The sequence below is a fragment of the Ideonella alba genome (genome assembly GCF_018069875.1).
Classification (GTDB): domain Bacteria; phylum Pseudomonadota; class Gammaproteobacteria; order Burkholderiales; family Burkholderiaceae_C; genus Ideonella; species Ideonella alba.
On the sequence record NZ_JAGQDF010000017.1, the window covers coordinates 1 to 57,671 of the forward strand.

At 65.2% G+C, this 57,671-nt stretch carries 40 protein-coding genes and 3 pseudogenes (1 of these 43 running past the window's edge); 21 read left to right on the forward strand and 22 right to left on the reverse strand.

The features are described from left to right. Positions 1-211: 211 nt before the first annotated feature. Positions 212-346 (reverse strand): annotated as a pseudogene (locus tag KAK07_RS22585) (IS5/IS1182 family transposase); the annotation flags it as partial. Positions 347-779: 433 nt separating this feature from the next. On the opposite strand from KAK07_RS22585, the gene KAK07_RS22590 reads away from it, so the two are divergent. Then, positions 780-1,193, forward strand: coding sequence for a hypothetical protein (locus KAK07_RS22590; protein ID WP_210803101.1), 414 nt, complete (start codon positions 780-782; stop codon positions 1,191-1,193). Positions 1,194-1,230: 37 nt separating this feature from the next. Here KAK07_RS22590 and KAK07_RS22595 read toward each other — a convergent pair. Next, positions 1,231-2,187: pseudogene (locus tag KAK07_RS22595) on the reverse strand (IS1595 family transposase). 401 nt (positions 2,188-2,588) lie between these two features. Here KAK07_RS22595 and KAK07_RS22600 point away from each other — a divergent pair. From KAK07_RS22600 to KAK07_RS22620, 5 genes are all read left to right on the forward strand, one after another. Beyond that, entirely contained in the window at positions 2,589-4,343 is a 1,755-nt protein-coding gene (locus KAK07_RS22600; protein ID WP_210863358.1) for a PKD domain-containing protein, read from the forward strand. Between the two features lie 2 nt (positions 4,344-4,345). Then, a complete protein-coding gene (locus KAK07_RS25880) occupies positions 4,346-5,581 on the forward strand; it encodes a CHAP domain-containing protein (RefSeq protein ID WP_210803099.1) in 1,236 nt (411 codons plus the stop codon). Positions 5,582-5,789: 208 nt separating this feature from the next. Beyond that, complete coding sequence (locus KAK07_RS22610) at positions 5,790-6,227, forward strand: hypothetical protein (RefSeq protein ID WP_210803098.1); 438 nt, start codon at positions 5,790-5,792, stop codon at positions 6,225-6,227. Positions 6,228-6,985: 758 nt separating this feature from the next. Then, entirely contained in the window at positions 6,986-7,477 is a 492-nt protein-coding gene (locus KAK07_RS22615; RefSeq protein WP_210803097.1) for a hypothetical protein, read from the forward strand. 124 nt (positions 7,478-7,601) lie between these two features. After that, positions 7,602-8,750: a hypothetical protein gene (locus KAK07_RS22620; protein ID WP_210803096.1), complete on the forward strand. Its 1,149-nt coding sequence runs from the start codon at positions 7,602-7,604 to the stop codon at positions 8,748-8,750. A 33-nt stretch (positions 8,751-8,783) separates the two neighbouring features. Here KAK07_RS22620 and KAK07_RS22625 read toward each other — a convergent pair whose 3' ends face one another. Next, positions 8,784-10,253, reverse strand: a complete 1,470-nt coding sequence (locus KAK07_RS22625) for an EAL domain-containing protein (RefSeq protein ID WP_210863360.1) — start codon at positions 10,251-10,253, stop codon at positions 8,784-8,786. Between the two features lie 204 nt (positions 10,254-10,457). Between KAK07_RS22625 and KAK07_RS22630 the strand changes: the two genes are divergently transcribed. Continuing rightward, a complete protein-coding gene (locus KAK07_RS22630; protein WP_210803094.1) occupies positions 10,458-10,811 on the forward strand; it encodes a hypothetical protein in 354 nt (117 codons plus the stop codon). 22 nt (positions 10,812-10,833) lie between these two features. Here KAK07_RS22630 and KAK07_RS22635 read toward each other — a convergent pair whose 3' ends face one another. From KAK07_RS22635 to KAK07_RS22665, 7 genes are all read right to left on the reverse strand, one after another. After that, positions 10,834-11,019 (reverse strand): hypothetical protein, encoded by a 186-nt coding sequence (locus tag KAK07_RS22635; RefSeq protein WP_210803093.1) that lies wholly within the window; start codon positions 11,017-11,019, stop codon positions 10,834-10,836. Next, positions 10,980-11,708 carry a hypothetical protein gene (locus KAK07_RS22640; RefSeq protein ID WP_210803092.1) on the reverse strand — a complete coding sequence of 243 codons (729 nt, stop codon included), beginning with the start codon at positions 11,706-11,708 and terminating at the stop codon, positions 10,980-10,982. The genes KAK07_RS22635 and KAK07_RS22640 overlap by 40 nt, the downstream gene beginning before the upstream one ends. 17 nt (positions 11,709-11,725) lie before the next feature. After that, the gene (locus tag KAK07_RS22645) at positions 11,726-12,808 is read right to left on the reverse strand and encodes a fimbrial protein (protein WP_210803091.1); all 1,083 of its coding nucleotides are present in this window, start codon (positions 12,806-12,808) and stop codon (positions 11,726-11,728) included. A 94-nt stretch (positions 12,809-12,902) separates the two neighbouring features. After that, complete coding sequence (locus KAK07_RS22650; protein ID WP_210803090.1) at positions 12,903-15,908, reverse strand: fimbria/pilus outer membrane usher protein; 3,006 nt, start codon at positions 15,906-15,908, stop codon at positions 12,903-12,905. 34 nt (positions 15,909-15,942) lie between these two features. Next, complete coding sequence (locus tag KAK07_RS22655; RefSeq protein WP_210803089.1) at positions 15,943-16,695, reverse strand: fimbrial biogenesis chaperone; 753 nt, start codon at positions 16,693-16,695, stop codon at positions 15,943-15,945. A gap of 76 nt (positions 16,696-16,771) precedes the next feature. Continuing rightward, positions 16,772-17,311 (reverse strand): fimbrial protein, encoded by a 540-nt coding sequence (locus tag KAK07_RS22660; RefSeq protein WP_210803088.1) that lies wholly within the window; start codon positions 17,309-17,311, stop codon positions 16,772-16,774. A 71-nt stretch (positions 17,312-17,382) separates the two neighbouring features. Next, complete coding sequence (locus KAK07_RS22665; RefSeq protein WP_210803087.1) at positions 17,383-17,907, reverse strand: fimbrial protein; 525 nt, start codon at positions 17,905-17,907, stop codon at positions 17,383-17,385. Positions 17,908-18,513: 606 nt separating this feature from the next. Here KAK07_RS22665 and KAK07_RS22670 point away from each other — a divergent pair. Genes KAK07_RS22670 through KAK07_RS22680 form a run of 3 tightly spaced genes read left to right on the forward strand, consistent with a single transcriptional unit; the run spans position 18,514 to position 24,542 of the window. Further along, positions 18,514-21,042, forward strand: a complete 2,529-nt coding sequence (locus KAK07_RS22670; RefSeq protein WP_210863362.1) for an ATP-binding response regulator — start codon at positions 18,514-18,516, stop codon at positions 21,040-21,042. A gap of 26 nt (positions 21,043-21,068) precedes the next feature. Next, on the forward strand, positions 21,069-23,546 hold the full coding sequence (locus KAK07_RS22675) for a hybrid sensor histidine kinase/response regulator (protein ID WP_210863365.1): 2,478 nt from the start codon (positions 21,069-21,071) through the stop codon (positions 23,544-23,546). A 54-nt stretch (positions 23,547-23,600) separates the two neighbouring features. Then, positions 23,601-24,542: a GGDEF domain-containing protein gene (locus tag KAK07_RS22680; protein ID WP_210803084.1), complete on the forward strand. Its 942-nt coding sequence runs from the start codon at positions 23,601-23,603 to the stop codon at positions 24,540-24,542. A 31-nt stretch (positions 24,543-24,573) separates the two neighbouring features. Here KAK07_RS22680 and KAK07_RS22685 read toward each other — a convergent pair whose 3' ends face one another. The 4 genes from KAK07_RS22685 to KAK07_RS22700 form a co-directional block, all read right to left on the reverse strand. Next, positions 24,574-25,863, reverse strand: coding sequence for a hypothetical protein (locus tag KAK07_RS22685; RefSeq protein ID WP_210803083.1), 1,290 nt, complete (start codon positions 25,861-25,863; stop codon positions 24,574-24,576). 44 nt (positions 25,864-25,907) lie between these two features. After that, complete coding sequence (locus KAK07_RS22690; protein WP_210803082.1) at positions 25,908-26,975, reverse strand: GGDEF domain-containing protein; 1,068 nt, start codon at positions 26,973-26,975, stop codon at positions 25,908-25,910. Between the two features lie 179 nt (positions 26,976-27,154). Beyond that, a complete protein-coding gene (locus tag KAK07_RS22695; protein WP_210803081.1) occupies positions 27,155-27,925 on the reverse strand; it encodes a LytR/AlgR family response regulator transcription factor in 771 nt (256 codons plus the stop codon). Positions 27,926-28,073: 148 nt separating this feature from the next. Continuing rightward, positions 28,074-29,252, reverse strand: coding sequence for a hypothetical protein (locus KAK07_RS22700; RefSeq protein WP_210803080.1), 1,179 nt, complete (start codon positions 29,250-29,252; stop codon positions 28,074-28,076). A 152-nt stretch (positions 29,253-29,404) separates the two neighbouring features. Here KAK07_RS22700 and KAK07_RS22705 point away from each other — a divergent pair, with 152 nt between their 5' ends. Both KAK07_RS22705 and KAK07_RS22710 read left to right on the forward strand, forming a co-directional pair. Further along, positions 29,405-30,031 carry a hypothetical protein gene (locus tag KAK07_RS22705; protein WP_210803079.1) on the forward strand — a complete coding sequence of 209 codons (627 nt, stop codon included), beginning with the start codon at positions 29,405-29,407 and terminating at the stop codon, positions 30,029-30,031. Positions 30,032-30,236: 205 nt separating this feature from the next. Then, complete coding sequence (locus KAK07_RS22710) at positions 30,237-34,889, forward strand: NACHT domain-containing protein (RefSeq protein ID WP_210803078.1); 4,653 nt, start codon at positions 30,237-30,239, stop codon at positions 34,887-34,889. A gap of 66 nt (positions 34,890-34,955) precedes the next feature. Here the strand turns inward: KAK07_RS22710 and KAK07_RS22715 are convergent, their stop codons facing one another. Further along, a complete protein-coding gene (locus KAK07_RS22715; protein ID WP_210803077.1) occupies positions 34,956-36,401 on the reverse strand; it encodes a methyl-accepting chemotaxis protein in 1,446 nt (481 codons plus the stop codon). 334 nt (positions 36,402-36,735) lie between these two features. On the opposite strand from KAK07_RS22715, the pseudogene KAK07_RS25525 reads away from it, so the two are divergent. After that, positions 36,736-37,692 (forward strand): annotated as a pseudogene (locus tag KAK07_RS25525) (IS4 family transposase); the annotation flags it as partial. Positions 37,693-37,926: 234 nt separating this feature from the next. Here KAK07_RS25525 and KAK07_RS22720 read toward each other — a convergent pair. The 3 genes from KAK07_RS22720 to KAK07_RS22730 all read right to left on the reverse strand — a co-directional run bounded on the left by KAK07_RS22720 (position 37,927) and on the right by KAK07_RS22730 (position 41,112). Beyond that, positions 37,927-39,051: a phage integrase N-terminal domain-containing protein gene (locus KAK07_RS22720; RefSeq protein ID WP_310740764.1), complete on the reverse strand. Its 1,125-nt coding sequence runs from the start codon at positions 39,049-39,051 to the stop codon at positions 37,927-37,929. A 97-nt stretch (positions 39,052-39,148) separates the two neighbouring features. Continuing rightward, complete coding sequence (locus KAK07_RS22725; RefSeq protein ID WP_210803075.1) at positions 39,149-40,087, reverse strand: alpha/beta hydrolase; 939 nt, start codon at positions 40,085-40,087, stop codon at positions 39,149-39,151. Positions 40,088-40,167: 80 nt separating this feature from the next. Continuing rightward, positions 40,168-41,112: a GlxA family transcriptional regulator gene (locus tag KAK07_RS22730; protein ID WP_210803074.1), complete on the reverse strand. Its 945-nt coding sequence runs from the start codon at positions 41,110-41,112 to the stop codon at positions 40,168-40,170. Positions 41,113-41,185: 73 nt separating this feature from the next. Here KAK07_RS22730 and KAK07_RS22735 point away from each other — a divergent pair, with 73 nt between their 5' ends. The 3 genes from KAK07_RS22735 to KAK07_RS22745 all read left to right on the forward strand — a co-directional run bounded on the left by KAK07_RS22735 (position 41,186) and on the right by KAK07_RS22745 (position 45,856). Beyond that, the gene (locus tag KAK07_RS22735) at positions 41,186-41,803 is read left to right on the forward strand and encodes a carboxymuconolactone decarboxylase family protein (protein ID WP_210803073.1); all 618 of its coding nucleotides are present in this window, start codon (positions 41,186-41,188) and stop codon (positions 41,801-41,803) included. Positions 41,804-41,918: 115 nt separating this feature from the next. Continuing rightward, complete coding sequence (locus KAK07_RS22740) at positions 41,919-43,259, forward strand: flavin-containing monooxygenase (RefSeq protein ID WP_210803072.1); 1,341 nt, start codon at positions 41,919-41,921, stop codon at positions 43,257-43,259. 23 nt (positions 43,260-43,282) lie between these two features. Continuing rightward, entirely contained in the window at positions 43,283-45,856 is a 2,574-nt protein-coding gene (locus KAK07_RS22745) for an alpha/beta fold hydrolase (protein ID WP_210863367.1), read from the forward strand. Positions 45,857-45,911: 55 nt separating this feature from the next. Here the strand turns inward: KAK07_RS22745 and KAK07_RS22750 are convergent, their stop codons facing one another. Then, positions 45,912-46,640 (reverse strand): UPF0149 family protein, encoded by a 729-nt coding sequence (locus KAK07_RS22750; RefSeq protein WP_210803159.1) that lies wholly within the window; start codon positions 46,638-46,640, stop codon positions 45,912-45,914. Positions 46,641-47,335: 695 nt separating this feature from the next. After that, a complete protein-coding gene (locus KAK07_RS22760; RefSeq protein ID WP_210803070.1) occupies positions 47,336-48,421 on the reverse strand; it encodes a tetratricopeptide repeat protein in 1,086 nt (361 codons plus the stop codon). A gap of 108 nt (positions 48,422-48,529) precedes the next feature. On the opposite strand from KAK07_RS22760, the gene KAK07_RS22765 reads away from it, so the two are divergent. The 4 genes from KAK07_RS22765 to KAK07_RS22780 are packed head-to-tail and all read left to right on the forward strand — an operon-like array spanning position 48,530 to position 52,398. After that, positions 48,530-49,465: a glucosamine kinase nucleotide-binding domain-containing protein gene (locus KAK07_RS22765; RefSeq protein ID WP_210803069.1), complete on the forward strand. Its 936-nt coding sequence runs from the start codon at positions 48,530-48,532 to the stop codon at positions 49,463-49,465. Then, positions 49,462-50,202: a GntR family transcriptional regulator gene (locus KAK07_RS22770; RefSeq protein ID WP_210803068.1), complete on the forward strand. Its 741-nt coding sequence runs from the start codon at positions 49,462-49,464 to the stop codon at positions 50,200-50,202. The genes KAK07_RS22765 and KAK07_RS22770 overlap by 4 nt, the downstream gene beginning before the upstream one ends. Before the next feature lie 24 nt (positions 50,203-50,226). Further along, positions 50,227-51,336 carry an N-acetylglucosamine-6-phosphate deacetylase gene (gene nagA, locus KAK07_RS22775; RefSeq protein ID WP_210803067.1) on the forward strand — a complete coding sequence of 370 codons (1,110 nt, stop codon included), beginning with the start codon at positions 50,227-50,229 and terminating at the stop codon, positions 51,334-51,336. A gap of 51 nt (positions 51,337-51,387) precedes the next feature. Further along, positions 51,388-52,398, forward strand: coding sequence for a cupin-like domain-containing protein (locus KAK07_RS22780; RefSeq protein ID WP_210803066.1), 1,011 nt, complete (start codon positions 51,388-51,390; stop codon positions 52,396-52,398). A 61-nt stretch (positions 52,399-52,459) separates the two neighbouring features. On the opposite strand, the gene KAK07_RS22785 is transcribed toward KAK07_RS22780, so the two are convergent. Continuing rightward, the gene (locus KAK07_RS22785) at positions 52,460-54,100 is read right to left on the reverse strand and encodes a tryptophan halogenase family protein (protein ID WP_210803065.1); all 1,641 of its coding nucleotides are present in this window, start codon (positions 54,098-54,100) and stop codon (positions 52,460-52,462) included. 126 nt (positions 54,101-54,226) lie between these two features. Next, complete coding sequence (locus tag KAK07_RS22790) at positions 54,227-57,052, reverse strand: TonB-dependent receptor (RefSeq protein ID WP_210803158.1); 2,826 nt, start codon at positions 57,050-57,052, stop codon at positions 54,227-54,229. Between the two features lie 586 nt (positions 57,053-57,638). On the opposite strand from KAK07_RS22790, the gene KAK07_RS22795 reads away from it, so the two are divergent. Further along, positions 57,639-57,671, forward strand: partial view of an SIS domain-containing protein gene (locus tag KAK07_RS22795; protein WP_210803157.1) — the beginning only. The gene runs 978 nt beyond the window's last position; only the first 33 of its 1,011 coding nucleotides appear in the window; it begins with the start codon at positions 57,639-57,641; the stop codon falls past the right edge of the window.

Consider the following 57,671-nt stretch of genomic DNA (forward strand, 5'->3'; position numbering starts at 1 on the left):
TTCCTCATGTCCGCGATTCTCCTGAAAGGCGGACCCCTTGCTACTTCTGATTGGTACGGAGGGTGGGGGGCAGGTCAGCTCACCACCACGCCCATTGAACGCAGCAGCACCAGGTGGTTTGAAGCCTGCTCCTGCCAGCTGGCTTCGGGAGGCCAACTCCCATCTTCAGTACTGCACCACAGGTCTGCCGCCTGTGTTCGTGACACACACACCACTGCTGGCCCTTGCGGCTTTGCTTCATCTTCGGGTCGCGCTCACCGCTGCTGTTCTTGGTCGAGCTGAGCGCTGCAATCAGGGTGGCGTCCACGACCGTACCGCTCTTGAGCATCACGCCCTTGGCGCACAGCAGGTCCTTAGCGGTCTGAATCGCCCCGGGGCAATTCAGTGAGTTGTTCACTGTCATGACCTGACTGACGCTCCACGCGCGGTGAGTCGAGCCCAGCGTTGAGCTGGCTGGTCAATACGTTCAGGGCTGCCAACGCGTGCAATTCGAGCTCCGCAGTGGCCGTGCCGTCGCTTGTCGAAACATCAAGCCTGGTCAATCGCGCACCAGGGATGACGACGCTCTCCAGCGATGCGAGCAACTCGTCCAGCGGGAACGAAGCGGCTAGCGCGTTCCATTAGACGATCCAGAGCAATCCAGCTTTGATCCGGTAGGCGCCGGTTTTGTCACATGACAGCCAACATGTTTCACGCTGCTATCAAAGTACCCATGTCGGTGCGCAGGCATCAACGGGTGTCGGTTCACCTTTGGACCATCAATCAATTTGGAGCAGACGATGAGAACCCTGAAGGCAATGATCACCACGGTAATGGTCGCGATGTTTTCCCTTTCGGCTCACGCCGCCTTTCCGGAGGGTCAATGGAACAACCACTTCCGTTCCATTGTCAACGGAGTCGAGTACTTCCATCAATTCTGTCTCAAGGCCGACGGAACTTGGTATGCCACCTCCTACCCCGGCAGCGGACGTTGGACGCTATCTGGCTCGAATGTGCTGATCAATGGCATGCACAGCGACATCGGCATGGCTGAAGCTCATGCACTCAAGAAACAGGGGCCCTTGGCGATGAAGGGATTCCTGCAGCAGTGGATGCCGGACGACACCTATACCGACTTCTATGTGGCCGAATGGAATCGCGTGAGCCTGTCCGAGAAGAAGTGCGCCCCGGCATTTCCGTCGCCAGCAAATTGAAGCACTCCGGCTTTGATAAAGGCTCCTTGCCCGTTACCTATGGATGGGCGAGTCGGCCAAGGGAGAGGTCGAGGAACTGCTGGGCGGGCAGATGGCTCGGGGCGCAGCGATCGAGCACTCGGAACCAGCCCAGGTAGTGGTGCTGGTAGGAGGTGGCTACGCCGCGGAAGCGTCGCAGCCAGCCCTTGAGGCGCGAGTGGTTTGACGTTCTGGATATGCCAGGCGCCGCGAACGCGTGGGCCGGTCGTCATGTTCAGGGCCTGATGCTCGATGCCCATGGCGCTCGCCGCAGTGGCCATGGCCGAACTGCCGTCGGTGCACAGCACCGCATCCGGGGCGAGCACCGCGGCGAGCGAGGCCAGGATCTTGCGCTTGGATGCGCGCCCGAGGATGAAGTCGGTGCAGCCCCCCCGAGCGGTCCCTGGCCACCAGTACGGGCACATGGTCGTCGCTGGTGCCCCGGGTGCTGGCGTGACCACCACGGCGACGGGGCGCACGCCCGCTCAGGCGCTGCCCCTTGGCCGAGCGCAGGATGAAGGTCTCGACGGGCCTCGGCGATGCCGCTGAGCCGCGCCGATTTGGCCTGCTGGGCCAAGCTGAGGAAGCGATGACGCCAACGGAAAGCGGTGCTCGGCGACACCTGCAGGCGCTCGGCCGCTAGGTGCACGCTCAAGCCTTCATCTTGCACCCGTGCCTGCGCCAGCCACTTGTGGCGCTGGCGCAGCCGGGCACGTAGCGTGGCGGTCAAGGCATTGAAGGTCTTGCCGCAGCCTCGGCACTTGTAGCGCGGCAGTCCGTCAGCCTGCCCATTGCGCACCACCCGCTCGGCGCCGCAGTGAGGGCAACCGGGCTTGGCCGTGCCCGTCTGATCAATCTGGGCGAGCACCTGCTCGTGCTCGTCCGGCGCATGCAACTGCGCCATCAGCGCCTGGCGCTGCCTGGGACTGGACTCACCCAGACGCTCCAGCCACCGCTTCCAGTCTTGCTCCAGTATCGCGGTCTCCAGCAAACCCGGCTTGACGCCGTATGCCTGTCGCATTGCCGGGTCACTGGCTCATGGCGTGCGCCCGTCACGACCTACCAGGCAAAGAGCCTTTCGGATGGCCGCTCGGTCTCCAATTTCGCAACCGCCATCGACCGGTGAGAACAGCGCAGTCAGCACGCTCAACCGGCATAAACACGGCCATGCACACGGGCACGTCCGTAACTTCGTTCCCTGCCGCATGAGATTCGTCGCACGAGACCCTGCCAGCGCCCCGTTTCAGGTTCACTGCTGATCGGCGGTGATTCAGCGCGAGCCGGCACCTTCGCGTCGGCCATGGATCCCGTTGCAGACGCGAGGGGAACACCGTGGTCGAACAGGGGCAAGTGCGACATGCCAAACGCTGGCACCGGATGCTGGGCTGGACCTTGGCCTGTCTGCTCATGGTGATTGCCGGGTGCGGCGGCGGCGATGGCGCGTCCAACCCGGACCCGGGACCGGTGGCCCGACCGGTCGCCAGCATCAACATGCCGAGCAGTGCCACTGCCGGGTCCACCATCACGGCCGACGGCACCGGCTCACGGGCGATGAATGGAGGCACCTTGACGTTTCACTGGCGGCTGGTCGGTCCAGCTGGCAGCAAAGCGGTTCTGGATCGGCCTGCCGACGCACGGCCCAGCTTCATGGCCGATCAGCCGGGCACTTACCAGGTCGCCCTCCGGGTGGAAGAGGCCGCTGTGTCCAGCGACGAGGTCACTCGCGATGTGACCGTGGCCCCCTTGGGCAATGCCGCGCCGGTGGCCCAGGCGGGATCGGATCAGGAGGTGCCCTCTGGGGCCCCCGTTTTCCTGGACGGCTCTGCCAGCTACGATCCCGACGGCGACCCGATCACCTACGTTTGGTCGGTGCAGAGTGCGCCGCCAGGGGCTTCTGCTGCCTTCTCGTCCCCGGCGGCGGTGCGCCCTGGGTTCTTTGGCAGCGCGCCCGGTACCTACGTCCTGGCGCTGGTGGTCACGGACAGCCGAGGCAACGCGAGTGTCGCCGCCTCGGTCCGGATCACTCTGCAGGTGGCCCAAGTGGTCCCCTTGGCCAATGTGGTCACCGCCAACACGGCCGAGGTCGGGCGCGAGGTCGCCTTCGACGGGTCCGGCAGTACCTCGGCGCCGGGTTTGACGCTGTCCTATGCCTGGACGCTGACCGCGCGCCCGGCCACCAGTGCGGCGCAACTGAACGCCTCCGGAAGCCTGGCCAAGTTGATCGTCGATGTCGAGGGCACCTATGTGGTGAGTCTCGTGGTCAACGACGGCACCCGCAGCAGCGCCCCGGCCACCGCCTCAGTGAAGGCAGAGCGCTACAACCTGGGCACGCTAGGGCTGGCTGGCGTTTGGCAGACCGTCGAAGACGTGCCTGTCGATGTCGCCTTCTTCGGTCAGCGCGCACCGAACGTGAACAGCGTGGCGCTGTCCGGTCGCGGGTGCAGCAAGGACTACGCACGCTCCAACAGCACGCTGGCCGTGTTCAGCTGTCAGGCACCCCACGTCGACTCGGGGACCGACCGGTTCGACTACCTCAGCGTGACCAGCACCGATACACCGCAGGGATGGCAGTCGGGCCCGATCTACACCTCCAGCAGGGCTTACTGGCGCAACTACAACGGCGAGCTCTATGTCGAGCGCTTGGCAGCCTACGTGTTGTCCGATCCTGCGATGCGGGGCGTCATGGTGCAGATGATCCCCAATGCCCTCAGCGGCAACTATGGCGACATCAACTACCCGCAGCTGTACTCGGCCATCAAGCTCAACGAAGCACTGTGCCCGAAGGTGGCCGACCGTGACTGGACTTACCAGTGCCCCCCCCTGCCCTATGGCACCTATGCCGTGTCCTTTCTCTTCGACGGCAACACGCGTTACCTCGCCGGCCAGGCCTACCTGGTGAACATCTCCAGCGACCAGGGCCCCATCGGTGGCGACACCATCAACGGCATCTGCGGAAGCTCCGATGGCAAGGTGCTCTCGACGGCCCCCACCAACGATCTGTGTGTCTCCGGCACGCCCAGCGCCCTGGCCGGCAGCGGGCCTTGGACCTGGTCTTGCACAGGCAGCGGCGAAGGGCATGCCGATGCCAACTGCCGCGCCAACTACGCTCCGCCGGCGCCGAAACCCCAGTGATCGTGACCGCCGCCGACTTGATCTCCCGCCCCATCCACACCTTGGAGAACGCCATGCAACAGCCTTTGTCCGTGCCCCCCGATTTGCTTCGTCGCCAGAGCCTGATCGTCGCCGGTGGGTCGACACTGCTGGCCTTGGCGGGCTGCGGCGGGGGCCAGGAGGACCTCAGCCAGCGCGAGCCGACCGAGCTCCAGCCGCCCCGCCTGGACGGCGGCCGATCGCTGACCCCAGGTCTGCGCCGCCGAGCCCTGGATGTCGGCAACGAGCGCCAGAGCGTCCTGCTGTCACGCCAAACCCCGACCTGGGTCTACTACACCCAGGACACCACCGTGGTCGATGATTTCCGCTGGTACATCAGCCCGCTGCACCAGGGCAACACGCAGGTCGGGGCCTATTCGCTGGGGCCCATCGTCCAGGGCGAAGCCAGTTGGTGGACGGTGTCTTCTGACGCCATCACCCTCAGCCAGAACGGTGCTCAGATCACGGTGCGCGGCAATCTGGACACCGATCCCTCCGACAGTTTCTACGACATCGGTCGCCACCTCTGGCTGAGTGATGCCAGCATCCACCGCGACCGCCAACTGCTCCAGGGCGATTCGGTTCGTGCCAAGTGGTACTTCTTTCAGGCGCCCAACGGTTACTGGTACATCATCCCCGACCCTCAGTACGCGCCGCCGACGGCGCCCTTGGTCAAACGCTTCGCTGAGCTCAACGGAAAGTACAACTGGGTCGACGTCGATGGCAGCGGTCAGGTGGCCCTGTTCAACTGGGACCAGGGCTCACCCATCCTCCGCTTCAGCCCGGTCACCGGCTACGCCGACGCCAACGTCGGGCTGCGGCACAACATGGATGGCCAATACGGCGCCCAGTGCGTGGATCTGATGCACCACTACATCGACAGCGCCCTCGGCATCGCTTACCCGCACGGGTTCACCGGCGACGCCTACAGCATCTTCCAGAATGCCCCCGACAGCAGCACCCGGGAGTCGTCGATCTACGGCACTGTCACATTCCAGAAGGTGATCAACACGCCCAGCGCCGTGCCCGAGCCCGGCGACATCATCTTCTGGAGCAGCCCCGATCCGGGCCACGTGGCGATCGTCATCGAGGCGGACATCAACCGCTTCCAATCCCTCGACCAGAACTGGGTCAACCCTCCGTCGCCGGACGGCACTCCGGCTGCACGGGTGGAACACAACTACCACAACGTCGCGGGTTGGCTCAGTCCGCGCTGGTGACAGGACGGGCGCCACAGGCCATCAATGGCGCGGCACGTCCGGTGGCTTCGTCGCCATCCATGGCGGCTTCGTCCGAACCCGGGTACCGGGTGAGCGCGTCTCGACAGACTTCGGTTGCGCCCACTCAACCGGTGGGCGCCAACCTTGTCCGCGGCGGAGCCTGATCGTCCCGTTGTAGGGCTGTACCTCCCTCACACCAGGAAACTTCATGATTACGCGCCATGCCCTCGCGCTCATTCTGAGCGTGGCCAGCCTGTCGGTCTCGGCCAAGGTTCTTCCCAAGTCGCTGGCCTTTGACGGCGTCTGCGATGGCCTCATCAACATCACGGTGTCGGACACCGGTTGGGTCACGGCCACGCACGACTACAGCGATTGCCCTCAGTCGTACAACTCGACAATCCTGGGCGGTGTGCCGGCCAAGGCCGTTGCCGGCGTCGCTGGCCGCGCCGTTTCCTTCACCGAAGCCTCCTACGCCGACTGGGGTTACACCTTCGCCATGTACGTCAACGCCGACCATACGCTCGAGTATGCCGTGGTCGAGTTGGGCGGTATCGGCTATGTCGGCACCTGGACCGAGGGCTATCCTAAGGGCAAGCTGCGGGCAGAGAAGACGCTGTTCCAGACGGCAGTTCCGTCGCATCGCTGAGCAAGTGCGCCAGCCGCGACGCCTCACCGACCACTGGTCTGGGCCGCAAGTCGCCCTCGGGCCGCGCTGGCGCCGCGCACTGCGGTAACGGCGGGCAGGCCACGATCCGGTGGCATGCCCCGCAGATGCAGGAATCCAGTTCATCCCGCAAGAGCGCGTCGCCCACCAGGACGGCCGCGCGGCAGTGCGGGCAAGTGATATAGCCCTCTCTCATGCCAGGCAGTCTCGGCACCTGACGCTGCGATTGGCACAAGTGAGACGAAGCCGCCAAACGACGCCATGAAGCCATCGCGGTGCACCCGTGCAACGCGCGACGTGAACGGTGTGGCCTTCAAACCTAGAGGCGCGTGACGGGACATCTCCCGTGCCTGTTGCTCCGGTTCAGGCCCTCTTGTTGGCAGCGATCACCTCGGTAGTCGCTGCTTCTTTTCTTTCACACATCGAACCGCGGCCGCGCCTTTTGAGGGGGTGCTGCAGGCGCCTCGTGCCCTCCGGCCTGACGGTCGTCGCAAACCGGATGCCGACGCTGGTTCGACGTGCAGATTGGAGGCCCTGACAGCCACCGAATCAACGTGAACACAACGTCTCAACTTCTTGCCGCCCTCTTGGCACTGTCGCTCGAGGCGAGTGGCCAAGCCCGACCCGACCAGGTGCTCAGCGGGCCCGCTGCGCAGCAAGCCTTGGCGCAGCCATCGTCCGCGGCATGTTCCCCACTGGCATCCGGCATCTACGTGTCGGTTCACGGCGGAGGCCTGACCTTGCTGCACGCGCTCGACGTCAGTGCCCGAACGGTGACCGACCAGGATGGCCAGCATGGTCAGATGGACGGACCGGACGATCTGTGTCGCCACACCCTCTCGTACGCGAACGGCACACAGGTTCGGCTGGTGGCTCTGGGCCGCCAGATCTGGGCCTTCAGTGTCCGCAGCCCTGACGGCTCCGAGGCCCAGGCCTCGGGCCTGCTGGTGCGTCGCCCGCCCTCCCCTTTGCCTCTGGCCTCGCTGGACCAGGTCGCGATGCGTGAGTACCCTGCTCATCGGCGCGCCGGGTTCATCGCGGTGGACCAGGTGATCAATCCCCGGCTCGGGGGGGTATGCCCGATCGATGCCCGCGAGGCCGGTGTGCGTCGTTACCACGCTGCTTCCGATGCGCATGGCTACATCGTCGTGCTCAGCAGCGCCCGCAGGGGCGTGGACTGTCTGGGATGGCTGCCCGTCGCGCAGCGCTTGGCAGACGAAGGCGCGTCATGAGTTGGGCCTCTCCATGGGCCGGCGGTGCAAGCGCCTTGGTGGCACCTTGCTTGGTCGCGCCCCCTGGCGGCCGTTGACTCCGGAGGACCCCAGCCGTGCTGCGCGCCTTCAGGTCCACCGTGAATTGCCTGCGCTGGAGGCGCTGTGGCGCCGCCGTCTGTGGCAGCCTTCGCTGAACATCCTCAATGCTGCGGGGTTCCGGGCCGCGTTGGCCAACCAGCAGCGCCACCAGACGTCGGTAGGGCCCGCCTTCAAGTCGTTGGGTCTGCGCCTGCTGCCCGTTCCGGCTGAGCCGGCGGGGCTGTCAGAGACCCTGCTGGACGCCGCCTTTGACGCCCTGTCTGCTTTCACGCACGAGGCCAGCGTGCCGGTCTTGGGTTTGTCGGCTCAGGGGGACTTGGTGCTGCTGTTGCGGTCAGACGCGCAGCCATCGCAGCTCTGCGCCGTGGTGGACGAGTTGATGCTCCATTCCCGCTGGCGCCTGGACGCCCACCGCTGCGCGGCGATCGAGTGGCGGCCCGACGTGGTGCCGGCGGCGCTGATGGACCGCCTACGGCGCCTGCTGGATGAAAGACCCGAATCCGGCGACGCGTTCGGGCGCGTCTGCCCATCTGGTGTCGGGTTCGGCCCAGCCGCGCTGGGCCCGGCCATCGTGGATCGGCGTTGGCATGCATCCACTCGGTTCGCCGATTCGCCTGCTGCGGCGGGCACGCCTCTCCGCCCGGCCTCCTGGCACCAATTGTCGGAGACCCTCATCCGCACTACCGCCGAGTCGCTGGCCAGGGCTGCCAGGGATCAGGCATGTGACGGTCTCCCCCGTCTTGTGCGGCTCGATCCTTTGCTTCTGGAATTGCCGCAGCACCGGGCGATCTGGAGCCGCGCTCTGGCGCGGTGGCGCGTGGGTGGGCCAGGCGTGCGCGTGGTGGTGGATGCGCAGGCCGCGAGCCACCGCAGCCAGGGCTGGCGTCAACTCGCCCACGCCGCTCGTCAGCAGGGCATGGCCGTTGGCCTCAGCGGCGTCGGGGTGCTGTTCGGTGCGCTGCGGCAGTTGCCGAAATTGCGCCCGGATTTTGTGATCCTCAGTCCCATGCCGGCAGTGTCCACACTGCCCTGGGCAGAGGAGCCTTCACAAGGCCTGGCGATCGAGGCGTGGGCACGTCGCAGCGGCGTGGCCGCGGTGATGCACACCGTGGAAACCCCTTCCCAGGCCCTGTCGCTGTGGCAACACCACCCGGAAGCCCTGGTGCTGTGCCCGGGGAGCGTTGCGCCCTGAGGCTGCGGCTGGCAGCCCCTTCACGACTGGGGCTCAAGGGTGTGCCACCTCGGTGGTCCGTGGCGGGTTCAGCGCAGCGCGGTCCCGTGGATCGTCCATCACCATCCCGATGCGGGGCTGCGCGGTCTGACGGGCGACCACATTGAGAGCTGCCAGCAGCGTCAGCTGTGCAGGGTCCTCGCGGTGCAAGCCCTCGGTGACGCTGCGATCCAGCAGCGCTTCGTCCATGGGCCGGCAGTGGAGCGCCTGCAAGTCCTCTTCGGTGCGCCCCAGCTCGTGCACGCCGATGCGGCAATGGCAGGCACGGGCCAGGTGGGCCAGCTGGGTGTAGCCATCGGCGCAGGCCAACGCATCGCTGGCGGGCACGCTCAGGCCCAGCAGGCCCCGCGGGGGTTGCAAGGCCCTCAGGGCTTCCAGGATCCGACGGCGGGCATGGGGCTGATGCAGGACTTGGCCGGGCAGGCGCACCGCGCGGGGCTGATCATCCTGGCGGGTCCCCTCGGCAGCCAGTGCCACCCAGGTGGCGCAGCGCTCTGGCAGTGCCATGTCGGCCATCGCGCGTCGCAGGGCGGGATCCGGCTCGCAGAGCCAGGCCACCATCTGACCGTCCAGGTCGACCATCGGCTCCTCGTGCGCGCCGGGACGGACCTTGGTCGGCCAACGCCGGCAGTAGTTGGACAGTGCATCGGCCAACTCGCTGGGCTTGTCGATGGTGACTGCCGGCAACTCGGCATCGTGCAGCTTACCGAACAATTGGTGCAGCCGGGCCATGCGCTCCAGCGCCCAATCGTAGGGCCCCAAGGGCACGGCGACCACTGCGGCGGACCAGCCTTTGGCAATTGACGGCACCACCGAGCGGGCCGTCGAGAGCAAGTCCACGGCGGCATGGCGCAGGAATGGCGTGGAGGGCACCACGGTGGCCAGCATGCCCTGACCGATGGCGGCCACCATGGGTTCGCCATGGGCGTCGCGCTCCAGACGAGCCTGGGCGGCGATGAACTGAAGTGCCTGTGCGGCCGTCTGACGGGCCTCGATGGCGGGTAGCTCGGCCGGGGGCAACAGCGCCAGGCCCACGAGGGCGCTGGGGCCGTCGTCCACGCTGTGGCAGCGCCTCAGTTCAGTGGCCGCAGGCCCAAGCAGCCAGCCCATGCTGTGCAGGCCGGTCGCCTCGTCCAGCGCATGGCCGCGCCAGGCCTGCACCAGGCGATGCTGGGCGGCCAGCAGGCGGCTCTGCTCGGCACTGCTGTTCAGGAGCAGGAGCCGATCCTGGGCGCGGGTCTCCCGTGCTTGGTGCAGGCGCGCTCTTGCCGAATGTGTGGCAAGTGCCAGGTGGCCGGGTGGGGGGGCGGTGTGGGTGTCGATCATGGCGGCGGGCTCCCAAGGACCAGTGCATTGCCGTGATGGTCCAGTCCCCACCGGCTCGCCAGACAGCCATGCGACAAGGCGGCGGGCGCTGGCATCCAGGCTCCCGTGACGCGGTACCAGACTCCGGACCGGCTCCATCCGGTCTCCGCCTGAGGGCGGGACGCCTGTGGCATTGGTCACGCGGCCTGCCGCGGGATGGCTTCACCGTGCCCACCAACTGCCGACAACGAGGGTGGATCCCCCGCCATGGCCCGGGGCCCCGTCGTGTTGCGCATCGGTCGGGCAGACCGCGCAGGCGTTGTCGGCCATCTGCGCGCCGCGCAGCCTCCAGGGAGAACTCTGATGCACCGCACCCCCCGCTTTGCCACCTGTGCCGCTCTTGTTGCCATGGCCGCTGCGCTGGCTGCCGGCCCCGCCAGGGCGGCCAACTCCGGCACGCTGCATTTCGTCGGCGCACTGGTGAACCCCACCTGCCTGGCCTCGGTGCAGCGCGAGCACGGCCATGACCGGCTGGAGCTGGCCCGCTGCCACGCGGGCACCGCCCACAGCCAAGCCCGCCAGGAGCGGCTGGACACCGAGACGCTGGCCAGCCTGCCGCTGCAGTCGCTGGGCGTTCAGCGCGGCGCCGGCAGCGTGCAGGCGCCGTTGGGCGCGCTCGATGGCGGCCTGCTCACCTACGCCTCTCAGTACGAGTGAGGCCGCCCAGCGGCCAGCCGCCTCAGTTGTAGACCAGGTTGAACGTGGCCAAGCCCTGCACTGCGCCTGCGGTGGCGGCGCCGGTGGCGATGTAGCGCACCTGGTAGGTGTTGCTCAGGTTCTGCCCCGGCGTGGTCACGACGCCCAGGGGGCTGTGCGCGCCGTTGCTCACCGGCGTGTTGCTGCCGTCCAGGATCTGCGGGGCCACCTGACCGGCCGGCATGCCGGTGGCCGTGTTGCGGATGAGGTTGGCTGCGCCGTCGGTGGCAGGTTGACGGTGAAGCTGCTGGCCGTGAGCGTGCAGCTGCCGGTGCGGCGGATGCGGACCGTGCCGGGGTTGAGCCAGCTCGTGCCGCCCAATTGAGCGGCGCCCCAGCCCGCGTAGGGACCGCCGACCGAGGTCCTCACCGAATTGCCCAGGGTGCCACTATTGGGGGCTGGCGTGGCGCACACCACGATGCGTGCCGGCTGGGTGACCGTCAGCAGGCAGCTGCCGGCAGCCGCGATGCCAAAGCGCACCACGTGGTAGCCATTGCTCGTCAGGCCGTTCACGCTGCACCAGGCCGGGTTGTCGACGTTGGCGGTGGGGCTGGTCAGCGCCTGCAACTGCAGGTTGGGCTGGTTGACGAAGTAGTCGTTGGGCCCACCACCCATGGCCGCGTGTGTCCACAGGCTGGCCACGCCGCCGGCGGCGCTGCTGCAGGTGGCGCTGACCGTGAGTGTGCCAGTCCACAGCACGGTGCCGACCACGGCGCCATCGGGCACGCCCAGGCGCGTCAGCGCCGGGCTGGCCACCAGGGTGGCGCCGGTGCAGGCGGCCTGGGCGCCCAGGCTGGCGGTGCCGGCCAACCCAAGCGCCCAGGGCAGGCGCCACCGGCGCCGGGCCGGCCATGCCATGTCACGAGCCCCGCGCGTCAGTTGTAGACCAGGTTGAAGGTGGCCACACCCTGTACCGCGCCGGCGGTAGCTGCCCCAGTGGCGTAGTAGCGGGCGCTGTAGGTATTGTTGAGGTTCTGGCCTGCGCTCGTGACGGTGCCCAGTGAGCTGTAGCTACCGTTGCTGACGGGCGTGTTCGAGCCGTCCAGGATCTGAAGCACGACGTTGCTGGCCGCGCCGCTGGAGGCGGAGTTCGCGATCTGGTCCGCCGCAAGGCCTTGGGTGAAGGACCAGTAGGCATTGACGTTGTAGGTGCCGCCAGGCCTGGTACAACCGGTGAGGTTCAGGCTGAACGGCGTCGCACCTGCTGTTGCCCCTGCGACATTGAGCACGCCAGGACTGGTGGCCGGTAAGGTCACCGTTTGATTGGCGTCGCCGGGCGACAGGGTGCAGACGCCGGTCGGCACCAGCACGCCGCCTGTTGGAGCCGCATAAATCGGAGAGAAGTAGTCAGAATGCTGAACCCAACCCGGCACAGTATTGTAGGCTGGGGGGTACTTCATCTGACTTCCGAGCGATCCGGAGGTCGGCACCGGCAACGCCTTCACACGAATCGATACTGGCTGGCTCAGTGTGATCCTGCACGTCCCATTTGTTACAGTGTAGGTGAAGTTCGTTAAGTAGTGATAAGGAGTTGTAGTTGCGTAGTTGAAGCTGCAAGTCGTTGGCGTGTCAATAACGTAGCTTGGTGCTCCCGTCGCGATCAATTCCAAGTTCGGCTGATTCACCCAGATATCGGAGTACCCGGGCGTGCCCGCATAGACCATGATGTTCCTGGCGACATTACCTGCAGTTGGGCAGCTCGACACGACGGTCAAGGTGCCAGACCACAACACCGTTCCCACGGTGGCAGTTGGCGGCACGCCAATCGTCGCCAGTGAGGGGCTGGCGGTGATGGTTATCGAGCCTGCCGCGCAGTTGGCGAAGGCAGGGGAGCATGTGAGCGTACTGAGGGCCAGCGCGATGCAAGCGATTCGTGCCGATTGCACGGCCAACCACAGCGCGTTGCCCAATTGAAGAGTAAACGCACCGAAGCGCCAGCCTTGAGTTCGGGTATTCATTTCTAATCCTCGTGGGTAACCCAGCAACACTTGCACGCCCAACTTAGCGGGTGCCGAAAAACTAAGGGTGCGTGACTGATCGGGTGAACCAGCTTTACCGCGCTGGCAGAAGGTGGCCCAGCAAAAGTCGGTGAGCCAAAGAGGGTTCGACCTTTGCATCGGTATCCCATTTGATGCTGCACTGGACTTGCTCGTCACGGGTGGAGTCAGCCACCGGCGTCGCGCAGCGCAGGGAATTGCCCTGGGAATCAGTCCACTCGGCCACAAGGCGTTGATCGCCCTGACCGGTTGGCGACAGCCGCAGGTAGGCCGCGCCCCCCTCGCCTACCACGGCTTGCCAGTCGGGCTGGCCCTCCACCTGCACCATCGCGCCCTTGGGCAGCGGCTGGCCCTGGGCATCTCGCAGGCTGACCTTGACCCGAGTTAGCGGCGCCTCGGCAGCACGCTGCGGGGCGGCGGCCGGAGGGGTAGATGGCGCAGGCGATCCGCCGGCGCGGCAAGGCAGCGTCAGCGTCACAAAGCCCTTCTGCTCGGTGCGCTCGGGCAAGGTGTAGTCGATGGCGCACACCTCCTGCGGCGCGTTGCCCCAGCGCACCTGCAGCTGACCATGGGTCTGGCTGAGGTGCACCTGCAGACGGCTGGCCTGGCCCACGGCCCCCACGGTGGCGCCCTGGGCGTCGAGCACGCTGGCCCCGAAGGGCAAGGCGCTGCCGTCCTCGCGACGGGTATCGATCAGCACGCTGCGGCCAGGGTCGCGCTGGAAGCGCAACATCACCACCGCACCGGCGGTGGGGGCCACACTCTGCTGGGTGTCCTGCATGTGAACATCCAAAGGCGCCTCGGACATGTCCAGGCGCAGGTCGTTGCGTTGGTACGGCACCAGGTACGGCAGGATGGTGTAACCCTGGCGATCGGGCGCGGCAGCGAGGTTGTCGCCCAGGCGGATGCCTTCTTGCGCCCCCTCCACCTGCACCACGCCCACGGTGTCGCCCAGCTCGGCGGCCATGGTCAGGCCCTGCGGGTGCAGCACCAGGCCACCGGTCACGCTGGCGCCGAACTGGCTGGCCCCCTGGGCCCGTCCGATCGATGCATTCAGGTTGGCCACCGGCGTGCGTGTCTGCCCGGAGGCATAGACCGCCTGGCCATTGGCGGTGCGCAGGGCATCCAGGTTGTAGGTGGTGGTGTTGCCCTCACCTGCATTGCCGAAGTAGCTCAGGTGCTCGGTGTTGCCGCCCTGGCTGCTGTGGGAGATGGCGGCGCTGGCTGTGCCGGGCAGCTTGCTGCCCCAGCCGTCCAGTGGCAGCGTGATGCTGGCCGCCACGGTGTTGCTGCTCGAAAAACCGCTGCCGCTGGACTCGCGGGCCAGCGTGAGGTTGAACATGGCGCTGCCCAGGTTGCGTGACCAGCCCAGCTGGTAGGTGGTGAGCACGCCGGGCAGGTTCCAGAAGCTGCGCCGGCTGCCCTGGGCATAGACATTGCCCCACTCACCCAGCCCTTGCGAGACGTTGAACAGTGCGCGTGTGCGCTCGCGCGGCAGGGGGCTGGCGGGCGCCAGAGGCGCGTCGAGCAGGTTGGCGGCAGCCACCGCATCGGTCAGGCCGTAATAGTGCTCGGTGGAGTAGCGGTAGGCTGCGAACGACAGGTTCGTGCCACTGCCACTCAGCACCTTGGACCAGGTGCCGCGCAGGCTGGAGCCGGTTTCGCGGCCCTGGCCAGGCAGTGTGGTGGACGAGGCCGAGACGTCCAGACCCCAGGCACCCCAATCGGTGTTGAGCCCGGTGCCCACCAGCGCCGACGCATAGTGGGTGGCCAGTTGCAGGCCGGCGTTGAGGGTGACGGTGTTGCTCAGGCCGTACTGCCACTCGCCCTGGGCCACCTGAATGTTGTCGCGGGCGGCGCGGTGCTGGCCAGCATACAGGCCGTAGTTGAGGTGGCCCTCGCGCAGCAGAGCGGGCATCGCCGAGAACGCCAGCGTGGATTGGTGGCGGCTGCCGTCCGCCTCGAAGACGGTGATGGTCAGGTCGCCTCCGAAGCCGGTGGGGTACAGGTCGGTGATCTCGAACGGGCCCGGGGGCACGGTGGTTTCGTAGATCAGCTGGTCGTGCTGGCGCACCTCGACACGGGCGTTGCTGTTGGCCATCCCGCGGATCACCGGCGCGAAGCCGCGCTGCGACTCGGGCAGCATGCGCTCGTCGTTGACCCACTGGGCACCGCGCAGCGCGAAGCTGTCGAACAGGCGGCCCGAGGTGTAGCTGTCGCCCAGCGTGACGACGGACTTGCTGTCGATCAGGTTGTGGCGCAGGTAGGTGTTGAGGCTGCCGTAATGGCCGTTCTGGCCGCTGCCGGTGGCGTAGGCGCCGTTGTGGCGGAACTGCCAGCCCGCGGCATTGGCGCCGGCGTCCAGGCCCAGGTAGGTGCTGGTGCTGTCGGTGCTGCCCCCCCGGGTTTCATAATGGCTGGCCTGGTAGCGCAGGCGCCCGGCGGGCACACCTTCGTCCCAACTCTCGGGCGGCACTTCACCGCGGGACTGACGCTTGAGGTAGGCCTGCGGCACGCTGAGCGACAGTCGCAACTCGCCCACGGCAAACGCCGCCGTGGCGCCGGGCACCGCCTGTTCCAGGCTCAAGCAGGCGGGCGCTGCACCAGGGCCGCGGCCCAGCAGCGCCAGGCCCTCCGGGCTCAAGTGCTCGTCGGCCACGCCCAGGCGCTGCAGCAACTCGCGGGGCATGCACACCACCGGCTCGTCGCCAGGCCGCGGGGAGGCCACGCGCAGGTCGAATCGGCCCAGCCACGTCTGGTTGAACTCGACGTCGGCACGGTAGTTGCCCGGCAATGCCCCCTGGGGGCGGTTGAAGCGGGCCATGTCGATCGTCGTGTTGGCGGCCCCCATCAGCAGGTTGCGATCGAAGTCGGCCCAGGCGTTGGCGGCAGCCGTCTTGACCGCCGAGCCGGCCGGAGCGTCGGCGGCCCGGGCCGTCAGCGGGCTGGCCAGCGCCGCCCAGGCCGCGGCCATGGCCAGGGCCAGCGGGTGCAACGCAGAGCTGGGCGCGCGCGACCGGCAATGCCAGGTCAGGCGGGAGGGGTGGTGCTTGTCGGTCATGGCGGTCTCGGTGGGGCCAGGCGCGGGCGGCAGATCAGGGCAGCGCTGCGTGGTGATCCAGGAAGGCGCCGTAGTCGTTGATGGCCTTGAACTGCACGCCGCTCACAGGCGTGTTGACTGGCCACTTGAACTGAAAGCTGCGGCTGCTGCGGGGCTCGACCATGCCGGCCACGGGCTCAGCGGCCTGGCCCTGGGCGGTGCTCTGCGGCGCCACGTCCACCAGCGAGGCGTTGAACGGCGTGGGGTTGTGGACCGTGATCGTCAGCTGATCGCCAGAGACGCTGTGCTGCCAGCGCAGCTGCTTGACGACCGACTCGGCCGGATCGTCTCCGGCCAGGGCGGCCGGTCGCAGGAACAGCTTGATGCGCGTGCGCAGCGCGAACTGCAGGGTGTTCTCGCTGGCCGAAGCGTCGGGCTTGGGCGGGATCTCAAGGACATTGAGCCAGTAGACACGCTCGGTGGCGTTCTCGGGCAGCGGTTGGCCGGTGTAGACCAGCCGCAGCAACTGGGTCTTGTCGGGCTCGACACGGAACATCGGCGGCGAGATGACGAAGGGCACCTCCAGGCGCTCGACGGCGGCCTGCGCGTCGCCAGCGTCGATCCAGGCCTGCACCAGGGCGGGCTGTACGCCGCGGTTGGTCAGTTGCACGCTGACATCGCGGGCATCAGCCCGGTAGACGACACGGGTGCCGCCGATCACCACGCTGGCGTGGGTGGGTGCCAGGCAGGCCCAGGACAACAGCGTGACCAGGCAGGCTCGCAAGAATCGGAAGGAGAGGGACTTCATCGCAGACTCGGACAGGGGGGGGCGCACGGGACACCGGCGCCGGACCGCCGTGAGGCCGCCCGGCGTCCGGCGCAACTCAGTTGTAGACCAGCGAGTAGCTGAACGTGCCGCTGAAGCTGCCGGACGTGGCCACGCCGGTGGCGTAGTAGCGCGCGTTGTAGGTCTGGGTGGCGGCGCCGCCGGACAGGTTGGTGGCCGTGGTGCCCTGGCTGCCGTTGTTGGCGGCCATGTTGACCACGCCGCCCGCGGCGGTGGTGATCTGCACGTCCACATTGGCGGCGGTGCCGGTATTGCCCACCCGGCCGCTGGCATTGACGCTGCCCGAGCCCGGCTCGAAGTAGGTGTTCATCGAGGTGGCGGTGCCGGTGCAGGCGCTGACGCCAATGGTGAAGGCGGTCTGGCCGGCCGTCTGGCCTGCGGTGGCCAGCGCGCTCTTGGCCACGGTGGGCAGGGTCAGCGTGAAGTTGGGGCTGCCGCCACCATTGCCGCTGATGGTGCAGGTTTCAGCGGAGACGGAGCCGTTGATGGTGACGGTACCATCGGCGGCGGAGGCGGCTGAGCTGGCCAGGACCAGGGCCAGAGCGGCGGCGCTGAGGAGTTGGGGCTTGTGCATCATGGTGAAAGAACCATTGAAGGGGGGGATCAGGAAGCAGGCCGGGCGGCCCAGCGGCTGCCCGGCCGGCGGGATCACTGGTAGACCATCGAGAAGCTGATCGCGCTGGCAACCGAGCCGGCGGTGGTGGCACCGGTGGCGTAGTAGCGGACGATGAAGTCCGAGGTGGAATTGCCGCCGGTGACCGCCGCGGAGTTCACGTTCTGGCTGCCGGAGGGCTTGCTCAGATCGATCACGGTGCCCGACTTGTTCAGCAGCTGCAGCTGCGTGTTGGCGGCGGTGCCGGTGCTGTTCAGGCGCCCGGAGCCGGTGTCCACGTTGGCGTTGGACTCGAAGTAGGCCGTGGCCGTGGTGGCGGTGCAGGTGGCGCCCGTCGTGCTGATGGCGAATGCCGTGTCGCCGGCGGTGAGGCCCGTCGCGGCCAGCGTGCCGATGTCCAGGGTGGGCAGCGTGATGGTCTGGTTGGCCGAGCCCGCCGTGACCGTGCAGGTGGTGCTGGTGAGCGCACCGTTGAAGGTCAGGGAGCCGTCGGAGGCCTGGGCCGCCATCGGGAGGGCGGCCGCGGCAGCCAGTGCCACCAGGGTGAGGATCTTCTTCATGTATATCTCCAATCGCTGCGCGTGGATGGGGTTGGGTGGCGGTTCCGGCGCAGGTATCGGCTCCACCACAACGCCACAGACCGGGTGCGTTGGACGCCGGTGAAGGATCACCGTGTCTCGCGGCGTTGAACGAATGGTTTCGTTTCCGGGGGGGTGTCAGCCGGAATTCGGACAACAGCCGGATTTCGCGGAACGAAGCGCCCGTGGCTGGCAAGCAAACTCCAGGCGACGAGAACGGTGCTTCAGACACCGCCGGCGGCCCTGCCGTCGGCATGAGCCCTCGGCACCGGGTAGGCATGCAAGCTCCCCCAGGGTGACGCTCCGTCCCGAGGTGTGGTGCTTCCCGGGCGCGAGTCGATGCGCATTTGCGGCGTCTGGTGGCTGGTTTCGGCGGCTTGGTTCCTCTAGGTGGCGGCCTCGTCGGGATGCGGGTTCGTTGAACCTGGCGGCACGTAGCCTGCGCGGCGCGGTTCCGGCCAGGACCCCTCCGGCCCAGTCAAGTCCAGCGCGACTTGGTCGATAGGCCTGGGAGAACCGTCTGGACTGCCGGCCAGCTGGCCACGTGTGCGCTTGTTCACGCCCACACGCGGGCATGGCTCGTCAGCGATGTACCACCCCAGCTCAATCGGATACCCCATGCACGGATGGACGCGACGCCTGCTGATGGCGATGACCTGCCTGTTGGCTGCCCTGGCGCAGGCTGCTCCTGGAGTCGGCCCAGGCAGTGGCGGCGACACCTGGCCGCTCTGGTACGAACAAGCCCAGCGTGCGGCCCTGCAGGCGCCCCGGGCCCTGATCACCCAAGCCCGGGCGGAATGGGAATCGGCCCGTCAAGGCACCGATCCGGTTGCCCGTGCCCAGGCCTTGATACGCATGTCCGAGGCCGCCCAGCTCTTGGGCGTCACCGAGGTCGTGACCGTGCGGCCCTTGGTACAGGCAGAACTGGCGCGGCCCGCAGGCGCCACTGGACTGTTGAGGTTTCTGTTGGAGACCGAGGCCTGGGGCATGGGTATGCAGGTGGCTGATGTGGCCGAGGCGGATCGGCACCTGCAGGTGATGCAGTCCGATCCTCTGGCCCAGACCCCGGGCCTGCCCAGGGTCATCCTGCTGCTCTCTCAGGCCATTCGTCAGATGCTGCTGGCGGGTGAGGCCGGCAAGGCCGTGGAAGCGTTGAACGAGGTGCTGCCGCAGACAAAGTCGGACACCATGCGGGCGCTGGTCCTGGCGGCCAAGGCTCAATCGGGCGTGGTCTCCACGGTGACAGGCCCATCCGCCCGGAATGCAGACCGCGCGAGTCTTGCCGAGGCCATGAATCTGCTGCCGCCCGACACCTATCCCTACTTTGGCATCCAGGGTCTGATGCTGCGGGCTCAGCTCAACCAGATGGACCAAGCCTTCGCCGCGGCATTGGCGGATTACCAGCGCGCGCTGGCACTGGCGGAGCAACAGCAGTCGGCCTATTGGGCCAATGTGCTGCGATCCATGATTGCCATCGATGCCAATCTGTTGGGCGACTACCGTCTGACGGTGGACACGGTCCAAAGGATGGACTTGAACCAGTTCTCGGTTGCCGAGCAACTGGCGACCCATATGGCCTGGGCCGTGGCGCTGGCGGAGCTGGGAGACCGCTCTGCGCTGGTGCACCTGCAGCAGGCGCAGAAGCTGGGTCAGCAGGTGGACATGGTCGGACAGAACTTCAACCTCCACACCGATGCCGCCCGGATCTACCACGCCTTGGGTGACGACAAGCAGGCATACCTGAGCATGCGGGAGACCGAAAAGCTCCGTACCGAGCGGCAGCGTGCCGCGAATGAAAAGCTGCGCCAGGATGCGCAGGCGCGCTTTGATGTGCAGAAGAAGGAACAGGAGAATGCGCTGCTGAAGGAAGAGCAGAAGCGCCTGGACGAGCGGCGGCAGCTGGTGACAATCGGGCTGGTGGTGGCGCTGGTGGTGGCGGGGGTGATCCTGCTGCTGCTGGCGGTGCAACTGCGCCAGAAGCGCCAGCTGGCACGACTGTCGCAGACGCTGCAGGCGCGTAACGCCGAGCTCGACGGCCTGAACCAGTCGCGCACGCTGATGATCGCCGCGGCCTGCCACGACTTGCGTCAGCCCGCCCACGCCCTGGGCATGCTGGCCGACCTGATGGCCGCCGAGGACGACCCGGCGCGGCGCCAGCAGTGGCTGCACAACATCCGGCGCAGCAGCGCGACGCTGTCGGACATGCTGTCGATGCTGATGGACTTGGGCCAGCTCGAGGGCGGACGCTACGAGCCGGTGCTCAGCAGCTTCGATCTGGCTGAAGTGGTCGAGGACGTGCGGTTGCAGTACGGCGAGCTGGCACGGCGCAAGGGTCTGCGCCTGGAGCTGCCCGAGGGGGTGAGCGCCCGGGTGCATGCCGACCTGCACCTGACCCGGCGGGTGCTGTTCAACCTGGTGTCCAACGCCATCAAGTACACCCCGGCGGGCCACGTGAAGGTGGGGATTGAGCCGCAGGCGCAGGGCGTGGAGCTCAGCGTGGAGGACAGCGGCGTGGGCATCCCGCCACACCAGCAGGAAGACATCTTCCGGCCCTACGTGCGGGTGGATGAGGCCGGCCAGAGCAGCGGCCTGGGCATCGGGTTGTCGATCGTGCGGCGGGCGGCGGATCTGCTGCACTGGCCGCTGGCACTGCGCTCGGAGCCGGGCCATGGCACGCGCATCAGCCTCACGCTGCCGGCGGCGGCGCCCAGCGAGCAGTCGGCCTCCGCGGCGCAGCGGGCACTGCCCACCGGACGCACGCTGGCGCTGATCGAGGACGACGAGGTCTCACGCGGGGCCATGGCGGCGCTGCTGCGCTCGTGGGGGGTGAAGGTGATCGATGCGCCCTCCTCTGCCGAGCTGCTGCCGCAACTCACCGGTGCGGGCGCCGAGGTGGACCTGGTGCTCAGCGACCTGCATCTGGAAGACGAGAGCGGGCTGGACAACGTGGCGCGGGTGCGCGGCGCCCTGCACAAGCCCGAGCTCAAGGCGATGCTGGTCACCGGCGACCTCAGCAGCGAGGTGGCCCAGGTGGCCGAGCAGCAGCGCATCACCCTGGTGCACAAGCCGCTCTCGCCCACCCGCCTGCGCAGCCTGCTGGCCGAGGCCTTGACGTGAGCCAACGGTCGATGGCGCGTTGGGTCATGGGCTGGACGCTCTGGCTGATGGTGGGCTTGCTGTCTCAATGTCCGGCCCAGGCGGCATCATTGGACACCTCCGATCTGGCCTCAGACTGGCCGGCGTGGTACGAGGCCAACGCTCGCGCGGTTTACAGGGATGCCAGAGCAGCATTGGCCCAAGGCGAGCGAGAACTGGCGAGCGCCGGCCCCGTGCGGCGGGCCCGGGTGCTTGCCCTGGTTCAGATGGCCGAGGCTGCTCAGAACCTAGAAACGCAAGACGTTCGGCGGGTTCGTGGCCTGGTCGACGCCGAGCTGGCCCGGACTGGTGCGCAGACACAGCCAGTGGCTGATTTTCTCCTGAGGGCCAAGGCCTTTTCGCTGGCAGTGTCCGAACTGGACATGGAGGTTGCAGAGCGTCACCTGCAGGCCATGGCCGCCGATGGTCTGGTCGAGCGTTCGGCCACCGCTCGCGTGATCCTGCTGTACCTCCAGGCTGCCTACTACCTGTTCAACGACCAGTTCTCGAAGTCCTTGGAGATCTGCAACAGTGCCTTGGCACAGGCCGGTACCTCAGCCCTCCGCGCTGACTTACTGATGCTCAAGGCACAGACCGGATTCGGGCTCAACAACGGAACCGGAACCCAGATGGCCGACATGGCGAACCTGGATGAGGCACTGCAGATCCTTCCAGCGGATGAGTACCCCTACTTCGGGCTGACGGTCATGGCGATCCGAGGCAAGCTCAAGCACACCAACCAAGCCTACAGCGATGCATTGTCGGACTACCAGAGTGCACTGGTCTTGGCCCAGCGCCTGAAGGTTGATCGTTGGGAGAGCACCATTCGTCGGTTTCTGGCTGATGTGGCCATGCAGCTGTCGCGATTCACCCTGGCTGTCGACATGCTCAAGGGCGTGCACATCACTCAACTTTCGGCAGACGAGAAAGTCGACTTCCACAGCCTCTGGGCGATCGCCCTGGCCGAAAGCGGCGACCGCGGCGCACTAGAGCAGCTGCAGCTGGCCTATCAGGCGGCGGCAGACGTGGGCTCACATACCCAACTGCTTTCTCTGCTGCCCGATTCGGCGCGCGTCCATGCGGCCCTGGGCGATTTCAGGCAGGCCTACCTGGACATGAAGGAAGCCGAGAAGCAGCGGATGTCCAGCGAAAGGCGTTCCAACGAGAAGGAGCGCCAGGATGCGCAGGCGCGCTTTGATGTGCAGAAGAAGGAGCAGGAGAATGCGCTGCTGAAGGAAGAGCAGAAGCGCCTGGACGAGCGGCGGCAGCTGGTGACAATCGGGCTGGTGGTGGCGCTGGTGGTGGCGGGGGTGATCCTGCTGCTGCTGGCGGTGCAACTGCGCCAGAAGCGCCAGCTGGCACGACTGTCGCAGACGCTGCAGGCGCGTAACGCCGAGCTCGACGGCCTGAACCAGTCGCGCACGCTGATGATCGCCGCGGCCTGCCACGACTTGCGTCAGCCCGCCCACGCCCTGGGCATGCTGGCCGACCTGATGGCCGCCGAGGACGACCCGGCGCGGCGCCAGCAGTGGCTGCACAACATCCGGCGCAGCAGCGCGACGCTGTCGGACATGCTGTCGATGCTGATGGACTTGGGCCAGCTCGAGGGCGGACGCTACGAGCCGGTGCTCAGCAGCTTCGATCTGGCTGAAGTGGTCGAGGACGTGCGGTTGCAGTACGGCGAGCTGGCACGGCGCAAGGGTCTGCGCCTGGAGCTGCCCGAGGGGGTGAGCGCCCGGGTGCATGCCGACCTGCACCTGACCCGGCGGGTGCTGTTCAACCTGGTGTCCAACGCCATCAAGTACACCCCGGCGGGCCACGTGAAGGTGGGGATTGAGCCGCAGGCGCAGGGCGTGGAGCTCAGCGTGGAGGACAGCGGCGTGGGCATCCCGCCACACCAGCAGGAAGACATCTTCCGGCCCTACGTGCGGGTGGATGAGGCCGGCCAGAGCAGCGGCCTGGGCATCGGGTTGTCGATCGTGCGGCGGGCGGCGGATCTGCTGCACTGGCCGCTGGCACTGCGCTCGGAGCCGGGCCATGGCACGCGCATCAGCCTCACGCTGCCGGCGGCGGCGCCCAGCGAGCAGTCGGCCTCCGCGGCGCAGCGGGCACTGCCCACCGGACGCACGCTGGCGCTGATCGAGGACGACGAGGTCTCACGCGGGGCCATGGCGGCGCTGCTGCGCTCGTGGGGGGTGAAGGTGATCGATGCGCCCTCCTCTGCCGAGCTGCTGCCGCAACTCACCGGTGCGGGCGCCGAGGTGGACCTGGTGCTCAGCGACCTGCATCTGGAAGACGAGAGCGGGCTGGACAACGTGGCGCGGGTGCGCGGCGCCCTGCACAAGCCCGAGCTCAAGGCGATGCTGGTCACCGGCGACCTCAGCAGCGAGGTGGCCCAGGTGGCCGAGCAGCAGCGCATCACCCTGGTGCACAAGCCGCTCTCGCCCACCCGCCTGCGCAGCCTGCTGGCCGAGGCTTGGGCATGAGGACAGAATTCCTGATGGGCCGTGCGCAGCGGTCCGGTAGTTTGGGACTGAGCGATGACCGAGATGTTGCGCGTGATGGTGGCCGAGGACGATGCTCATGCCCGAGCGCATGTCGAGCAACTGCTGGGTGAACTGCGCCCCGAGTGGTCGGTGTGCGCGTCCGTGGAGGACGTGGCCTCGGCGCTGAGCGCCGCCCGGGAGATGCGGCCCGAGTTGTTGCTGCTCGATATCCACCTCAGCGACGATGCGCCCGAGGATTGGTTCAAAGCGCTGCTGGCCGAAGGCCGGGACGTGGTCTTCATGACAGGTGACCCGGGTTTCGCTGTCCACGCGTTCGAAGGCAATGCCGTCGACTACCTGCTCAAGCCCATCACCAGGCCGCGCTTGGAGGCCGCACTGGGCAAACTGGAGGCGCGTCGAGCGCAGCGTCGCCAGGATGGCGCCATCCGCGCCCTGCGGGCCGAACTGGCCGTACGTGCGCGCGAGGCCCGCGAGGATGTCCTGACGGGGCTGCCCAACCGCCGCGAGTACGACGAGTTTCTGGAGGCGGAGGTGCTTCGCGCCTTGCGGTACCAGCGCCCGTTGAGTCTGCTGGCGATCGATCTGGACCGGTTCAAGCAGATCAACGACCAAGGATCACACCTGCTGGGCGACCAGGTCCTGCAGGAGGTGGCCAAGGTCCTGCGCACCGCAGTGCGCCAGCACGACCTGGTGGCCAGATTGGGCGGCGACGAGTTTGCAGTGGTGTTGCCAGACACGGGCGCGGAAGGGGCGATGGCCTTGAAGAGACTGGTCGAAGAGCGCATGCGCGCATGGCACTGGAGCGATGAGGTGAGGCGAATCGCCCCCCCGACACTCAGCATGGGTTGGGGGACGCTGGACCTGCAGGCTCTAGCAGCGACTGAAGCGGCGGAGCACCTCTGTGCGCAGGCCGACGAACGCCTGTATGCCGACAAGGCGCAGCGGCAAATTCAGACGGCGAACGGCATGCGTTGACGACGCTTGCCGCAAGGCGGCTCGCAGACCCCTATTCCTGCGTCGATTCGGCCTGAGTGTTGGCGCGCTCGTCTGCTCGAGGGCTCTGTCCGCTGGTGAGTTGTCCTCCACGGAGGTACAACAATGGCTTGGGTGCGGCGGTTGCCAGCGTAGCGTCACTCGGCGGGCCAGGTGATCGCGGAGCACGGCTCCAGCGGCGCGCCAACACCGTCGCCTTTTCGGCCTGGACATCGAGTAGGGCCTGCCGCTGAGGCGAGGACAAGGTTTGCCAGGCCAGCCAGGCTGCGGCAGCGTCGATGCAGACCCGGGCCTGTACCTCGATGCGCAGATTGTGTGGGCGGGTGCTTCGCAGCGGGGGCGCGGTGTCGACGCGTGCCGCCACATCGGTGAGATGCCAGCGCAGTGCGAGGTGTGTCTGCAGCAGCCCCAGTCGATGCCTCAGGACGTCGGGATCGCGAATCTCGGCCGAAAAGATGGCCGTCTGACGCTTCCGTCCGGTCGCAGCCCCCTGGTTGTAGCGATGTTCGACCACGTGCACCAACGGGACGCCCTGGGTCGACAAGCCAGGAACCAAGGCTGCATAGCCCCCTTGGGAAAGGTCCCGAAGCATCTGAATGGACAGATGACGCGATGCCAGGACATGGACGGAAGCGCCACGCGAGAGTACACGGTCCCAGACTCTCGGCATTGGATGGTCCATGGCCCACAGCAAGGTCGAGCCTGCCAACGGGGCCGTGGACAACAGTGGCAGCAGCAACTCGTCCACGCCATCGGAGAGGCGACCGAGCGCTGCACCCAAAGGGCGCCCGGTTCCGACCTCGACGAGTGCCACCGCCTGTGCCTGGGGCCGAAACGAGCCTGTCAGGGCGCAGCGCTGGCAGGCCCCGAAGAAGGCTGCGTTGGCTTTGCTCAGCGGCACGGAGACGCGAGCGGTCTCGATCCGCAGCACCCGTCCGCTGCGACTGCCAAGCTGCCGCAAGTCTTCGCTGCTCAGCAGTCCTGCTCCCCCCATCTGATGAGAGGCGTCTTGGAGCAGCGTAAGCTCCTCTTGCGGATGGGAGTGCAAGCGCTGCCAGGCGCGCCAAACTGTGGGTTGCGGCACTTCAGCGGCAAACCGCACCAGAGTGTCGTAGACCCATCCAAGGCAGGCCTCACGGCTCAGGTCGGGGCGCAGGTGTCTGGCGATGCTGAGCAGGGCCAGATCTCTGGGGTCCGGGCCAGGAGTACGCTTCTTTTCGGCAGCAACGGTTGGCGATGTACGCAACTGCAGTGCCAACTCGCGCAGGGAGGTTGCCGGATCAGGCTTCCAGACTTGACCCATGGGCCGTCTCCGACGCGTGGAGAGCGCCTCCCAGTGCCGGACCCTCACAGCGCTTCCCAAACCAGTCGAGCCTTGCCCGCGGTCTTGGCCCACTGCAGGTGCCGATCCGCACGGCCCAGCAGCGCTCCAGCATCATCGCCCGCGACCAGCTCGGTGGCACCCACGCTGATCGTCGGCCGCATTGCTGCAGGCAGCAGGCCGCCCCAGTTGATCGTCGCGAACAGTGTCATGATCTTGTCGGCCACATGCCGGGCATCCTGAACCGTGGTCATGGGCAACACGACAGCGAACTCGTCCCCGCCCATGCGAACGGTGGCGTCATGGCCCCTGCAGGAGGCCAGCAGGGTGTGGGCGAGTCGGCGCAGGACTTCATCACCCGCGGCGTGGGAGACTTGGTCGTTGACCGACTTGAAATTGTCGATGTCCAGGATCAGCACTGCCAGCGGCTGGTGCCCGCGACGAGCCCGGGAAATCTCCGACTGAAGGCGCTCGTCCAATTCCCTGCGGTTGCCTAGACCAGTCAGCGCGTCCGATCGACTCTCCAGGTGTGCCAGTCGAAGTTGGCGTTTCAGGCGGGCGACTTCGCAGAGCAATTCACCGACCTGGTTCTGCAGCTGTGCCACCCGTGTCGACGTGTGCCGTGCTACTTCTTCAGACTGGCGGGCCCGGCGGGCTGAGACGACGCGGTCCAGACTGAGATCAAGTCGCAGGCGACTCACCGGCCGAGCCAGGCAGTCGAGGGCCCCTGCGTCAAAGGCTTGCACGGCGTGGTGATCCTGCCCCGCGATCATCACCATGGCCATCTGCCCTGCGGTCAGCGACAACCATCCGCAATCCTCATTGAAAGCCAGATCTGCGTCCACGAGCAGGACGTCGGGGCTGTGATTGCCCAGGTAAACCATCAGCTCCTGGGCCGAGGCGACCTTTGCCTGCAGCTGCCAGTGCGGACGGCTGTTGCTGACCAACCTGGCCAGCTGGCTGGACAGCGCCTCGTCGGCCGTGGCGATCACCACCCGAACGCCGCGGCGATCATGCGAACTCGCCCACCTAGTCACTGGGGCGACGTTATTCGCCGCCATCGCCTGCCGGGTGGGATCCACTTGAGTGTCCATGTCGCCGCCTTGCTGTTGCTTGAGCGGAGTGTCGGACGGGGGAGGCCTTTCGCGGAGGCTATGCGACAAGGCCCGCTGAGCGCGGAACAAGACGTGCAGGCGTGGGAAGGAAGTTGCCCCCACGCCGCGGCGCACTTCAGGCAGACGCCCGTACCGCCGCTCAAGGCAGCGTTGCCGGGTCAGAGCGACTTGAAGACGCCTTGATAGGTCTTGCTGACCTTCAACACCTCGCTGCGGCCGAACAGGTAGACGTCCAGATAGCCCAGTTCATTGCGGCGAACGGACTGGACGAATCGCAGATTGAGGATGATGCTGCGATGGATCTTGACGAAATACTGCCGCCCATGGCGTGCGGCCAACTCGTTGAGGCCCATGCGCACCAGCCCGTCGCCGCGGGTGGAGACCACCCGTGTGTACTTCAGGTCGGCCTGCAGGTAGATCACCTCCCACTCGGGGACGACGATGACGTCATTGCCTTTGGACGCCGTGATCCATTGCGATTGGCTGCGGGCGTCCTCCGCGCGCTCGGACCGGTCATCGTCATGATCGACCACCGCCAGAGTTGTGCGGACAGGCATGCGAGGATCCCGTTCGGCCCGCTCGATGGCCGTCTTCAAGCGCCAGCGTGAAACGGGCTTGAGGAGGTAGTCGATGGCATCCTTGTCAAACGCCTGGACCGCAAAGGCAGGATCGCCGGTGACGAAAATGACGGCCGCCGAAGCTGGAATCTGTTCGACCCATTTGCCGTCCTCACTGCCGGGAAGGTGGATGTCCAGGATGAGCAGATCCGGCGCCAGCGCGTCAATGCCGGCCAACACCTCGTTGGCGTCAGCAGCCTCTGCGACGACTTGCCATTGCGGCCGAAGATGCAGAACAGCCTCCACCATTTGACGGCGTTGGTCGGGGTCGTCTTCCGCGATCAGTACCTTGACGACAGGAAATTGATTCATGCGTGGGTCGAAGCCGAGCGGAGTTGCTCACTCGGGCTTTCTGGGTGATCCCCGTGGTTTATCGGACACCAGGGCCCGACCTTGAACCGAGCACGAGCAGGCGGGGCATCCTGCGTTGCCGGTGGAAGCTTTGGACGCTGCGAACGCCTCAAAGGTCGATCGGCGCGGTCGGGCTGAATTGATGCTCGACGACGCTTACCGCCTCGGGCTTCTCATTGAGCGCGGCGAGCGCGACGTCGGCGAGTTCGGGGGCCCGCGCGATCCGCTCTGCCACGCCTTGCGCCAGGCGCTGTGCGTCTTTGAAATGCGCCCAATACTGTTGCGCAGCGTCATCGATATCGCGCCGACCTCCCACCGCGAGGAACGCCTGGCACAGAGCCGCCCTCATCGGCGCATGGCACCCGACCGTGTACCAGTCAAGGTAGGGCATGTCGCTGGAATGGTCGGCCGACCAGATCACTGGAATGCCGCACTGGTTGGCCTGCGCGGCCAGCTCGGGCTTGTCGGTGATCAAGAGATCGCTGCCGAGGACCAAGTCCTGCCGGGTGGACCAAGACATCTCTGGAAACTCCACGACGCCCATGGAACCATGTTCGCCCACCGCTGGGGCGTGAATCGATTTGCCACGCAACATACACGCGGTGGGTTGAGGCGCCGGCCGCTTGGCAACCATGTCCAGCGCGCGGCTCGCTGCGCCTTGGCTTCCGACAGCGATCGTGACGACCATGCCGGAGGGATCGCCGATCAACTCAGGCGGCAGTTCGAACCATCGCCAAGCTACAGCCCGATGCTCCGTCCGTGCGCGGTCTTCTGACCCTGGCGTCGGTTTTTCGCAGCCGTCGAGGCGGATATATCCGCCGCGGCGAGGCAGATCACCCATCTGCATCATCCAAGAGGTGATCTCGTCTCGCTGGTCGAGCACGATGATGGCGTTGGAGGTGGTGATCCCGGAGTCAAGCGGCACCACCTGCAAGCTGTTGGCTCCCCCGATGGATCGAGCAAACCGGGAGAGATAGTCCTTGGATGGTCGGGTGTAGAACATTTGCACCGAGTTCCGCGCCGGTTGGAAGAACCGGTCCAGCCGGGCGTCAACCAATTCCACGCCATGAAAGACCTGAACCCCCGTGGTCGCACTGGTGCCGAATGCCCGGGCCAGTTCGTCGAGCCCGTTGGTGAACAGCCGGACCCGCTGCCCCCGACGGGTCAGTGTGAGTGCCAGCTGAAAGCCGAACCACAGGGAGCCATGCTCCTCGCACTTGTCTGCAAAGACATGCCACTCCGCGCCCTCCGGCGAAGCGTGGGACAGGCTGAGGTGATTGGGGCTCATGACGAGGCTCAAGGGTGAACTGACGCGGTGGATGGTCGCCAGCGTAGGCGCGACGTGCCAGTCGCGGCGGAAACGCGACGAAGTCCCCTGGGGCGGGTACGAAGCCCGCCAGGCCCCCCCCCAAATCCTTCACTGCTGGCATCATGAGCACCATGAACCTGATCCTGTCGTGTCTCGTCGCGTTGTCGGTGGGTGTGGCCATCGGGGCGCTGTGGCGCCGTCGTGCTCAGGTTCATGCCGGGCCTTTGAGCGTGGCGCCCTCCCCTTCGCCCGGTCCCGCGCCTGAATCAGTTGCGGTTCCTGCGCCGATGGCGATGGATCCCCCGCGGCTGGACACCCACCTGAGTTTGAATGTCCTGAACCGACTTCAGATGGTTCGGGGTGACGAGGTCCAAGTGCAAGTCGCCACGGAGTCCTTGTCGGCCTACCTCAGTGCGGTTCATTTGGTGGAACTTGCCGAGCCGGGCGCGGTGTCCGTTCGTGCCGCTGACGCTGTGGCGGCTCATTGGCGGCTCACCAGGTGGTACCACGCTGGCGTCACCGGCGCCGAAGTTCAGTGTCAGATCGAGCAGGACACCGATGTCGCCACGGCCTTTCGTTTGATGGCTGCCATGCGAGAGGGATTGCACAAGGTGCGCAAGAAGGCTGTCACGGCGGTCCGGCTCAACGCCACGCCGATGGCCGATGGGAAGACCTGGCTGTTGTCGATGGAAGTGCGTGGTGCAGACGGCGCCGTGGACGAGGCCGAGTCGAGTCACTGGCGGCTACCCCCGGGCTGAGCGCAGCTCAGCAGCCGATCGGGTGCCATCTGGCCTAAGGCCCTCAGGCGCCAAGGCGACCAGTCTTACACTCCCACCAGACCTGTCGGCATGCCTGAAATGCGGCTGGCCAGTCAGGCACAGGGAGAACAGCTTGGCCAGCACACCAATTGCGGGGGGATCGTCTCCCGCGTCTCTTGATCACCTTCAGCAGCAGTTGGAGGGCATGGGCACCCATGCGTTCGAGCTGATGTGCGCGGATCTGCTCAGCCGGGTACTCGGCGATATCCGTGTCACGGTGGCCAAGTCCGGCCAACAGTTTGGCAGCGACGCCAGTACGTCCAGGACGTCCGGCCGCGTGCTTCGAGTCGAATGCAAGCGCTACCAAAAGGGCACCGTTCTGTCGCCGCGGCCGCTGGCCGGTGAAATCCTGCAGGCCTACCTGGAAGACCCGCAGTTGGAAGCCTGGGTGCTGATGACCACCAAGTCCGTCAGCGCGAATGAGCTCAGATTGGCTGAAGCGGCTGCCTCAGCGCTCGGCTTTCCGATCATCGTCCTGGATTGGACGCCTCTTCCAGTTGGCGCAGGACTGAATAGACTGGCCGCGCTATGTGCCACTTGGCCTGAAGTTGTCGGCAAATACGCCGGAGAGAAGGCCGCCGCTGCAGCCCGGGTCTTGGCGCCGGCGGTGCTTTGCGCGGTGGACGCGCTTCGGTCCGAGCTGCAAGCCTGGCAGCTTGGGTTTGAGGCCCTCAAGGATCTGACCCACGACCTGGCGACGCGGATCTGGCTCGATTCATCCACCTCGTGGCAAGTGCTTCACCAGAACGCCGCAGGAGGTCATCCGGGCGTCCATTTGGTGGAGCGGCGTGGGCCGTTGGATCAGCTGCAAGCCTGGTGGAAGTCTCCAGCCGAGCCGCGAACCCAGGCCGTTCTTCTTGGGCAAGAAGGGGTTGGCAAGACCTGGGTGGCACTGGACTGGGTTCAGCGCCAGTTGGCCTCGCTGCCGCTCGTGCTGTTGGTGCCGGCCAGCACCTTCACCGAGCGCCAGTCGCTCAGCGAATCCGGCCTTCGCGACCTCATTGCCGAGCAGCTGCGCTCATGCGTTGTCTCGGAATTGCCGCTGGCTTACTGGCGTCAGCGAGTCGATCGCCTGTTGACCCGCCCTTCGTCGAACGGTCCCGTATTGCTGTTGGTGATTGATGGCTTGAACCAACAGCCGGGCATCGCGTGGCAAGAGCTTGTTCAGTCGCTACAGGGCCCTGGCCTGGGTGGCAAGGTACGGCTGTTGTGCAGCAGCCGGCCACGGTATTTCCGCCAAGCCCTGCACAGCTTGACACGCTGCGATGTGGCTGCGACCGAGATTCCAGTCGAGCCCTATTCGCTCGGTGAGTTGGAGGATTTGCTCCACGCCCAGGGTATGAACCTGTCCCACATGCCCAAGGCGTTGCAGGACCTGGCACGAACCCCTCGCCTTTTCCCACTGGTGCTGCGTTTGAAGGACCGTGAGGCCCTCAAAGCGGAAGCCACGGTCATGCGCCTGTTATTCGAATATGGGCATGACACTTTGCAGCTGCGTACCTCCAGCAGCCTGACCTCGGATGACTGGGTGCAGTGGCTGGTGGATCGGGCTCGCGAATACCGCGAAAGGCTGATGACCAAGAGCGCCGCCACCGCTCGCATGAGGGCCCAAGACATTGAGCTGACAGTCGCGCGGCCCAGCCTGCGGCCGGACGACGTGCGCCGTCGGCTGGATGAACTGCTTGACGGCAGCCTGTTCAAGGCAGAAGACACGGTCACAGGGATCAAGTACACGCTCAAGGAGGCGCCGGCCATCCTGGGCTTGGGCCTGGTGCTGTTGGAAAGCATGGAGGGCTCCACCGCCACGGTCGCGGACTTCGAGGCCCGCGCAGCCACCTGGTTGGAGCCCATCGGCGCCACTGACCAGAAGGCAGAGGTCATCGGTGCCGCGTTGTCCGTGCTCGCCGCCACCGACACACCTCACGGCGCTTCCATGGCGGACGCGTTGCTGAGCCTGTGGATGGACGCGCAGAATCCGGCACGCAATTTCGAGCAAGATGCCATGGCCTTCGGCGAAGCGTTTCCGGCGGCCATGCTCAGCGTCATTGAGCGCGAAGTGCCGGGTGTCGGCAACGCTGCCTTGCATTGCGCCACCCAGAGCCTGCGCCGTTTGCCTCTGACCAGGCATGCAGACTGGCAACTCATCAGGGAGCGGATGCTGCAGTGGGTTGGAATCGTCCAGCTTCAGCCTCAGCGGCTGCTCGAGGATCCCAACCACTTTGCCAGTCAGCAGCAAGCTGCGCTGCAGGCCCTCATTGGTACGGTCAGTTCAGGCGCACGCCGTATCCTTGGAGAGGACTTCTCGCTGACCGATCCTCAGGCGGTCGATCCCTCGCGAGCGATTGCGGGCATGTTGGAGGGCCACCGCCTGGAATTCTTCCTTCCGGTCATTCGCCGAGCGGCGATACGTGAGGCAATCAACGTCAGCTTTCACTCTCCCTGCTGGCAGGGGCTGCAATGGCTGGTCAGCATGGGAGCGCAAGAGCCTGCAGCTGCGCGGCAGGCGCTGTTGGTCTTGGCACAGGAGATTCGCTCAACGCCCGTCGAGCCGGGCATCGCACCTGAGGTCGGCGTGATCGCGTCTGCACTGTTGGCTTTGCTGACCGACTTGGAGTCAGAGCAGCACAGGACAGCAGAGCTTGCCAGTGCGCGCAGCTCAGCCACAGACTACCAGCGTGACTACCTGGACCGCCCGGCGCGCTCACATTGGCGGCTTGAGCGACGTCACGTCGAGGCGGTTCTCCATGACGATGCCATCTCCCCTAGCGAGCGTCTGACCCGGATAGATGCGTTCGTGGACTGTCCAGATATCGACTTGCCCAACGACATCGTGTCCGACTTGGCCGAGGCCTTGACATTGTTTGATCCGGACGGCATTGATGTCCAACGACAACGCACCGCCGCTGAGTATCGATTGGAGCGGCTGGAGCGCCTGGGTGCCAGGTTCACTCCGGCGGAGTTGGCAGACTTGGGACGTCGTCGACTGACGATGATGCTCGCACGCACAGGTGAAGCAGCCCACTGGTCAGCGAGGGCCGCCTCGAGCCTGCTTCTTGTCTGCCCGCCGGATCTCGCAACACGGTTTGCTGACTTGCGTTGTGCACTGCCGCCATCATCGGATGGCACTGCCACCTCGGCTTGCCTGCTGTTGGAAATTCTGCATCTGCCGCTCGCCGAGCAGTTGGCCAGGTTGCTCGAAGCAGACGACTTTCAACCTTGGCGATTGCTGATGGGCGCCATCCGCCCCGCGACGGCCCATGAGCTGCTGGACTTCCTGGACCAACACGCCTCGAAGGCTGACAGGGCTGCACGCGTGGCCTTGGCGGTCCTGGGCACGCAGCAGATCCATGATGCCGATCGGTTGGCCGCTCGTTTGACGGCCTATCTTGGATGCGCTGATTCGGCGCTTCGGGACCTCGCGTTTGAAGTGCTGTGCATTCGCGCTCCTCAAGTGGCCGGTTCGGTCCTGCGGGACGCCCATTGGGCAGCAGACGTAGTCAGACAACCGGTGAGTGCTCATCACGGGAGCATGGCACTGGCGGCCAGCACCGGCGATATTCCCTTTCCGGAGTTGATGGTTCGAATCGCCCCGTGGCGTTGGCTCGATGCTGCAGTGCTCAGGGGATCGAATCCTGAGGAGTTGCGACTCGCCAGTGAACTGCTGGTGGAGATGGCGGTGCGGCCTGCGAGCGAGCTTCCGCATCTTGAGGGGGAACTGATCGTCCGCACACTGGGTGATGGCAGTTTGCCAACGGTGATGCTGCGCGAGGAAATGCCAGCAGGATCGGATCTTGTGGAATGCCTGAAGCGGGCGTCTCGTCCTCGACTCGAGGTGGACCAAGCGCTGGAGGCGCTTGCGTCCCAAGCTCGGCAAGCCATCGAGGCTATCTGGGCCCAAGGACACGGGTTGTACCTTCAGGATCTGGATGTTCGCGGTCTTGAAGCAGCGTACCTGGCATCGCCGCAGACGTGGGACGTCCTTCTGGCGGGGGCCGATGCTGACAGTCCAGCGTTCCAGCAGCGGTGCATGCGAGCATCCGTGCTGTACACACGACTGGCTGACGTCCTGTTCAGGTATGCGCCGACGAAGGCGCTACCCCTGTGGCGAACGTTGCGGCGGGTGGTCCACATGCGCCTGATGGGCGAAGCTCACATCTCGGAGCTCGTTCACGTGGCCATGAAAGCCCAGGGATCACCCGAATCACAGCTGGCTCGTGAGGAACTGCTGCTTCCGGCTTGGTGCAACACCGATCAAGATTTGTTGGAGGTGGTCGTGGCTGCCAAGATCCATGGCCAAGCCGCCTGGTTGACGTCAGTGATCGACCGTGACCGGCTTTCCGGCGAGCCCTGGCTTGCCCACCGTGCGCAGGTGCTGAATGCCTTCATGGACTGTCCCACGGTGAACGAGATGGATTGGCCAGAGGGGCCCCTTCTGGGATCCTGGGACAGGCTGCGGGTAAGGATGTCGGTCTGGCGAAACCGGGCAGGTGTGGCTCGCCATTGGTGGAGGCAGTTCTTGGCTGCCGAGGATGGCGATTCTGCTTATGCCGCCTGGACGATGTTTCGCGCCAACGCTGACAGGCGATGCCTGGTGTGGGTAGGTGAATGGCTCGCCACACGTCCGCAACTCAGCAGCGGTATCGATCGACTGCGCTTCCTCCATCTGATGGTCATGTCCCATGACCTCGAGAGAGAGATCAAGCGCAAGGAGGATGAATCCCCCAAGCTCGATGGCCACCTCTTCGGTATGCGACGGCCAATCGAGTGGCTGATGCTTGACGGCGTGCTTCACAGCTGAGTCACCGGCTGACATGCCTGCGTGGCCGGAGGCCGGCCTGCACCGACCCTGTCGCATTGAATTGCCCTACACCTTGAAGAAGGCGACCGCCTGGCCCAGTCTGTCGGCCTGTTGGGCAAGGCTCTGTGACGCGGCACCGCTCTGCTCAACTAAGGCCGCATTCTGCTGAGTAGAGTCATCCAAGTGCGACACAGCGGCCGAAATCTCGGCCATGCCGGCTGACTGCTGAGCAACCTTGATGCTGATGTCGCCGATCAGCGTCTGAACACGGCCTACCTGGGTGACGATATGCTCCATCGAGCTACCCGCTGCATCAACCAACTTCGAGCCTGCGCCGATCTGGTCGACGCTGGCTCCGATCAGCGACTTGATCTCGTGCGCGGATTCGACAACACGAGCGGCGAGCGTGCGAACCTCCCCAGCTACGACGGCAAAGCCTCGGCCCTGCTCGCCGGCCCTCGCAGCTTCCACGGCCGCATTCAAGGCCAAGATATTCGTCTGGAATGCAATGCCATCAATGACATTGATGATGGTCGAAATCTTGGCCGAGGAGTCTGCGATGCCCTGCATCGTGGACGTGACCTCCTGCATCAGGCGCCCACCATCGTGGGCGGCTTCATTGGCCGAACGGGCCGCCTGATCTGCTGTGGCAGCCGCCTCTGCGCTCGACTTCGCGGCTTGCACCATTTGAGACATCGCATTTGAGGCCTGTTGAAGACGGCTGGCTTGTTCTTCGGTCCGTTGTCCCAGATCCATACCTCCGCTGGCAATCTGCCGGCTGCCCACAACGACGCTCTGCGAGCAATCGGATACTTCGCGCACGACCGACAGGAAGCTGGTTTGCATGTTGTTCAAGGCATGCAGCAATACGCCCAGTTCGTCACGCCGCTGGCCAAAGTCGCCCAGGGTCTTGGCCGTCAGATCGCCACTGGCCATCGCCTCGGCCTGTTGCTTGGCCATTTCGAGAGGCCCAATGAGCGCACGCCCCATGAGCCAGATGCTCAACGCCAGCATGGCCATACAAATCACGCAGATCGCACGCGCCAGGTTGCCGACAAAGGCTACAGCGCGAGCAACCTCCACGGCGAATCGATCGCCGTTAGTGATGAGATCTTGCAGGCCCGGCAGCATGTTGAGCGCAGTCGTTTGTGATAGGTGAACGCCTGCGTCATTGTTCACCACCTCAAGGATACCTGCGAATCGGCGAATGCTGTCATACGGCAGATCGATCACGTCGCCAAACCCCAGTACGCGAAATACGGCATGCTCGATACGCCACAATTCAGTATCCACATGGCCAGAAATCCACTGGGATTTCTTCAACGAAGCAATAATCAGATCTCGGTCAATCGCTTTTCCGCCTGCCGCCTTGTTGATGTCGTCTGTCAACTTTAGGAGATTGACAGCGTATTCCCGTTCCAGATAGTGGAACTTTGCGCTCTTGGTCGTGAGCCGAAGGCCGTACATCAAGGCAACCGACGCAAGTGCCAAGACCAAGAGCAGCAGACGCATCCATTGCCGAATAGGAAGGTTTCGCATCGGTGATGTCTCCCGTTAGTTGCTCCAAAAGTGTGGCCTGACCCGTCACCAAGCCGGCGCCGAAAAGAGGGCGGAAAACCACTCTGTTCGCTTTGGCGGCGTCCATCGACACTGCCCCTCGGGGCCCGCGGCCCTGGCCAGAAGGCTGTCTCCCAGATCAATGCTGCGAACTTAAGCCAGTTGAGCTAGAATCAGAATCGCAAGTGCTTGATTTTATTAATGTTTTCTCTCTTGACAAGGTCGCTGCCCATGCCGACCTCAATACTGTGATTCCGTACAGCAAATTCTGCTGAACCTGTCCGAGACCATCACGTCGGCGACCTTCGCGCAACGCGCGCGCCATCCGAGCAACCCGAACGCGTTCACCCGACGCCGCAAGTTGCCGCTGCCCACGCTGGTAGCGTGCCTGCTGAGCCAGCGATGCAGTTCCCAGCAGACCTCGCTGGACACCTTCTTCACCTGCTTGGGCGGCAGCGGCGATCTCGTCCGAGGGGCCAGCGATCGTGCGCTGGCGCGGGCTCGCGGTCGGTTGCACCTGCCGGCCCTGCAGGACCTCAACGATCAACTGCTCGTCGACGCCGAGCGGCTCGGCCTGATTCCGCGCTGGCGCGGCCGTCGCCTGGTCGCCGCCGATGCCTCGGTGCTGATGCCGGCCACGCGGCGCTGCCCTCGCACCGTGGGTCTGGCCACGCGTGATCAGCGGCTGTTTGCCCTGTACCTGCCCGGCGCGGACCTCACGCTGCATGCTGCCGTGCACAGCGCGGCCGAGTCCGAGCGGGCCATGCTGATGGAGGCGCTGCATCGCCTGAACCAGGACGACGTGCTGCTGCTCGACCGTGGCTACCCCGCCGCCTGGCTGGTGCAATCGCTGATCGAGCGCGGCATCGGCTTCGTCATGCGCTGCGATATGGCCAGCGGCTGGCCGGCCGTGCGCACGTTCATCCGCAGCGGGCAGACCGAGGCCACGGTCACCCTCAACAGGCCTTCGGCACAGGACGCTGCCGATTGGGGCTGCCAGCGCAGTGCACCCCGCGTGCGTCTGGTGCGCCAGGTCGCGCCCAATGGCGCCGTGCGCGTGCTGGCGACCAACCTGGATGCCCAGCAGGCCCCGGCCGGCGACTTCGGCGCGCTTTACCACCAGCGCTGGCGCATCGAGGAAGCGTTCAAGCGCCTGAAGCACAACCTGCACCTCGAGTCGGTCAGCGGCCTGAGCCAGCACGCCTTGCTCATCGACGTCGCCTCCAAGGTGCTGGCCGACAACATCGCCGCATTGCTGACCAAAGCCAGCGAGTCGGCGCTGCCGCACGACCGCGTCTGCGCGCCACACGCCAACGCCCGCTATGCCGCCCAACTCTTGCAGCGTGCATTGCCGCGCATCCTGCTGGCCGTCGGTGATGTGCTCGGCGCCATCGGCAACGTCTTCAACATGCTCGTGCAGCACGCCCAGCGCTATCGCCCCGGGGCGATCCTGTCCACGTCCCGAGCACCATCGCAAGACTCATCCGCGCTTTGCCTTCAAGGGGTGATCGGGCTTAAGTTCGCAGCATTGGCCGGCTGCCGGCGCTGCCCAGCCCGTCAACTCCCGATACCGCACCTGAGCATACTGATGCCGGAAGCCGTGCACCCGGTGGATACCGGCCGAAGCACACTGGTGCTCGAAGCGGCGCAGCTGCTCGGCGTAGGTCTTGTCCGCCGGGATGAGGCTGCCCCTGCCGGCCAGAGCCTTCGCCTCGTCGAGCAGCTGCCGCTGCTCCGCATTGCAGACGGGCACCTCGCGCGTTCGGCCGCCCTTGGTCCAGGTGTCCTTCAGAGCGAGGATGTTGCCCCGCTCGGCCCATTCCGGCCGGATCTTGATGGATTCCTCGCGCCGCAGTCCGAAGGCGGCCTGCAGCCGCATCGACATGGCCGAATACTGGTCGTTCATCCGTGAGAGCTCGCTGAACTGGAGTTCCCGTGCCTTGCTGACGTTGGTGACGTGCTGCCGGTTGCCGATGCCGTAGTGGTGGTTGTCGCGGGCGATGACGTTGCTCTTGCCGATTTTCTCGGCCCACCAGCGCAGTTCGGCCCTGCGGTTCTTGATGGTGCCGATGGCCAGACCCTCGGCCTGCCAGCGCGCCACCAGGCCGTCCACGTGCTCGGGCTTCAGGCTGGTGGCGCCCAGATGCCGAAAGCCCGCCTCTTGGAGCTGGTTGGCCACGAGGTCGAGCACACGTTCGCGGTCGCGCTGGGTGGCGAAGCTGCCGTCGCGGTTGCGATGGCAGAGCTGCTTGAGCTGGTAGTTCAGGTCGCGCATCCGGTTGCTGCTGGCGTTCTCCGTTGTCAGGTCGGTCGGTTGCCCCTGGGGGGGCGGTCGGGTTCGTTGTCGCTGGTGTGAAGTCGGTCTGGTAAGTGTTTCTGTCCGTCCCGAGCGACTGAGCGCAACGGGAACCACGAGGGACACGGGACACCACTGCCGTCTTGTGCCGAGGTCTTGCTGCTGGCCGCCGCGACGCGCGGCGTTGGCCCCGACGGCGCTTGCTGCGGCAAGTCGGTTCGTCGGTTCGAGCCCATGCCCTGGGCTCAAGGGATGCACCGCAGGGCGGTGCGCAGGTCGACGGGCTTTGCACGGCCGGCAACATCCCATGAGCCAGCGTACACGTCGGCCTTTGCGCGGCCAAGCCCAGCGTCTCCGCGGGATTGCCGGCACTGTGGGCGTTTGAGTGCGGCCGGGCGTTTGAGTACTACCGCGCTCCAGCGGCGTCTTTGAGCTCCACCGCTCGCAGGAATTTCGTCACCTCCTGCTCAAGTTCGAGGCGCGCCGGCAGTTCAGCGGGCAGGTGCGAACCGTTCGACAGTTCTCGCAGACGCTTGTCTCCCAGAACACGATCGAACGCAGGCCGACTCATCGTCGTCGGCGTCCAGTTGTCGGCACCGGGATGCACCAGCAGCAAGGGGCATCGAGGCTCCAGGTGCGGCATCTGCAGGGTGTGCATCGTTCGGAAGAAGCGGCTCGGGACCCGCAGGCGGCCGATGAGCGGGTCATTCTCGAAGTACTCGGTCATCGCCGGATGGCCGGACATCCGGTCCAGGGGCGCCAGCAGGCGCAGCGGAAGCCGCAGCCGGTCAATGGTCGAAGGCATCCATCGAAAACCCAGCAAAGACGCCTTGCCCAGCCAAGGCCACTTCGCAGCCCGCACGAAGGTGGCTGGATCGCTCATGTCGAGCAAGGTGGTGGCGATGACGCCCTGTACCCCTCTGGCTGCCTGGGCTGCGAGTGCCGCGGTCATCCCGCCGACGGACAGTCCCATCAGGACGACGGAGCCCTGGACATCGTCTGCCAAGGCGGCGACGACCGCAGGCCACTCACCGTAGTCCCAGTGGAAGTCTGCACCCGGGCGGGTGAGCCCATAGCCGGGCAGGTCTGGGGCGACCGCGCGCCAGCCAATGCCGGCTGCGAAATCTGCCAGGGGAGCGAGGATGCGCCCGTTGCCGCCACCGCCGTGGACGAGGATCAGCGTACCCGTCGCTCGACCCTCCGGGCTCCATTCGTCGAGATGCAATTGATGTCCACGGACGGTCCTCCATCGCTCGACAGGAGTGCGCCGGATGGAGATGCCGAAGGCATCGAGCAGCAGTTGCCGGTAGCGGTGCCACGAGGGCGAGTCAGCGTAGGTTTCCAAGGGGCTTGCGGGTCGACTGGGCCGCTCAAGTATCCCCGCGGAGCTCATGCCGGTGTGTTGGTGCTGCGGTGGGCTGCATTTCACTTCCCCCTTCGTCGCAGTGCGGCGGGAGTCTGACCGCTGAGCTTGAGCACGAGTGTTCGCAGCGTGGATGTGTCGGTGTAGCCCACCTGCTCGGCAATGCGTGACAAGGGCAGGTCGGTTTCGCGAAGCATGCGCATGGCTTCTTCTCCGCGCACGCGGCGCATCAGCCCGACCACCGACAAGCCCAGGCTGGCCTGCGCATGGCGATGAAGCGTGCGCGGGCTCGTCGCCAGGGTGTCCGCGAGCTCTTCGACCGAAACGGCGCGATCAAGATTTGCCTTGATGTGTGTTATCGCCCGCGCCACCAATGGGTCCGTCACGCGGGTCTGGCCGATTTCGGCAACCGCTGATTGCGGCGCCCTCCAGGGGCTCACCAGATACCGGGCCACTTGAGTGGCGAGCTCTGCACCGAACTGCTTGGCGATCAGAACCAGCATCAGGTCCACATGCGCCAGCGTGCCCCCGGCGCACAGCACCTTCCCGTCCTCGGTCGTCAGCGCACCTTCACGCAGCTGGACCCGCGGGTAACGGTGGCGGAATTCCGCGGCCAGCCACCAGCTGGTGGTGGCCAGGCGCCCGTCCAGCACACCGGCTTCAGCCAGGGCAAAGCTCGCCGTGCAGGACGTTGCCAGCAACGCACCGCTGTCATGCTGCGCCTGCAAGGCATGGACGAGAGTTTGGCCCTTCGTCGTGGACAAGGCTGTGACGGGGTCCAACGCATGGGACAGGCCGAGGCCGGGAACGATGACCACATCCCAAGGTTCGACCAAGGCCGACCATGGCATGCGCGTGGCCTTGGCAAAGCCGCGTTGGCCGCCGATGTAGGCCACGTCGGCCATGGGGCGGCCGGCCAGGGACGCCACGATCTGCAAGGCGTCCAGCGTCACGGCGACCGGGGCGTTGAACTGGCCTTCGAGATCGATGATGGCGATCGAGAGCATGATGGCGAAATATACAAAAAAAGTGTCCAAACCGCCACTGTTGCAGCCACGTACCGAGGTCTAGGATTCGCTCATGAACACACCACTCGTCACCCTTCCACTGCTCGAGACCGCTGATCAGTCGCCACGCCAGGCCGAGCTTCTCGCCCGCGGCCGAAAGGCCACGCAAGGCATGCTGCCCAACATGTATCGAGCAATGGCACACAGCCCCGCGCTGCTCGATACGTACCTGTACGGCTACGAGGCCCTGCGCAAGGAGGCGGGGTTCACCCCCGCTGAACTCGAAGTCATCTTCCTCGTCATCAGCTACGAAAACGCCTGTGACTACTGCGTGGCTGCTCACAGCCTGGTGGCCGATACCCTGTCCCGCGTGCCGCGCGCAGTGACCGATGCGATTCGGAATGGAGAGGACATCCCGGATGCCAAGCTGCGCGTGCTGGTCGACGTCACACGCCAGGTGCTCTTGTCGCGCGGGCGGCCCGACCCGGCCACGGTGCAGAAGCTGCTCAACGCCGGCTATGAGGAGAAGCACCTGCTGGGCATCGTGCTGGCCATCGGCATCAAGACGCTCTCGAACTACACCAACCATCTGTTCGACACGCCGCTGGACGGCGTCTTCAAGGTCCGCGAATTCACGGCGTTCAAGGCGACGCAGCGGATCGTCGAGTTTTTCAAGCCGCGTCGTGAGTAGCCCGCCGCCAGCGGGGGTTGAGTCCGATGCCTGCAATGCAGCGCGCCAGATTCAACCGTCTCGCTCCGGTTACTTCTCGATCTGAACACGTCCTGGCTCTCGTGAGGAGACTGAATTGCGGAATAAGACTGTCGCTGTGATTGGTGCGGGGCCGGCCGGTCTGCCCACCATCAAGAACCTGATGGATCAGGGCTTTGACGTCACCGGCTTTGACCGGTGCGAGGACGTGGGCGGAAACTGGCAGTTCAACGACAGTACAGGCCACTCCAGCGTTTTCGAGACAACGCACATCATCAGTTCCAAGTACACATCCGAGTACGAGGACTTTCCGCTTCCCAAGGACTCACCCGACTACCCATCGCACGTTCAGCTGCTGCGATATTTCCGGGCTTATGCCACCGAGTTCGGGCTTCGCCCGCACATCCGGTTTCGGACCACCGTGAGCCGGGCGGAACCGGTTGAAGGGCATCGCTGGCGACTGACGTGGCAGACGGATGAAGGCTCAACCGAGAGCAAGGTGTTCGACGCCCTGTGCGTGGCCAGCGGTCACCACCACACACCTCGATGGCCCGAGTATCCAGGCGAGTTCTCGGGGGAGTACATCCACTCCCACGACTACAAGCGGGCGGCCGGCTTTGCTGGCAAGCGCGTTCTGGTGATCGGAGGTGGAAACTCCGCATGCGACGTGGCGGTCGAGACTGCGCGTGTCTCAAGCAAGACGGTGATCAGCTGGCGAAGGGGCTACTACCTCATTCCAAAGTTTGTCTTCGGAATGCCCGTGGACAAATTCTTCTATCGCTTCCGACATCTGCCCAAGTGGGCGCAGATTCGCGGCATGAAGCTGACCATCAACCTGTTGCAGGGACGGAATCGGGACATCGGTCTTCCGGAGCCGGATCATGAAATTCTGGCGACGCATCCGACGCTGAATTCAGATCTGTACCTCGCGATCCGGCACGGGAAGGTGCTGCCCAAGGGCGATGTTGCGCGCTTCGATGGGCGAACGGTTCATTTTGCCGACGGTACCGCGCAGGAATTCGACTGTGTGGTGGCCTGCACCGGATTCCACATCACCCATCCTTTTCTCGATCGGTCACTCATCGATCTGTCTCAGACGTCGGTGCGTCTGTATCAGCGCATGTTGCCCTCTCACTTGAAGAACCTCTATTTCATCGGACTTTTTCAGCCACTGGGTTGCATCTGGCCCGGGGCGGAGTTGCAGGCGAAGCTTGCAGCTCGGCATCTTGCGGGCCTGTGGGAACCCGCAAAAGACCTTGACGAACTCATCGATCACGAACTTGCAAATCCAGATGTTCGCCAGGTCAATTCACATCGGCACACCATTACGGTGAACGACTTTGCCTTCCGCCATCGCTTGAGGGCGGACCTCGCCCGGTCCCTGCCAGGAAGGAAGGAGCGGGCCTCTTCGGGTCTGCCCAGCTTCGCGACCGAGTAGCGGCGATGTCAGCAGTCTCGATCATGCGGACTGAAGAATTCCGCAGTGGGGCGGCTGGCGCGCTGCACGTGTCCACGTATGAGTGCAGCAACGCGATCCAGCGTGCGGATCTTCTTTTTGTCCATGGGGCCTGGTCTTCGAGTTGGTATTGGGAGTCCTTCTTTCTGCCCTGGTTTGCAGAGCGCGGCTTCAGGGCCAGGGCAGTATCCCTACGCGGGCACGGCGAGTCAAAGGGACGGATACGCTGGTCATCTATTCAGGACTACGTGGATGACGTCTCGGTCGCAGCGCAGGGTCTGACCCGCCCGGTCATCATCGGGCACTCGATGGGTGGCTTTGTGGCGCAGAAATACGCAGCGCGTCATGGCGCTCGGGCGCTGGCGCTCCTGGCCTCGGTTCCGCCTTCCGGGGCGTGGCATGCATTGCGGCGAGTCATTGCTGAACGTCCCTTGGCATTTTTGCGTACGGTTGCAACGCTGGACCTGTACGGTGCCGTAGCCGATCACGCAACAGCCCGGGGCCTGTTGTTTTCCCGGGATGAAAGCCGCACTGACAAAGATCATCTTCTGCAGCGCCTGAAGTCGGAGAGCTTTCGTGCCTTTCTGGACATGCTTCTTTTGCCGATGCGAGGAAAGCGGTCCCCGAACTTGGTCCCCGTCGCCGTATTGGGCGCCGAGTTTGACCAATTGATCAGCATCGCAAACAACGAGGAAACGGCCAGCTTCTATGGCGTCGAGTCACGTGTGCTGCCATTGGCCTCGCACATGTTCATGGTGGACGATCGGTGGTCGGATGCAGCCACACTGATCGAGCACTGGCTCTCGGTTCAGGTTCTCAACGAGGGCGCCAAGCTGCCTGTACCCGCGACGCCTTCAGCGCCAGACGTCCAGTCTGCGGGCGCTGATCACATCAACTCCCTGACGCTACCGACCGCAGACGAAGCGGTGGACCCACCTCGAAAGGCCAAGATGATCGGCGGCATGCAGCACCACCCTCTGATTTTGTCGTCACTGTTGACTCATGCGGAAGAGGGCCACCATCACACGCCCATTTGGTCGCGAGAGGCGCCAGCGCGCGTGGCTGAACTTGGCGTGATCGTGCGGCAAGCCTGGGGAGATACGGCCAGGCGCGCCAGGTGCATTGCGTCAGTGCTGAAAGCCTTTGGCGTTGATGAAGGCGACCGGATTGGATCGATTGCGTGGAACACGCACCGCCATCTGGAGCTCTACTATGGCGTCACGGGAATCGGGGCTGTTCTGCACACCATCAACCCGCGTCTGTCCCTGGATCACCTGCGCTTCATGATCCACCAGGCCGAAGACGAAGTACTTTTCTATGACGGTACGTTCGCTGGACTCGTTGACACCTTGAGGCCGCTGTGCCCGAAGGTTCGGCACTGGATTCAGTTGTCCCGCGCGCCCGTCGGTCTTGAATGGCGAGATCAGGCCTATGACGAACTCATTTCGGGCGCTGCGCCACTGTCAAGCTGGCCCCAACTTGACGAAAACTCTGCGGCTGCTCTGTGCTACACCTCCGGTACCACCGGATATCCGAAAGGTGTTCTCTACTCTCACCGCGCACTGGTGCTCGAGTCGATGACGGCCATCGGCCCGGACGCTCTCGGATTGACTCGGTCCGATACGGTCGCACCTGTGGTGCCCATGTTCCATGTCAACGCCTGGTCGATACCCTTTGCCGCTGCCATTGCCGGTGCCTCACTGGCATTACCCGGATCCAATCTGGGAGGAGAGGCGTTGCACGACCTGTTCGAGAAAACCGGGACAACCCTGTCCGCAGGCGTGCCCACCATCTGGCAATCGCTGCTCGCGTATTTGGACGGTACGGACGGCACGTTCTCCACCATGCGGCGGACCATCATCGGTGGTTCTGCGGTGACACAACCCATGGTGAGAGCTTTTCGGGAACGGCATCGCGTAGAGGTCATTCATGGCTGGGGCATGACCGAGACTTCTCCTCTGGGCACCATCAGTTCACTGACGGCGGCAGAGGCTGCCACGTTGTCGCCGGAAGAGGCCGCTGCCCGCCTGAGGTGCCAGGGGCGCGCGCCGTTCGGGGTACGACTGAAGCTGGTCAATCCGGAGGGACATGTTCTTCCTCATGATGGCAAGTCTGCAGGCCATCTGATGATTTCTGGTCATTGGGTGGTCGACAGCTACTTTCGCGGCGACAAGATCACGACGACCGACGGTTGGTTCGACACGGGGGACATTGCCACCCTTGGCTCGGACGCCGTGATGGTCATCACGGACCGGGACAAGGACTTGATCAAGTCCGGTGGAGAGTGGATCAGTTCTATCCAGCTCGAAGCGATTGCTCTGCAGCACCCTGGTGTGGTGGAGGCGGCTGCAATTGCCGTCCCGCACCCGCGGTGGGGAGAGCGCCCGCTGGTTGTTTGTGTCTCTTCCGGCAGTGGTGCCATCACCACGGCGGAAATCCGGCGGCTGTTTGAAGAGAAGCTGCCCTCCTGGCAGGTCCCGGACGTCGTGATGTCTGCGCAGCTGCCAGTGGGTGCGACGGGAAAAGTCGTGAAGATGCAACTTCGCCAAGCGTATTCTGAGCACTACAAAACCGCATGAGACAAGCAACATTCACTGTGCTATCTATCCGAAACCTGCTGTGCCATCTTCAAACTCAGTGCAAGTCGGCAGGCGCTCCGCAGCACTTCTTGAACTTCTTGCCGCTGCCGCAAGGGCAGGGCTCGTTTCGGCCCACCTTCGTCTGCAGCGTCCGGGCCACCGCTCGTTCGTGAATGGCCAGGCGCAGGGGTAGCCAGTGGGCGTGCATGCCCAGGACGGCTTCGGGGATCTGCAAGGCCAGTTCAGCCCTCTGTGCCGGCGTGCGCGTGAGCGCGTCCTGTTCGGGCCCGAAGTCGTCCTCTCCCAATAGTCCGATCGGCCGGTACCAGGCTCGGCCCTGATCCGTCTCCAGCAGGGGTTGCCAGTCGGCACGGCAGAGGTCCACGCCCTGTACGAAGCCCCAGGCCCAACCCTCGGCGTCATCGAACTCTTGACCCTCGAACTCCCTCACGGACCAATGGGGGTAGATGTCAGGCTGCTCATCCTCCAGGGCGGCGATGATGCTGTTGAAGTGGCGCATCACCAGCTCCAGGATCCGGTCGATCTGCTCGATGCTCTGTGCAGCCGGCACCATTCCCTGAACCTGCGTATGTCCCCAGATCGGCGGCAGCCACTGCTGGGGCTTCAGTGTCGTGGGCCCGATGGCCACGGCGTGCATGTAGCCGTCCATCGTGTCGAACATCATCGCCTCGGCCCCGTCGCGGTCTTCCATCAGGAAGGCTTCGAGTTCATCAATCTCCTCGTCGGAGAGCGGGGGGAAGCCTTGGGGGGTGATCGGTATCATCAATTCACGGTCCTGGTTGATCTCGTCGATGCGCGTTCCTGGGGCGTATGTCCGGCGATGCCTCTAGGAGGCTGTCGGACTTGGGTGTCGCCGGCTGCAAATCGGCCGCAGCGGCGGCTTTTTCACCGGCTTTTTGCCCCATAGCTGGGCTATGGGGCTGCAAATCCGGCAAAAACTGTCCTCGCTGGGGCCGATTCTCGCTCTCGGCGCCCCAAGTCCGACAGCCTCCTAGATCGACAGGATGGCAGGCTTGAGCCCACCCGCGCGGCGCCCGATCAGAACGGGTCGGTCTCAGCCGCTGACTGGGCTGTTTTGCGTCTGCTCGCACGCCTTGATGCGCTTCTTGGATTCGGCCGTGCTGCGGCTGAAGCCGATGGACTCGTTGTCGGTCTCCAAGATGTGGCGGTGGTGCGTCAGGCAGTCCAGCAGCGCCGTGGTCCATCACCGTGGAATGCTGTCCGCCATCACAGCGGAATGGCGTCTGGGATGGCTTGGAATACGCACCATCAGCTGCGCGGTGTGCTGAGCCTGCTGGCGCAGGCGCTGCATGCTGGGCTTCAGCCGCCGCCGCTCGGGTTGGGCGGCGTCACCTCAGGCCGCTGGCGGTGACATGAGTTTTGCAGGGCCGACGATTTAGGGTCAGCGCAGCACCGAGACTGCCAACGCCAGGGATGCACGGACTGGGTTGGGCTGAGTCAGCGCGAACTTGGGCTCATGAAGGGCAATGGTCCCGGGCCGTCTGATGATGCCGAGGTGCCCGAGCCGGGCTCCTCTGCAGTCCTGAACAAACCCACGCGCGCCGGCAGTGTTTCGCGGTCAAGTTCTGTTCGCAGGGCCACATGCTTCCAGAGGTGCGCCAGTGCACCGCGAAAGTCACCTTGGCGTTCCAGCAGTCGCGCCAGTTGCTCATGGGCCTGGCTTTGCTGCGGCTTGGATCGAATGCGCTCGGCCAAGGCGAGGCCATGCTCCGTGCTACGGATCGCCGCCGCTTCGTCGCCCCGGGCCAGTGCGATCTCGGTCCAGGTGCGGCTGGCGGCCGCTTCCAGCCAGCTGTGCTCGATATGAGCGGCCAGACCCAACGCAAGGCGGCAGTCGGCAATGGCCAATTGCAGTTGCCCACGGGCAAGCGCGGCTCGGGCCAGATGCCAATGGGCTTCAGCTTCGAAGTCCCGATGTCCGCCGCGCCGAGCCGCAGCCAAACCGTGGCTGAAGTGTCTCTCGGCGTCCTCTAATTGGTTGGTCTCGAAATGACCCACGCCGATGTTCAGTGCCACCTTGGCGGCCAGGTATTCGTCCTGCAAGGGCGCCAGGCGCGCCAGCGCGTCGCGGTGGTAGCGCAGCCCGTTGTTCCAGTCGCCCATTGCGTAGTGCAACTGGCCCAACCCCACGCGCGCTGAGACAGCCACGCGGGCCTCGGCCGCAGCATCTGCCAGCTCCAGAGCGCGCAACCATTGCTCTGTGGCTTCGAGGTAGTTGCCCTGCTGGTAGGCCGCGCGCCCCAGCGCCTCGGCAGCACGTGCGCCCTGCGCGGCGGCGCCAGCGGCTTGCGCCTCGTTGGCAGCTCTGCGCAGCGCGCCCTCTAGCTCAAGGGCGCGGCCACGCGGCTCGAGCAGCGTGAAGCGCCGGCACAGGACGTCAATTGCACCGAGCCGGTCACCCGCTGCACGAAGTCGAGCCTCCTGGGTGTCGAGCTCCCGCAGAAGAATGTCGTTGTCGACAGCCTCACTGGCGGCGGTCAAGCCACGCAAGCTCGCTTCAAGGTCCTGTTCGTGTGGGGTCACGGTCTGATGCGCTGGCATGTACGCCAGCCACTCACTGAATTCCAGAAATGTAAGGCCAACTTAATACCAATTGACGCCCCAGCATCTTGGTATTAAAGTGGTATCTCAATGGCTGACGCTGATATTTTGCCCCTGCATGTGAACCGGCGCGGCCCGGGCGCAGACCTGCGCTGGCTGGTAGGCATTGATGGTGGGGGCACGACAACCCGACTGCGCCTGTGCAGCGTGAAGGGCGAGTTGCTGTCGGAAGCGACGGCCGGCCCGTCGGCACTCGGTCAGGGCATCCATCAAGCTTGGGAGCAAGTCGATCTTGCCTTCGCCCGTGCAGCCGAGAGGGCTGGACTGGAAGGTTTGAGCTGGCGGCAATGTGCCATCGGGTTCGGCGTGTCTGGCGCCAACGTGCGCGACCTTGCTGAGCAGCTCATCGAAGCCGCGCCGGACTGTGCCCTGCTGGCCGTAGACACCGACAGCTTCGCTGCGGTGCTGGGCGCGCATGGCGGCGGCCCCGGCGCGGTGTTGATCGGCGGCACGGGATCGGTGTGCGAGGTGCTGCGCAGCCATGGAACGCGAGCCTCGGTGGGCGGTTGGGGCTGGGTCGTGGGTGACGAAGGCAGCGGCGCCTGGTTGGGAAAACAAGGGGTTCGACAAGTACAGCATGCGCTTGACGGCCGCGGATCCAGCGGGCCGATGACACGTGCGTTGCTTGAATCGATCGGCGGCGGCACAGAGACCTTCAAGCAATGGTGCGCAGCGGCGAGGCAAACCGAGTTCGCCGCGCTGGCGCCTGTGTTGTTCGACTGCGAGGCAGAGGATCCCGTTGCACGCGGCATTCTCGACGCCGCTGCGCGCGCGCTCGAGGCCCTGGCCGATGCGGCCGACCCCTCCGGCCAGTTGCCGCTGTGCTTGTCCGGCAGCGTGGCGTTGCAATTGGCGCCGCGAATGCGTGCACACTTGTTGGCACGCCGCGTGCTGCCGCGGGCCGATGCCACCTGGGGCGCGGTGGAACTGGCGCGCCGCGCGGCCAATTTGCCCATCTTTGAATGAGCACCCCACTGCCCTTTGCGTTCACCCTGGACAGCGATGCAGCCTCCCCGCTGTACTTGCAGCTGGCGCGTGCGCTGGCGCAGGCGATCGCCGATGGTCATTACAAGTCCGACGAGGCGCTGCCTTCGGAGCGGGTGCTGGCCGACGCGCTGTCGGTCTCACGCGTGACGGCGCGCAAAGCGATTGAACGCCTGGTCGAGCAAGGCTTGATCGTTCGCAAGCGTGGCAGTGGCAACTACATCGCGCCGCGGCTCGAGCAACCTGTCACCCGGTTGTCGAGTTTTTCTGAAGAGTTGCATCAGCGCGGATTCGTTCCAGGCTCACGCTGGCTTCATCGTGGCTTTGCCGCTGCTGCCCCCGACGAACGGCTGTCACTCGAACTACAGCCCGGTGAGCGCGTGGCGCGACTTGAACGCTTGCGACTCGCCGACGGCACCGTGATGGCCTATGAGGTCAGCGTGCTGCCAGCCACGGTTCTGCCTGATCCCATGAAGGTCGAGGCCTCCCTGTACACCCACCTCGCGCAGGGCGGCCACAGCCCTGTGCGGGCGCTGCAGCACATTCGCGCGCTCAATGCCGACGCACGCCTGGCCGGGCTGCTCGAGGTTCCGGTGTCGACGGCGGTGATGTTCATCACGCGGGTGGGCTATGTGGCCAGCGGCAAGGCTGTGGAGTTGACGCACTCCTACTGCCGCAGCGATTACTACGACTTCGTGGCCGAGATGCGGCGCGAGTGAGTCCAGCGGATCGCCCTGTTCTTGATGCAGCTGCACGGTTTCATCCTCACGCCTGATGGCTTTTTGCGCGGCACGCTGCACTGCGAAGGCGGGCGTATCGTCGCCATCGAAGGCTGTTCCGTCCCTGAGACGCAGGCACGGGGCGAGACGATGATCCTGCCTGGATTCATCGATGCCCATGTCCACGGCGGCGGCGGCGCCGACGTGATGGATGCGGGCGAGGCGGTCTTGACGACTGCGCGAACGCATGCGCGCCATGGCACCACCACCCTGCTGGCGACCACGATGACGGCGCCGCTCGAAGAGATCGAGGCGGCGCTCATGGCACTGGCACCCTGGTGCAACCAATCGGTGCCCGGCGCGGCGAACATCGCTGGCGTCCACCTTGAGGGCCCTTACATCAATCCCCAACGCCTGGGTGCGCAACCCGACCATGCCTGGGTGGGCACCTTGCAGCAGGTGCGGTCGCTGTGCCGGCTGGCACCGATCCGGCTTGTCACGCTGGCGCCGGAAGTGCCGGGCCACCTGGCGCTGATCGCGGCGTTGAGTGCCGAGGGTCTGCGCGTGCAGATCGGCCACAGCAATGGCCGCTACGAGGACGGCGTGGCCGCGATCGAACAAGGCGCCAGCGGCTTCACACATCTGTTCAACGCCATGAGCGGCCTGCACCACCGCGACCCCGGCATGGTGGGCGCGGCGCTGGCGCATGCCCGGCATGCCGAAATCATTCCCGACCTCTTGCATGTGCATCCAGGCGCGATCCGCGCTGCACTGAGGGCAATCCCCTGTCTGTACTGTGTCAGCGATTCCACGGCCGGTGCGGGCATGCCCGACGGGCGCTACCGCCTTGGGCGGCATGAGGTCTACAAGTGCCAGGGTGGCGTGCGCCTGGCAGATGGCACATTGGCCGGCAGTGCATTGACGATGGACCAGGCGCTGCGCAATCTCGTCAAACTGGGACTGTCGGTGCAGGAGGCCAGCATGCGGGTGTCGACCATCGCTGCCGACTATCTCGGTCTGAGCGACCGCGGGCGTCTGGTTCCGGGCGCGCGGGCAGACATGGTGGTGCTCGATGGCGAACTCAGCCTTCAGGGGGTCTATGTCGAAGGCGTGGCCATTGATCTGGCAACGTGAGGCCCCACGGCTTCCACCTGCCCGCGAGGCGAGGCTGACGCGATGCCGACCATGACCGAAGTCAGCGGCCTGTCCAGGGCTCGTTTTGAACAGGATGTCGTGCCCGCCTACCAGCCGGTGGTGATTCGCGGGCTGGTATCCCATTGGCCACTGGTTGAACATGCCAATGCGGGTCTGGAGGCCGTACTGCGCTATCTCGACGCCTTCGCCAACCCAGGCCAGACCGTCGACGCCTTGCTCGCTCGGCCCAGTCCCGAGCGCAGTTTCAGCTATCGGGCGAGCCAGGATGGATTCAACTTCGCACACGAGAAGCGCGACCTCGCCGCCATCTTCGAGCAGTTGTGGCGCTACAGCCATTTCGAGGATCCGCCCTGTCTGGCCGTGCAAAGCGCCCTGGTGGCCGAGGCCCTGCCGGGCCTGGAGCGTGCCCACGTCTGCCCGCTGCTTGATGCTGAAGTCTCCGCTCGCATCTGGATAGGCAACCGTGCAACGGTGCCGGCGCACTTCGACGACTCGCACAACCTGGCCTGCGTGGCCGCTGGGAGTCGGCGCTTCACGCTGCTACCGCCGCAGTGCGCGCCACTGTTGTATTTGGCTGCGCCCGATTACGCGCCGACAGGTGCGCCAATGTCCGTGGTGCCTGAGTTGCACAGCGCCAACCTCGACCAGTTTCCACTGCTGCGCGAAGCGCTTGACCAGGCCTTGGTCGCTGAATTGGCGCCGGGTGATGCGGTCTACATTCCGCCGCTGTGGTTTCACCAGGTGCAGGCGCTGGCGCCACAGCTCAACATCCTGATGAACTACTGGTGGCGTCCGGCGGCGCCTCAGGGCCGCAAGGACGATCTGCACATGGCCGCGATGCGCCTGGCAATGCTGGCCTACAGACATCTGCCAGCATCTGAACGTGAAGGATGGCGCGCCCTGCTCGGGCATTACGTCTTCGGTGCGCGGGACCAGGACCTGGCCCATATTCCCGAGACCGAGCGCCGTCTGCTCGGCACCGTCGATGCACCCACCGAGCGAGCCCATCGCGAGGACATCATCCGTCGCTTGCGCGACTGATGGCGACTCACGCAGCATCTGAGGGTCCCGGTCAGAGACCGCTGTACCGTGGCCGCTGAGGTCACCACAGATAAACCTGCAGCGAGGTGTCACCCAGACGCGGCGGTATGTCGACGAGAAGCGCTCTGTGGTCGGGGAAGTTCAAGGCACTGCGCGAGACAAAGTCGTCCACCGACGCCAGTCGATGCCGTGCGTGGTCGACCGTAGGTGGCTGCACCTCGTCTACATCGGGAAAAACACCCATGCCGCACAGCAGCGCATACCAGGACATGATCGGATAGCCCTGGCCAAAGCGGCCTGCCCGCAGCGCTGGCGCCAAGGGCTGGCGCGACATCCACGTCATCAGCACGCCCCGCAGCGAGTCCGACAGGTGCATGTTCTCGGCGTTGGCCACCCAGTAGTCAGTGTCGGTGCGCGAGTTGGTCTTGTAGTGGGCCACGATGTAGTCGCGTGTGTTTTCAAAGCGCTGCCGCATGGTCTCGTTGAAGCGCTCTTGTGCGGCGGGACCGAGGTCGCCGTCCTCCAGGGCCTGGACGAGCATGGCTGCCGTTCGCTGCACAAACAGCAGTGCCGTAGCCTCCAGGGGTTCGATGAAACCCTGCGAGAGCCCCACGGCCACACAGTTGCGGTTCCACACCTGAGCCATGCGGCCAACACGCATCTTCAGGTGACGGGCGCTGACATCGGCGTCCAGCAGTCCCAGATGGCGACGCAACTCGGTCTCGGCCGCGTCGGCGCTGCAGTGTGCGCTGCTGTACACATAACCATTCCCGCAGCGCTGGCGCAATGGAATCTTCCACGCCCAGCCGTACCTCAAGGCGGTAGAGACGGTTTGCGACTCGATCGGGCCTTCCAGCGGCGTCGGCACGGCGATGGCCGCGTCGTTGAAAAGGTTCTCGCCAAACGCAATGAAGGGCGTCTTCAAGGCCTGACCAATGAGCAGCGACGCAAAGCCCGTGCAGTCAACGAAGAAGTCAGCCTGCAACACCTCATCGCCTTCCAGACGCAGGCCACTGACGTTGCCCTGTTCGTCCAACAACACCTGCCGGACATGGCGCGTAAGGTGTTGCACGCCGCGGGCCACGGCCTTGCGACTCAAAAACTGGCCCAGGAGCGTGGCGTCGAAGTGATAGCCATAGCCCACGTCGAAGGGAAAGTTCTCACGGGGGCGTGGCGCCAGGCCGCGCCGCGCCAGCGTGGCCGAGACAAAAAAGCGATCCGGGTGCGCGTCCACGTCGGCGCCATCCAGACGCGCGTGGGCATTGTCGACAAACACCGGCATCACCATGTTGTCGAGCGTCGACGCGAAGGGATGGAAGTAGCGCTCGAAGCCGGGCTTGGTGGACCAGCGCTCAAACGTGATGCCGCTTTTGTAGGTGGCGTTGCAAGCGGGCATCCATTCTGATTCCTCGATGCCAACCACCTCGAAAAATTGGCGCAGCCAATTGGTCGAGCCCTCGCCGACACCAATGATGCCCACCTCGGGCGACTCCACCACCGTGACCTGCAGACGTTGGCCATAGGCAGTGGTGGCCAGCATCAGGGCCGTCATCCACCCGGCCGAACCGCCACCCACCACGCACACGTGCCGCACGGGTGGCGGGATGTCGCGGCCCGGGGTTCGCGTTTGCGCGGCGATGTACTGGTCGATGATGCTGGCGTTGGTGTTGGTGCTGGTGTTGGTGTTGGCGTTGGTGCTCACGATGTCTTGAGGATGAAAAAAGGGAGCGCCTCGGCGCTCCCCCATGTGCTTTGCACGCGGCGCGGGCCGGCACGCGGTGACCGATGGTCTCAGGCCACACCTTGCCGAAGTCGCGACCGCCGTGAATCAGAACTTCACACGCGCCGTGAGGTAGTACTGGCGGCCGTTCTTGTAGATGGCGCGCGGCTGAACATCGGAGGCGTAGTTGACCAATGTCGGGTTGTTCAGGTTCTGCATGTCCAGGGTGATCCCGAAGTTGGCATTGAACTTGTAGCCCAAGGATGCGGACAACACGCCTACGCCCTTCTGGAAGTACTCGGTTCCGCGGTCCAGACCCAGGAAGATGTCGTCCATGTGGTTGTAGTTGACGCGCGCCGAGAACACGTCGTTTTCGTAGTAGCCGGTCAGGTTGACGGCGTTCTTCACGTTTCCGCGCAGCAGCTTGCCGTCCTCGTCGCTGCCATTGGACAGGGTGTAGTTGGCGCCGACGCCGAAGTTGTTGCCAATGGGCGTCTCGAACGCGAACTCCATGCCCGAGACGGTGGCTTTCTTGTTCGTCAGGCCGGTGATGACAAATTGACGATCGACCAGTTGCACATCCCCGCCGCCGCCGGTATTGCCCAGCAGCACGGGGTAGGTCGCCGTGAAGCTGCCGTTGGTGATGTAGCTGGCCAGATCCATGTGGAACGCACCCACCGAGGCATAGGCCCGTGGTGCGAAGTACCACGAGATATTGGCGTCGATGTTGGTAGAGCGCACCGGCTTCAAGCCGGGATTGCCGGCCGTGCCGCCGCCCACGGCGGCGTTGTCCAGGAACATGCCGTTGGTGTTCAACGAGGTGTAGGCCGAAAGCGCCGTGTAGTCGGCCCGTGTCATCGTGCGGCTGACGGACATCCGGCCGACGACGTCTTTGGTGATGTCCAGGCGCACGCTGGCACTGGGCAGCACGTCGGTGTAGGTGCGGGAGTCGGACGTGGCATTGAAGTTGCCGAAGAGCGATGAGACGTCGGGGGTCTCACCGTCGCGGCTGGGGCGGAACGAGCCCGAGGTCTGCTTGGTGCGCACCAGCCGCACGCCAACGTTGCCGCCCCAGGCATCGCCCTCCAGATTGGCCTGCACGTAGACTGCCGTGGTCGACTCTTTCACGCTGTATTCGCCGCCGTCAAATGGCGAGCGGCGCGCGATGGGGTCGCGGTTGGCGAAGCTGGCGTTGTAGGCGGCCAGCGCATCGGCGGGGATGTAGCCGATCTGGGTCGGAAAGCCCGAACCGAGGCCGCTGCCGAAGTTGGACGGGTAGCTCGCTGAAAGTGCCGGCAGGCTGGCCGCGGCGAAGGGCGAGTTCTGCGGCGCATCGACGCCATTGACGGCGCACGCGCTGGGTTGACTCCAGTCGAAGCCCGTCACGCGATATGGGGTGCCGCTGGCGCAGCCCGGCCCTTGGTTGACCGTGGGGTCGGTGTGGCGCTTGTGCGTGGCACTGCGCGCGCCGAACTTCAGGCTGCGCAGCATGCCCGTGTCCAGCTTGTACTCGGCATCCAGTTGCGCCCAGTCTTCCTTGTCGTGCACCACCACGTTCTGCGTACCGAAGATCCAGTCCGCCGTCATGCTCGGGTTGTTGAAGGAGAAGGCGGGTGCCGAGTGCGGGCCGTTGATCGCAAAGCCAGCGCGGTCGGTGCGGATGGCCAGTTCCACCACGTCCTGGCTCAGCGTCTTGCCCTTGCCCTTGGTGGTTCCGATGTTGCTGCTGAGCGTCAGCGCGTTGCTGAGCTTGAACGTGCCTTCGAGGTTGAAGAAGCTGCTTTCGGCCGACGCGTCGCGGGAGATCATGTCGTAGTAGCCGGCGGTGCTGGCATTGGCCCAGTTGAAGGTGCCGCCGGTCAGCGTACGGTCGCCGTTCTTGCCGGTCGTGATCTCGTAGTTGGAGAGGGTCGCACTGTTGATCAGGCCGGGGCGCACGGCCATCAGGTAGTTGCGGTTGTAGTTCTCGGCGCCCAGTTTGGAGCTGAAGCCTGTCAGCACCAGGTCGATGTCCTTGGTGGGGCGGAACTGGGCCTTTACGAGGCCGCCCTTGCGCTCGCGGGTCTGTTCGAAGAGAGCTGAGCCGATCAGATCGGGCAAGTAGACGCCCGCCAGCTCCGGGTGGGCCGCCACCAGGTTGGGCGCGTTGCTGCTGTCCAGCCGGTTGAAGAAGCCCAATGTCTCGACGCCGTCGCGACGCAGGCTGCGCTTTTCCGAGAAGGCCTGCACCATCAGGCCGAAAGTGCGCTCGTTGTTGCGGAAGTTCAGCAGCGCACTGGCCTGAGGATCGCTCTCACCCGCCAGATCGGAATAGACCATGCCAAGGCTGGCTTCAAACGTGAGGTTCTTGCGGAATTCCAGCGGCGTACGCGTGATGATGTTGATCGACCCCGCCGTGCCGCCTTCAATCTGCGAGGCCTCCGCGCTCTTGTGCACTTCCACGCGCGACACCAGTTCCGAGGGCAGCAGCGTGTAGCTCACGCTGCGGCCCACACCGGCACCGGTCTGGTCCAGCACGAACCAGTCACCGTTGGCAATGGCGTGGCCGTCCACCAGGGTTTGCGTGAGGCTGGGGTTGGTACCGCGCAAGCCCACGCGGTCGCGCTCGTCGAAGCCGCCGGAACCTGCAGCGGCACTGGTGATCACGGAGATGCCGGCAATGCGCGACAGTGAGTCGGCGACGTTTTTGTCGGGCATCTTGCCGATGTCCTCGGCGGTGACGACGTCAATGTTTGCATCGGCCAGACGCTTGACGTTGATGGCCTGCTGCAGCGACGCGCGGATGCCGGTGATCTCAACCGTCTGCGTCGGCACCTCGGCTTTGGCAGCCGGCGCGCTGGCGGGCGTTGCGGGCGGGGCGGTCTGGGCAAGGGTGGACACCGGCATCGACAGCAGCGCCACGGCTGCGGTGATCGGCGAAAGGCGGAACTTCATGGAGCTCTCCTGGGTGTAAAGGGTGCAACGAGGGTGCGGCTCGATCACGCATGCCAGACCTGCATGGGGCACGCTTGCGGTGCAGTCTAGCCAGGTGCAATCCACTTTACTACCACTTGCCCTTCGTACTTTCCCGGATAGGCTCGGTTTTGCAGCGGTTCTGCGAACAGATCGGCTGCCATCGCCCGAACGGGTCAGATCGAGGCTTGACCACTTTCATTGCTGGTACTAAAGTGGTATTTCTGCTGCGTGGCCTTGGCCAACGCCCTTACATCACAGCGATCAGGCCCATGACCCAGCACTTCCGTGCGTCCGTGCCCGCAAACAACCGCTCCCAAAGGCGATCCGGCAGACGTGCCGGCAAGCCTTCGACAGTAAAGAGGCGCCGGTGGCCGACAGCCTCCTAGGAGGCTGTCGGACTTGGGGCGCCGATAGCGAAAATTGGCCCCAGCGAGCGGATTTTTTGCCGGATTCGCCGCCCCATAGCCCCGCTATGGGGCAAGAAGACGGTGAAAAAGCCGCCGCTGCGGCCGATTTGCAGCCGGCGACTCCCAAGTCCGACAGCCTCCTAGCCACCCGCAGCCAGATGGCCCAGGAGTGCCGCGCGGCGCCAGACAAC

Coding starts and splice junctions, on each gene's coding strand:
- KAK07_RS22720 (WP_310740764.1), bottom strand. CDS start 39,051: ATGGGATGTTGCCGGCCGTGCAAAGCCCGTCGACCTGCGCACCGCCCT.
- KAK07_RS22610 (WP_210803098.1), top strand. CDS start 5,790: ATGATTACGCGCCATGCCCTCGCGCTCATTCTGAGCGTGGCCAGCCTG.
- KAK07_RS22660 (WP_210803088.1), bottom strand. CDS start 17,311: ATGATGCACAAGCCCCAACTCCTCAGCGCCGCCGCTCTGGCCCTGGTC.
- KAK07_RS22750 (WP_210803159.1), bottom strand. CDS start 46,640: ATGATACCGATCACCCCCCAAGGCTTCCCCCCGCTCTCCGACGAGGAG.
- KAK07_RS22770 (WP_210803068.1), top strand. CDS start 49,462: ATGAGCACCCCACTGCCCTTTGCGTTCACCCTGGACAGCGATGCAGCC.
- KAK07_RS22680 (WP_210803084.1), top strand. CDS start 23,601: ATGACCGAGATGTTGCGCGTGATGGTGGCCGAGGACGATGCTCATGCC.
- KAK07_RS22670 (WP_210863362.1), top strand. CDS start 18,514: ATGTACCACCCCAGCTCAATCGGATACCCCATGCACGGATGGACGCGA.
- KAK07_RS22780 (WP_210803066.1), top strand. CDS start 51,388: ATGACCGAAGTCAGCGGCCTGTCCAGGGCTCGTTTTGAACAGGATGTC.
- KAK07_RS22765 (WP_210803069.1), top strand. CDS start 48,530: ATGGCTGACGCTGATATTTTGCCCCTGCATGTGAACCGGCGCGGCCCG.
- KAK07_RS22700 (WP_210803080.1), bottom strand. CDS start 29,252: ATGAGCCCCAATCACCTCAGCCTGTCCCACGCTTCGCCGGAGGGCGCG.
- KAK07_RS22685 (WP_210803083.1), bottom strand. CDS start 25,863: ATGGGTCAAGTCTGGAAGCCTGATCCGGCAACCTCCCTGCGCGAGTTG.
- KAK07_RS22675 (WP_210863365.1), top strand. CDS start 21,069: ATGGGCTGGACGCTCTGGCTGATGGTGGGCTTGCTGTCTCAATGTCCG.
- KAK07_RS22665 (WP_210803087.1), bottom strand. CDS start 17,907: ATGAAGAAGATCCTCACCCTGGTGGCACTGGCTGCCGCGGCCGCCCTC.
- KAK07_RS22715 (WP_210803077.1), bottom strand. CDS start 36,401: ATGCGTCTGCTGCTCTTGGTCTTGGCACTTGCGTCGGTTGCCTTGATG.
- KAK07_RS22790 (WP_210803158.1), bottom strand. CDS start 57,052: ATGAAGTTCCGCCTTTCGCCGATCACCGCAGCCGTGGCGCTGCTGTCG.
- KAK07_RS22690 (WP_210803082.1), bottom strand. CDS start 26,975: ATGGACACTCAAGTGGATCCCACCCGGCAGGCGATGGCGGCGAATAAC.
- KAK07_RS22745 (WP_210863367.1), top strand. CDS start 43,283: ATGCGGACTGAAGAATTCCGCAGTGGGGCGGCTGGCGCGCTGCACGTG.
- KAK07_RS22655 (WP_210803089.1), bottom strand. CDS start 16,695: ATGAAGTCCCTCTCCTTCCGATTCTTGCGAGCCTGCCTGGTCACGCTG.
- KAK07_RS22730 (WP_210803074.1), bottom strand. CDS start 41,112: ATGCTCTCGATCGCCATCATCGATCTCGAAGGCCAGTTCAACGCCCCG.
- KAK07_RS22630 (WP_210803094.1), top strand. CDS start 10,458: ATGCACCGCACCCCCCGCTTTGCCACCTGTGCCGCTCTTGTTGCCATG.
- nagA (WP_210803067.1), top strand. CDS start 50,227: ATGCAGCTGCACGGTTTCATCCTCACGCCTGATGGCTTTTTGCGCGGC.
- KAK07_RS22625 (WP_210863360.1), bottom strand. CDS start 10,253: ATGGAGCCGGTCCGGAGTCTGGTACCGCGTCACGGGAGCCTGGATGCC.
- KAK07_RS22600 (WP_210863358.1), top strand. CDS start 2,589: ATGCTGGGCTGGACCTTGGCCTGTCTGCTCATGGTGATTGCCGGGTGC.
- KAK07_RS22710 (WP_210803078.1), top strand. CDS start 30,237: ATGGGCACCCATGCGTTCGAGCTGATGTGCGCGGATCTGCTCAGCCGG.
- KAK07_RS22695 (WP_210803081.1), bottom strand. CDS start 27,925: ATGAATCAATTTCCTGTCGTCAAGGTACTGATCGCGGAAGACGACCCC.
- KAK07_RS22650 (WP_210803090.1), bottom strand. CDS start 15,908: ATGACCGACAAGCACCACCCCTCCCGCCTGACCTGGCATTGCCGGTCG.
- KAK07_RS22735 (WP_210803073.1), top strand. CDS start 41,186: ATGAACACACCACTCGTCACCCTTCCACTGCTCGAGACCGCTGATCAG.
- KAK07_RS22705 (WP_210803079.1), top strand. CDS start 29,405: ATGAACCTGATCCTGTCGTGTCTCGTCGCGTTGTCGGTGGGTGTGGCC.
- KAK07_RS22590 (WP_210803101.1), top strand. CDS start 780: ATGAGAACCCTGAAGGCAATGATCACCACGGTAATGGTCGCGATGTTT.
- KAK07_RS22645 (WP_210803091.1), bottom strand. CDS start 12,808: ATGAATACCCGAACTCAAGGCTGGCGCTTCGGTGCGTTTACTCTTCAA.
- KAK07_RS22640 (WP_210803092.1), bottom strand. CDS start 11,708: ATGGCATGGCCGGCCCGGCGCCGGTGGCGCCTGCCCTGGGCGCTTGGG.